The following is a 56,849-nucleotide window of genomic DNA, read 5'->3' on the forward strand; positions in this document are numbered from 1 at the left end:
GCGGACCTGGCGCTGGCCGCCGGCGGGACCGCTCCCCGCCCGCCCACCCCCCCCGGGCAAGGCGCGACAGCGGTCGTACCTGGGGCCACCCGGCGGCGCCCTCCCCCGCCCCCACCCCCCCCCGCCCGCCCCCCCGCCCCCCACCCCCCCCCCCCCGCCCCCCCCCCCCCCCCCCCCCCCCCCCCCCGCCCCGCCCCCCCCCCCCCCCCCCCCCCCCCCCCCCCCCCGCCCCCCCCCCCCCCCCCCCCCCCCCCCCCCCCCCCCCCCCCGGCCGGGTCATCCGCGGTGGACGATCAGCACTTCGGGTCGCTCGCCGGCACCGTGCCGTCGATGAAGTACTGCTCGACGGCGTCGTTCACGCAGGCGTTCGACTTGTTGTACGCCGTGTGACCTTCGCCCTCGTAGCTCACGAGCACGCCCGAGTCGAGCTGTTCGGCGAGCGAGACGGCCCAGTCGTACGGCGTCGCCGGGTCGCCGGTGGTGCCGATGACGAGGATCGGCGCCGCCCCCTCGGCGTGGATCTGCTCGCGGGTCGCGTCGCCCTGGACGGGCCACAGCTCGCAGCCGCCGCCCGTGTCGTAGCCCCAGTACGGCCCGATGACCGGGGCGGCGGCGATGATCTCGGCCGCCTCGGCCTGGAGGTCGCCCGCGCCGTCGCGGAGCGGGTAGTCGAGGCAGTTGATCGCCCGGAACGCCTCGGTGGAGTTGTCGTTGTAGGTGCCGTCGGGATTGCGCCCGTAGTAGAAGTCGGCGAGGGTCAGCGCCATGTCGGCGTCGCCGAGCATGACCGAGTCGAACATCTGCGACAGGTAGCTCCACGAGTCGGGGCTGTAGAGCGCGGCGATGATCGCCGTGAGGTAGGTGTCGGCGCCGACGAGCCGGCCGTCACTGCCCCGCAGCGGGCTGGCGTCGAGCGACGCGGCGAGCGCGCCGACCTCGGCCATGCCGGCATCCACGTCGCCCGAGAACGGGCAGTCCGCCGAGCTCTGGCAGTCGGCCATGTACGCGCGGAGCGCCTGCTCGAACCCGATCGCCTGCGCCTTCGAGACCTCGAACTCGCTCGCCGCCGGGTCGATGGCGCCGTCGAGCACGAGGCGGCCGACCTTCTCGGGGTAGAGGCCGGCGAAGGTCGCACCGAGGAACGTGCCGTAGGAGTAGCCGAGGTAGTTCAGCTTCGTGTCGCCGAGCACCGCCCGCAGCAGGTCGAGGTCGCGCGCCGCGCTCACCGTGTCGACGTAGCCGAGGAGCTCGCCCGTGTTCTCGGCGCAGGCCGCGCCGAAGTCCTCGAAGTTCTTCGAGGATGCCGCGATCCACTCCGCGCTCCCGCGCTTCCCCGGCGGGATCGTGAACAGCGCCTCATCCATGCCCGCCGCGTCGTAGCAGACGACGGAACTCGACTTGCCGACCCCGCGCGGGTCGAAGCCGACCACGTCGAAGCGCTCCTGCAGCGGCTGGCCGACCGCGAAGTCGAGCGAGTCGGCGATGAGGTCGACGCCCGAGGCGCCCGGACCGCCGGGGTTCACGAGGAGCGAGCCGATGCGGTCGCCGGTCGCCCGGTGCCGCACGAGGGCGAGCTCGATCTCGCCCGCGGACGGGTCGTCCCAGTCGAGCGGCGCCTTCGCGGTCGAGCACTCGAGCTTCTCGCCGCAGGCCTTCCAGCCGAGGATCTGCGAGTAGAACGGCTGCAGCTCGGCGGACACCTGCTCCCCCGTGGGGGTCGAGGTCGCCTCCGGCTTCGGGAAGAGCCCGCCGAGGTCGGGGAAGCAGCCGCTCAGGAGCAGCGCGACCGCCGCGACGATCCCCACCGCCCCGATGCGCCTCCTGGCGCGCGCTCCCCCTGCCGTGCCGTTCCGGATCATGCGGCCCCCCGTTCGGTTCCTGGTCGTCTGATGGCGCTCACGAGCATCGCCTCGAGCGCGAGCGCCGGGGCGACGTTGCCCTCGATGCGGGTGCGCGCGAGCTGGATGGCGTCGAGGGTGGCGAGCGACCGCGCCGGGCTCGCCGAGGCGGCCGCGGCGCGGAGCTCCGGCTCGATCTCGCGGTTCACGAGCTGCACCCCGGCCTCGAGCTGCAGCAGCAGCACATCGCGGTAGAGCGAGGCGAGGTCGACGAGGATCCGGTCGATGCCGTCGCGCAGGCTCCGCGTCGCCCGGCGCTTCTGCTCGTCTTCGAGCGCCTTGATCTGGGAGCGCAGGGCGGGCGGGATCGCCTGGCCGGGCGCGAGGCCCAGCGAACGGAGCGCGTGCTCGCGCTCCTCCTGGTCGCGCAGCTCGGTGATCGCCTTCGCGTCGTCGCCGGCGATCTCGAGGAGCCGCGAGGCGGTCATCACGGCCGTCGCCGAGGAGCGCACCCCGAGGGCGAGCCGGAGGGTCTCGGCGCGACGGCTGCGCGCCTCCTCGTTCGTGGCGAGCCGGTGCGCCATCCCGATGTGGCTCTGCGCCTCCCGCGCCGCACGTTCGGCGAGCACGGGGTCGACGCCGTCCCGGCGCACGAGCAGCTCGGCGACGTCGGCGACGCTCGGCACCTGCAGCCGCACGGAGCGGACGCGCGAGCGGATGGTCGGGATGAGGTCGGCCTCGCTCGGCGCGCAGAGGATCCAGACGGTGCGCTCCGGCGGCTCCTCGAGCTCCTTCAGCAGGACGTTCGACGTCTGCTCGGTCATGCGGTCGGCGTCCTCGACGACGATGACGCGGTGCCGGCCGACCGACGGGGCGTAGTGCGAGCGCTTCACGATGTCGCGGACGTCGGCGACCTTGATGATGACGCCCTCGGTCGTGAGCACGTGCAGATCGGGATGACTCCGCGCCTCGACCTGGATACGGGTCGGCTCGTCGCCGTCCGGATCGCCCGCGATGAGCGCGGTGGCGAAGGCGTAGGCGAGGTTCGAGCGACCGGACCCGGGCGGACCGGTGATGAGCCAGGAATGGGTCATGGTGCGCGGATCGGCGCCCGCTGCGGCATCCGGAGCGGTCTCGGCGCTGCGCTCGTCGGCACCATGCCCGTCGGCACTGCGCTCGACCGACCGGCTCCCGCTGCGCGTCGACGCCGAGGCCGCCGCGCGGAACACCGCGATCGCGGCGTCCTGCCCGGTCAGCTCGCTCCACACGCTCACGCTGCCACGCTACCTTCCGCCGCCGACGCGGCGCGCGGCATCCGCTCGCACGGCGCCTGCGCTCCCGCCGCCGACGCGGCGCGCGGCATCCGATCCCCCGCCCGCGCCATCTAGAGGAGCGGTTCGATCCGCGCTCGGAGCTCGGCGGCGATCTCCTCCGCAGGCTTCGACGCGTCGACGACGATCACGCGGTCGGGCTCGGCCTCGGCGATCGCGAGGTAGGCCTCGCGCACCCGCCGATGGAACTCGGATGCCTCCGCCTCGAGCCGGTCGTACCGTGTGCGCGACGCGTCGAGGCGCGTGCGCGCCGCCTCCGGGTCGAGATCGAGCAGCACGGTGAGGTCGGGGGCGAGCTCCTCGGTCGCCCACTCGGACAGTGCCCGGATCTCGCGGCTGTCGAGCACGCGACCCGCACCCTGGTAGGCCACGGAGGAGTCGATGTACCGGTCCTGCAGCACGACGGCGCCGCGCTCGAGCGCCGGCCGCACGAGCGTCGCGACGTGGTGCGCGCGGTCGGCCGCGTAGAGCAGCGCCTCGGCGCGGGGCGCGATGTCGCCGCGATGGTGCAGCACGATCTCCCGTACCTCGACGCCGACCTCCGTGCCGCCGGGCTCGCGGGTGCGGACGACCTCCCGGCCGAGCCCGCCCAGCCACTCGCGAAGGAGCTCCGCCTGGGTGGTCTTGCCGGAGCCGTCGCCGCCCTCGAGGGTGATGAAGAGCCCCCGGGTCACGCCTGGCTCTTCTTCGGCGCGGCCTTCTTCGCGGTCGTCTTCTTCGGCGCGGCCTTCTTCGCGGTCGTCGCGCGCTTGGCCCGCGGCTTCGCCGGGCCCTTCTCCCGCTTCAGCTGGAGCAGCTCGACTGCGCGCTCGAAGGTGATGTCCTCGACCGACTCCGCCCGGGGAATGGTCGCGTTCGTCTCGCCGTCGGTGACGTAGGGCCCGAAGCGGCCGTCCTTGACCTTGATCGGCTTCCCGCTCACCGGGTCGGCGTCGAACTCCTTCAGCGCACTGGAGGCGCGACGCGCACCGTACTTCGGCTGCGCGAGCAGCTCGAGCGCGCCGGCGAGGTCGAGGTCGAAGATCGCGTCCTCGCTCGGCAGGGTGCGGGTCTCCGCGCCCTTCTTCAGGTAGGGGCCGTAGCGCCCGTTCTGCGCGGTGATCTCGTCACCGGACTCCGGATCCTGCCCGATGACGCGCGGCAGGTCGAGCAGGCGGATCGCGATGTCGAGGTCGACCTCGGCGGGGTCCATGGACTTGAAGAGCGATGCCGTGCGCGGCTTTGCCGCGGCGGCCTTCTTCGCGCCGCGCTTCGGCTTCGCCTCGACGACCTCGCCGGTGGCGGCGTCGACCGTGGTCTCCGCCGGCGCCGGCTCGGGCTCGAGCTCGGTCACGTAGGGACCGAAGCGACCGTCCTTCACGACGATCTGCTTGCCGTTGGCGGGGTTCTGCCCGAGCACGCGATCGCTCTGCACCGGGGCCTCGATGAGCTCGCGCGCCTTCTCGACGGTGAGCTCGTCGGGGGCGAGCTCCGGCGGGAGGTTCACCCGCCGCGGCGTCGCGTCGGGTGCCGCGCCCTCCTCGACGACCTCGAGGTAGGGGCCGTACTTGCCGATGCGGAGCGTCACGTCGGGCGCGATCGCCATCGAGTTGATCTCGCGCGCGTCGATCTCGCCGAGATTGTCGACGACCTGGCGGAGACCGCGGTGCCGCTCGCTGCCGAAGTAGAACTCGTTCAGCCAGTCGACGCGGTCGGCCTCACCGGCGGCGATGCGGTCGAGATCGTCCTCCATCTCGGCGGTGAAGTCGTACTCGACGAGATCGCCGAAGTGCTCCTCGAGGAGGCGCACGACCGAGAACGCGGTCCAGCTCGGCACCAGGGCCTGGCCGCGCTGCGTCACGTAGCCGCGGTCGAGGATCGTCGAGATGATCGAGACGAACGTCGAGGGCCGGCCGATGCCGAGCTCCTCGAGTCGCTTCGTGAGGCTCGCCTCCGTGTAGCGCGGCGGGGGGCTGGTCTCGTGCCCCTTCGCCTCCAGCTCGGCGAGCTCGACCTCCTGGCCCTCGGCGAGCTGCGGCAGCTTCGCGTCGCCGGCGTCGTCGGCGTTGCGCTCCTCGTCGCGGCCCTCCTCGTACGCGGCGAGGAAGCCCCGGAACGTGATGACGGTGCCGCTCGCGGTGAACTCCGCGACGGTGCCGCCCACCGGGGTCGTCGGCTCGGCCGGGGCCTGCGCGGATGCCGCGGTCGGACCGACCTCGATCGTGACCGTGGCGGTCTGCCCCTTGGCATCGGCCATCTGCGAGGCGACGGTGCGCTTCCAGATCAGGTCGTAGAGATCGAACTCCCGCCCGCGGAGCGAGCCCTGGAGCGAGGACGGAGTGCGGAAGACCTCGCCGGAGGGGCGGATCGCCTCGTGCGCCTCCTGCGCGTTCTTCGACTTGCCGGCGTAGTGGCGGGGCTTGTCGGGCACCGAGTCTGCGCCGTAGAGCTTCGTGGCCTGCGCCCGGGCGGCCGCGATCGCCTGCTGCGACAGCGAGTTCGAGTCGGTGCGCATATAGGTGATGTAGCCGTTCTCGTAGAGCGACTGCGCCACGCGCATGGTGTCCTTCGCCGAGAGGCGGAGCTTGCGGGCCGACTCCTGCTGCAGCGTCGACGTCGTGAACGGGGCGGCGGGCCGGCGCGAGTACGGCTTCGACTCCACCTTGGCGACGCGGCGGGCGACGGTGTCGTCGCGGAGCGCTGCGGCCAGTGCGGAGGCCGTCGGCTCGTCGAGGACGACCGCGGCGGAGGTCAGCCGGCCGTCGTCGTCGAAGTCGCGGCCGGTCGCGATCCGCTTGCCGCCGACGCGCACGAGCTTCGCGGCGAAGGCGCTGCCCGGGGCATCCGTCGCGAAGGTGCCGACGAGGTCCCAGTAGCCCGCGGCGACGAAGGCGAGGCGCTCCCGCTCGCGGTCGACGACGAGGCGGGTCGCGGCCGACTGCACGCGCCCGGCGGAGAGGCCGGGGCCGACCTTCCGCCACAGCACGGGCGAGACCTCGTAGCCGTAGAGGCGGTCGAGGATGCGCCGCGTCTCCTGCGCGTCGACGAGCGAGGTGTCGAGCTCGCGGGTGTTGTCCTTGGCCGCGAGGATCGCGTCCTTGGTGATCTCGTGGAAGACCATGCGGCGCACGGGCACCTTCGGCTTCAGCTCCTGGAGCAGGTGCCACGCGATCGCTTCGCCCTCGCGGTCTTCATCGGTGGCGAGCAGGAGCTCGTCCGCTCCCTTCAGCGCGCGCTTCAGTTCGGCGACCGTCTTCTTCTTCGCGTCGGAGACGACGTAGTACGGCTCGAAGCCGTTGTCGACGTCGACCGAGAACTTGCCGAGCGGGCCCTTCTTGAGCTCCGGCGGGAGGTTCTTCGGCTCCACGAGGTCGCGGATGTGGCCGACGGACGACAGCACCTCGTACCCGTCGCCGAGGTACGCGGCGATGGACTTCATCTTGGTCGGCGACTCGACGATCACCAACTTCTTGCCTGACACCAGACTCCTCTTTACATTCGAGACGAGAGTGCAGCGGAACGCCGCGCCCCCGAGCGGTGTGCTGTCCGCCGACGCCGTGCGCCGACAGCCACACGATACACACCCTGGCCGGGAGCGCACCTCCGCCACGGTGGCGTATCCACCCCTTGCGGTTCGACACGGGCGGAGGAGAATGACCGCATGGACACGTCATCCTCCGGCTCCTACACCGCCAAGCTGATCGACGGGCCGCTCGAGGGCAAGACCGTCGCGACCGCGTTCCTCGAGGGCGGCGATCCCCGCCCGCGGATCGAATTGAACGCCGACGCCGGCAAGCGCTACATCTACGCGCGGGGCGCCGGGCTCGAGTTCGACGCGCCGGGCGACGCGCGGCCGACCGCGGTCGACTACCGCTTCATCGAGACCGTGTTCGACTGAGCTCCCGCGGGCGGTCCGGCGCGCGACGTCGCGGAGACGGTGCCGAGCGGAAGCGCGATCTCGACGCGGACTCGAACCGTCGCCGCATCGGCATCACACGCGACGAGCACCGCGTCGTTCCGCCGCGCGAGCTCATCGGCGAGTTCGCACGGCACCCCGCCGACGAGTCCGCGCAGCGCATCCGCTGCGGCGAGCGCGGCAGCGTCCGCGGCATTCGCCGCGCGCTGACGCTCGACGTGCACGCCGAGCAGGGGCAGCACGGTGAGGGCGGTGATCGCGCAGGCCCCCGCCACGCCGATCGCGAGAACCGCACCGGCCATCACCGACCCCCGGCGAGGGCGCACGAGGACGCGCGCAGCTCGACCGCGGCGAGCAGACCGCCCGCAGGGGCCGTGATCGTCGCGCAGACGAACTCGCCATCGGGCACGGAGCTGAGTGCGACGGCACGACCGGCGACCCGGGAGGCGATCGCCGCGGCGGCGGCGTCGGATTCGCCCCGGCCGAGCGCGCGGGCGGCGTCGGCCGCACCGTCGCTCAATCGCACCTGCTGCGCGGTGAGCAGCACGGCGCCGAGGCAGATCGCGAGGACCGCGGCGACTGCGGGCAGCGCGACCGCGAGCTCCGCGGTCGCGCTGCCCCGCTCGCCGCGCAGCTCAGCCGACGCTGAGCGCATTCCGCACGAGCTCGGTCAGGATGCCGCGCACCTCGTCACCCCGGAGGATGACGACGAGCAGGCCCGCGAAGCCGACGGCGGCCATCGTGGCCACCGCGTACTCGGCGGTCGCGGCACCGCGCTCGTCGGCGAACCGGCGCGCGATGCGGTCCCCGAGGGATGCGCGGCGCGTTCGCGCCGTCATCCCCCTCGCCGTGACCGCCGGTGCGGGTGCCGTCGGCGTCGTCGTGCATGCGCCGCGGAATCTCGGATGCTGCATGGTTCTCCCTCTTTTCTTCTGTGGCCGCTGCTGCGGCCGGCGGTGGCACGAGTCGGACGGTCAGCCGGCGGCCTCGAAGGTGCCGGACACGACCGAGATGATGAGCGGAGCGACGCCGACGAGCACGAACGCCGGGAGCACGCAGACGCCGAGCGGGATCATGAGGCGCACGCCGAGCGCCGCCGCTCGGGCGACGCCCTCCGTGCGCGCCGCACGGCGAACGCGGAACGCCTCGGCGCGGAGGAGTTCGGCCACCGGGGCTCCGGCCGCCGCCGCCAGGCCGACGATGCGCTCGATGCCCGCACCATCGGCGTGCCCGGGCTGCGGTGCGTGCTCGTCGTCCGCCCGGATCGCCGCCCCCACGAGCTCCCGCGCTCGTTCGAGCGAGGCGCCGCCCGTCATCGCGATCGCCAGCAGGTCGTACTCGAGTCCGGCGTCAGCCGATCCCGCCGAGGCGCGTGCGGCCAGCGCTCGATTCCAGCGTCGTCCGGCCCAGAGCAGCCCGAGGCCGGCGAGCAGGCAGCCGAGGCCGAGCGGCGAGCCGAGCAGCACGCCGATCGTGTCGAACCCGAGCACCGCCCCGAACCCGACCGCGATGAGCGGCAGCCAGCCGACCAGCCGGGCGCTCGCGTTCGGCCCCGACAGCGCGCCGCCCACCTCGCGCCGGAGCTGGGCCTCGTCGCGCAGCGCACCGGCGAGCTCCCGGAGACTCCCGGCGAGCGGGGCCCCGCAGACGGAGGCGACCTCCCAGGCGGCGGCGAGCGTACGCCACGCCCCGCTGCGCTGGTGCTCGCGGAGCGCGGTGTGCACCGGCCGTCCGGCGCGGGCGGCGGCCGCCGCCCGGACGAGCGGTTCGAGCGGCGCACCGGGGGCGCCCTGCCCGCTGCGGGTGGTGCTCTCCTCGGCCGGCACGAGGTGGGCCCACGCGGCACCGACCCCGATGCCGGCCGCGAGGAGCGTCGCGAGCTGCTCGGCCACGGCGGCCACCTGGTCGATCGCCGCTTCCGCCTCCCGCTCGCGGCGACGGCCGCGACCGAACCGATCGGCGATCGCGCCCGGGATGCCGGCGGGCCGCTCGGCCGGGATCATCGGACCTCCTCGACGACGAGCCGGTCGTGCGCCAGGGCGAGTCGGCCGATCGCGACGAGGGTCCGCGCACCGCCGCGCCGTTCGAGATGCAGGATGAGGTCGAACGCGCTGACCGCCTGCCGGGCGACGGCCTCGGCGCTGAGTCCGGCCGAGGCGCCGAGCGCCTCGAGGCGGGCGGGCACGTCGGCGAGGGAGTTCGCGTGCATCGTGCCCGCACCGCCGTCGTGTCCGGTGTTCAACGCCGAGAGCAGCTCCCGCAGCTCCGGCCCCCGGCACTCGCCGACGACGAGTCGGTCCGGTCGCATGCGCAGCGCCTCCCGCACGAGGGCGTCGAGCCCGATGCGGCCGGCGCCCTCGAGGTTCGGCTGCCTCGCTTCGAGCGCGACGACGTGCGCGTGGCGGATCGCCACCTCGGCGACGTCTTCGATGACGACGAGCCGCTCGTGCGGCGGCGCCTCCCCAAGCAGCGCGGCGAGGAGGGTGGTCTTGCCGGTCCCTCCGGCACCGGTGATCAGCAGGTTCTCGCGTTCGGCGACTGCACGGAGCAGCCGGTGGAGCTGCTCCGCGTCGAGCATGCCGCGGTCGGCGAGCGCGGCGAGGGACTGGCCGGCGGCCCGAGGGATGCGGACGGAGAGCAGGGTGCCCCCGGTCGATACGGGCGGCAGCACGGCGTGGACTCGGATGCCGGTGCCGAGCCGGACGTCGACGGCGGGGCTCGCCTCGTCGAGGTGGCGCCCGCCGCGCGCCACGAGGCCGATCGCGAGCGCCCGGACCGCGGCCTCGTCGGCCGTCCAGGCGGGCTCGTGCACCGCGCCGCGGCCTCGGTCGACCCAGAGCCCGCGCTCGCCGTTCACGAACAGGTCGGTCACCCCGGGGCCGTCCGCGAACGGGGCGAGTGCGCCGAGGAGGTCGAGTTCGAGCGTCGGTGCGACGCTCGACGGCGTGGCCTCGCCCGTGAGCTCGGCGTGCGAGCCCCGGCCGGCGAGGCCGCCCCGCTCGGGAGCGGCGTCGCGCTGCGCGTGCCCGCCTGCTGCGGAGCGGTGACTCGACTGGGCTGCGGACGAGCCGTCGGCTGGCTGCGCCCACGAGGGGACGGCGACGAAGGGAGCGGTCATGGCGGCGAGCGTACGGCGCCGTCGCGGACGCTCGGGCGCCCGCACGATCGCTCGGGGACGGCGAGCCTCCTCCACGCCGTTGTGGAGGAGGACCCGGGCCGTGGCGCCGGTTAAAAGAAGGGGGCGGCACCCATTGGGGGGAACAGGTGCCGCCTCGGCAGCGTACCGATTGGGGGGAATGCGGCACGCTGCAGGCCTCGAAACGAGTGTTCGGGCGGTACCCAGTGTAGGGCTTCTCGATTCATGCGCAAGTACTTTTTGTCCTCATTTGTGCGGACAGACAGAATTCTCTGCGCGAACCCTCAGACAGTTGTAGATCACCCGAGAACGGCCGGCCGCATGTCGCCGACCGACACAGTGTACGACGGGCTTCCAGGCTGGCGGTAGGGTGCTGGGTGGGGCAGGCGAACCCATCCGATCCATGCACATCGCGAAGGAGCGACCGAGAACCATGACCGCACAGATCGATCACGCGCTCGAGGAGATCCGGCGTTTCCGCCCGAGCCCCGAGTTCGCCGCCCAGGCCGTCGCCGACGAGAGCCTGTACCGCCGCGCCGCCGACGACCGTCTCGGCTTCTGGGCCGAGCAGGCCCGCGAGCTCATCCAGTGGGAGACGCCGTTCACCGAGGTGCTCGACTGGACCAACCCGCCCTTCGCCCGCTGGTTCGGCGACGGTCGACTGAACGTCGCCGCGAACTGCCTCGACCGGCACGTCGACGCCGGCTACGGCGACCGCGTCGCCATCCACTGGGAGGGCGAGCCGGGAGACAGCCGCACCATCACGTACGCGCAGCTGACCGACGAGGTCAAGCGCGCCGCGAACGTGCTCGCCGGACTCGGCATCGGCCAGGGCGACCGCGTCGCCATCTACCTGCCGATGATTCCCGAGGCGGTCGTGTCGATGCTGGCCGTCGCGCGTCTCGGCGCCATCCACTCGGTCGTCTTCGGCGGCTTCAGCGCCGACAGCCTCGCCTCGCGGATCGACGACGCGGAGGCGAAGCTCGTCATCACCGCCGACGGCGGCTACCGCAAGGGCAAGGTCTTCCCGCTGAAGCCCGTCGTCGACGACGCACTCGACCGCGCGACCGGCGGCAGCGTCGAGAACGTGCTCGTCGTGCAGCGCGGCGGCAACGAGGTCGGCTGGACGGCCGGTCGCGACCAGTGGTGGCACGACACGGTCGCGAAGGCCCCGGCCGAGCACACCGCCGAGGCGTTCGACGCCGAGAACCCGCTCTTCATCCTGTACACCTCCGGCACCACCGGGAAGCCCAAGGGCATCCTGCACACCTCGGGCGGGTACCTCACCCAGGCGGCGTTCACCCACAAGAACGTCTTCGACCTCCACCCCGAGACCGACGTGTACTGGTGCACCGCCGACGTCGGCTGGATCACCGGCCACTCCTACGTCGTCTACGGCCCGCTCGCGAACGGCGCCACGCAGGTGCTCTACGAGGGCACCCCCGACAGCCCGCACCCCGGACGCTGGTGGGAGATCGTCGAGAAGTACCGCGTCTCGATCCTCTACACCGCGCCGACGGCCATCCGCTCCTTCATGAAGCTCGGCCGCCAGATCCCGCACGAGTTCAACCTGCGCTCGCTGCGGGTGCTCGGCTCGGTCGGCGAGCCGATCAACCCCGAGGCGTGGATCTGGTACCGCCACGTCATCGGCGGCGGCTCGATCCCCGTGGTCGACACGTGGTGGCAGACCGAGACGGGGGCGATCATGATCTCGGCCCTCCCCGGCGTCACCGATCTGAAGCCCGGCAGCGCCCAGGTGCCGGTTCCCGGCATCTCCGTCGACATCCTCGACGACGATGGCAAGCCGGTCGGCGGCGAGGACGGCGGCCTGCTCGTCATCACCGAGCCCTGGCCCGCGATGCTCCGCGGCATCTGGGGCGACCCGGAGCGGTTCAAGGAGACCTACTGGGAGAAGTTCGGCGACAAGTACTTCGCCGGCGACGGCGCCCGCCGCGACGAGGACGGCGACATCTGGCTGCTCGGCCGCGTCGACGACGTCATGAACGTCTCCGGCCACCGCCTCTCGACGGCGGAGATCGAGTCGTCGCTCGTCGCGCACCCGTGGACCGCCGAGGCCGCCGTCGTCGGCGCCGCGGACGAGACCACCGGTCAGGCCGTGGTGGCCTTCGTCATCCTGAAGGCCAGCCAGGCCGACCGGGTGACCGATGTCGCGGAGGCGTCCGAGGAGCTGCGCCGCCACGTCGCGACGCAGATCGGCGCGATCGCGCGGCCCCGTCAGGTGTTCATCGTGAACGAGCTGCCGAAGACCCGCTCGGGCAAGATCATGCGCCGCCTGCTGCGCGACCTCGCCGAGGGCCGCCAGGTCGGCGACACGACGACGCTCGCCGACACCTCGGTGATGACGGCGATCACCGAGCAGGTGCGCTAAAGCGAACGCGGGTTCAGCTCGGCTCTGAACGACGGATGCCCCGGCGGGAAGCTTCCCGCCGGGGCATCCGCGTCGAGCGTGACTCAGGCGAACTCGACCACGAGCTCCAGCTCGACCGGGGCGTCCAGCGGCAGCACCGCGACGCCGACCGCCGAGCGCGCGTGGCGGCCGGTGTCGCCGAAGATCTCGCCGAGCAGCTCCGAGGCGCCGTTGATGACCCCGGGCTGGCCGGAGAACGACGGGTCGGAGGCGACGAAGCCGACGAGCTTGACGATGCGGGTCACCCGGTCGAGCGAGCCGATCTCCGCGCGCACCGCGGCGAGCGCGTTCAGCACGGCGGTGCGGGCGTAGCTCTTCGCGTCGTCGGCCGGGACGAGCCCGTGGCCGTCGCCGACCTTGCCGGTCGCCGGGAGGGCCCCGGACACGAAGGGGAGCTGCCCGCTCGTGTAGACGTACGAGCCGGTGACGACCGCGGGGATGTAGGCGGCCACGGGCGGCGCCACCTCGGGCAGCTGGATGCCGAGCTCGGCGATGCGGGCTTCGAACGACATGATCAGGCCTCTCCCTCGAACTGCTTGGCGGCCTGCGCGGCCGCTGCCGCACCGGCGGATGCCGCGGCGGACGCCTCCCCGCCGACGGGGCGCTTCAGGTAGGCGACGAGCCCGCCCTCGGGGCCCTGCACGATCTGCACGAGCTCCCAGCCCTCCGATCCCCAGTTGTTCAGGATCGCGGCCGTGTTGTGGATCAGCAGCGGGGTGGTGATGTACTCCCAGGTCGTCATAGCGCTCCAGAGCTCGATCTGCGGGGTGTGATGGACGAAGCGGGCGTTCCGCGCGGGCATTCCGGCATCCGATCGTGACGAATCCGGCGTGTCAGCCGCGGAATTCCGGCACACCCGCGTAGCGGGGTTTTGCCAGCCTTCTCCGTTAGGCTCCACTATATGTCTGCCAAAAATCGTACGGCGAGCGGCGCCGCCGGGGGCCTTCTGGGCATCCTCGGCATGAGCGCGCTCGCTGGTGTGCTCGTCACGGCCGCCGTGACGCCGGCGCTCGCCGTGACCGGCATGGCCGCCAACAACAGCATCACGATGTTCGAGAACCTGCCCGGGTACCTCGAGATCGACCCGCTCGCACAGAAGTCGACGATCTACGCGATGAAGCCGGACGGCACGCCCTCCGCCATGGCGTACTTCTACGACGACAACCGCGAAGAGGTGGCCTTCGACTACATGTCGCAGTACCTCAAGGACGCGGCGGTCGCCGGTGAGGACCCGCGCTTCTACGAGCACGGCGGCGTCGACGTCGTCGGCACCGTCCGCGGTGCGCTCAGCACCCTCGGCGGCAACACGCAGGGCGGTTCGTCGATCACGCAGCAGTACGTGAAGAACGTGCTCGTGAACAACGACATGTCCAAGGCGAAGACCGAGGAGGAGCGGCAGGCGGCCTGGGAGGAGCACACCAAGACCACCGTCGACCGCAAGCTCAAGGAGATGCGCTACGCCATCTCGGTCGAGAAGAAGTACACGAAGGACGAGATCCTCACCGGGTACCTCAACATCGCCGGCTTCGGCGGGCAGGTCTACGGCGTCCAGGCAGCCGCGCAGTACTACTTCGGCACCAACGCCCGCGACCTCTCCCTCGCCCAGGCCGCGAGCCTCATCGCGATCGTGAACTGGCCCGAGAAGTTCCGGCTCGACATGCCCGACAGCGAGACGAACGGCGCGAACAGCGTCGACAAGCAGGGCAACGTCGTGCCGTACCTCGAGAACAAGGAGCGGCGCGACTACATCCTCGGCAAGATGCTCGAGGAGAAGAAGATCACCAAGGAGGAGCACGACGCCGCTCTCGCGGAGCCCGTCGCTCCCAAGATCACGCCGCCGTCGCACGGCTGCCAGGCCTCGCCGAGCTACGCCTACTTCTGCGACTACGTGACGTGGGAGATCAAGAACAAGTTCGACGACCCCGCCACCGATGACGTCAACGAGGGCGCGCGCCTGCTCGCCCGCGGCGGCCTCGACATCTACACGACGATCGACATGGACCTGCAGAACGCGGCGAACTCCGCGATCCACGAGTACGTGCCGGGCAGCATCGCCGAGGCGAACATCGGCAGCTCCGCGGTCTCCGTCGAGGTCGGCACCGGGCGCATCCTGGCGATGGCCCAGAACACCACGTACAACGTCGACCCAGAGGTCACGGGCGACCAGTACGACGCGGTGAACTACAACGCGACGATCGACTACGGCAGCTCGCACGGCTTCCAGCCCGGTTCGACGTTCAAGATCTTCACGCTCGGCGAGTGGCTCATCGAAGGGCACTCGGTGAACGAGACCGTCGACGCGCGCCGCCGCTCCGACTGGGGCACCTTCAAGAACACCTGCGGCGGCGACATCAACGCCGGCGACTGGAACCCCCGCAACGACGAGGGCGAGGCCGGCGGCAACTGGAGCGCGCTGTACAACACGCAACAGTCGAAGAACACCGGCTTCATCGCGATGGCGAAACAGCTCGACCTGTGCGGCATCAAGAACACCGCGACGGCGCTGATGAGCGCCGGCCGGGCCGACGGCAAGCCGCTCGGCGAGGGCGTGAACGAGAACGGCGACCAGATCACCTTCGGCCCCTCGGCCATCCTCGGCACCGAGGAGATCGCGCCCATCTCGATGGCGACCGCATTCGCCGCGGTCGCCGGCAAGGGCAAGTCCTGCACGCCGATCGCGATCGACCGCATCACCGACGGCAAGGGCGAAGCGGTCGAGGTGCCGAAGTCCACGTGCACGCAGGCCGTGACCGAAGACGTCGCAGCGGGCATGACCTACGCGCTCCAGCGCGTGATGACCGGCGGCACGGGCTCGACCTCTTTGTACCGCATGGACACCTCTGACACGCCGATGATCGGCAAGACCGGTACCACCGACGACGCCGAGGCGACGTGGATGAGCGGCGCCTCCTCGAAGGTGGCCACGGTGGTCGGCGTCTACAACGTGACGGGTCACACGAACCTCCGCGAGACCTACATCAACGGCGAACAGGCGGCCGGGCTGCGGCACTACATCTGGCCGCGCATCATGGACGTCGCGAACTTCAAGTACGGCGGAGACGGCTTCCCCGACCCGAAGGAAGAGTACCTGGTCACCCCGACCGCGAATGTGCCGAACGTGCTGGGCCTCGCCCCCGAGGCGGCGCAGAAGGCGCTCGAGGACGCCGGCTTCGCGTGGAGCATGGACGGCGACGTCGACTCCGACCAGCCGAAGGGCACGATCGGCGCGCAGAACCCGAGCGGCACTGCGCCGCGCGGTTCGGCGATCTCGCTGAAGATCAGCCGCGGCAACGTCACAGCGGTGCCGAACGTCGTGGGTGCTCAAGCCGATCAGGCCGAGGCCGCGCTCACCGCCGCCGGCTACCGGGTCGATCGCAAGGAGCAGGACGCGACCGATCCGAGCCAGGTGGGCCTCGTGCTCTCGCAGACGCCGGGTGGCGGCGAGAAGGCGAAGCCGGGCACCAAGGTCACCATCGTCATCGGCAAGGCCAAGGACGGTAACAACGGCAACGGCGAAGGCGGGGGCGACGGTTGACCGGAGCACGCGGGCCGGCGCCCGCCGCGCGGATCGCACTGGCGATCGGCGCGGCGGGCGCCGCCGTCTTCGCCTACGGCGCCCTCGTCGAACGGAAGAACTACACGCTGCGCACCGCCTCGGTGCCCGTGCTGCCGGCGGGTTCGACGCCCATCAAGGTGCTGCACCTGAGCGACCTGCACATGGCACCGTGGCAGCGCGACAAACAGGCGTGGGTGCGCGAGCTCGCTCGACTCGAGCCCGACCTCATCGTGGACACCGGCGACAACCTCGGCCACCGCGACGGGCTCGCCGGCATCCGGGCGGCGTTCGCGCCGTTCGCCGGGGTACCGGGCGTCTTCGTCAACGGTTCGAACGATTACTTCGGCCCGCAGGCGAAGAACCCGTTCGCGTACTTCAGCGGCCCGAGCCGGCACCGGCGGCAGGCCGAGCGGCTCGACATCGGCGCACTGCACGCCTACTTCGCGGAGCTCGGCTGGACCGACCTCGACAACGCCGCCACGGCGCTCGAGATCAACGGCACCCGGCTCGAGTTCTTCGGCGTCGACGACCCGCATCGCGGCTACGACCGGCTCGACGTCATCACCGCGGCGATCGACGAGCTCCGTGCCGATGATCCGCTCGGCGACGAGAGCTGGCCCGACTCCGACGATGCAGCGCCCGCGCGACCGACGGTCACGATCGGCGTTTCGCACGCGCCCTACCAGCGCGTGCTGAACTCCTTCGTGAACCACGGCGCCCAGCTCATCCTCGCCGGGCATACGCACGGCGGCCAGGTTTGCGTGCCCGGATTCGGCGCCCTCGTCACGAACTGCGACATCCCCCGCGCGCAGGTGAAGGGACTGAGCGTCTGGCGACACGGCTTGCGCTCGGCGCACCTCAACGTCTCAGCGGGCATCGGCACCTCCATCTACGCCCCGGTGCGCTTCGCCTGCCCGCCGGAGGCGACTCTGCTGACGCTCACTCCGGTCGCGTAGCGCTGACGCTCACACCGGTCGCCTCGCGCTGTGAAACATGGCACGGGCCGATCCAAAGCTTCGGATCGGCCCGTCCCGGCGTCAGCGTCGTCAGTTCTGGAAGAACCCGACCCGGACCGCCTGGTTGAAGTACCTCCAGCTGTTGGCCCCCATGATGCCGTCGACCAGGCCCTGATACCCCTGCGTCTTGGCCCACCGCTGCATCGCCTTGTAGGTGTTCGTCCCAGGCACACCGTCGACCGGTCCGCCGTACTGCCAGAACCGCTTCAGATACGCCTGGAGCCCCTTCCAGCTGTTCGTTCCCATCACGCCATCGACGACACCGTTGTACTTGTACTCAGGTCCGCCGGCTGCGGCGGGTCCGCCCTGGATCCGACACTGGGCGGTCTGGCTGAGGTAGGTGTCATACGGGACGCCGTCACGCACGTGGTCCCGGCAGTACTGGGTCCACGTCAACGCGCTCGCGGGCGCCGTCGCCCCACCGATGGCCAATGCCGCCCCCAGGCCCATCGCCGCGATCCCGCTGATCAGTTTGCGCTTCATCTCCCCCTCGTTTCCGGTCGTCTGCGTCGACGACCACGATCCCCAGCCTCCAGCAGGGCGCAAGCGACACGCAATGTGCCAAAAGTTGTGTTTGCGACGGCGCATCGAGTGGTCAGCGGCCGTCGAAATATCGGCTATCCTTGTTGAGGCCCAGCGGCAACGCTCGGGCCACCGGGGTGTGGCGCAGCTTGGTAGCGCGCTTCGTTCGGGACGAAGAGGTCGCAGGTTCAAATCCTGTCACCCCGACCACAGCAGAACCCCCTCCGCGAGGAGGGGGTTCTTCGTTTTCTCCGGTCTTCCCGCTCCGGTCGCCGGGCCGGGTGCCCGCCCGCGCTACGGGCGACCGATCCCCCGGAAGGTCCAGCCCGCCTCGCGCCAGCGCGCGGCGTCGAGCACGTTGCGGCCGTCGATGATGGACTTCCCGGCGACGAGCGCCCCCGCCGCCACCGGGTCGAGCGCACGGAACTCGCGCCACTCCGTCACGAGCACGACGAGGTCGGCACCCCGGAGCGCCTCGCTCGTCGAACTCGTGTACTCGAGCTGCGGATGCCGCAGCCGCGCGTTCGCGATGCCCTCCGGGTCGGTCGCCACGACCTCCGCCCCCAGGCCTTTCAGCGCCACCGCGACGTCGAGCGCCGGCGAGTCGCGGACGTCGTCGGAGTCGGGCTTGAACGTCACCCCGAGGATCGCGATGCGCCGCTCGTGCACGGAGCCGCCGAGCGCCTCGACCGCGAGGTCGACCACGCGCTGGCGCTGCCGCAGGTTCACCGCGTCGACCTCGCGCAGGAACGCGAGCGCCTCCCCGCGGCCGAGCTCCTCCGCACGGGCGACGAAGCCGCGGATGTCCTTCGGCAGGCATCCGCCGCCGAAGCCGACACCGGCGTTCAGGAAGCGCCGCCCGATGCGGGCGTCGTGGCCGAGGGCGTCTGCGAGCGCGGTGACGTCGGCGCCGGTGACGTCGGCGATCTCGCTCATCGCGTTGATGAAGCTGATCTTCGTGGCGAGGAACGCGTTCGCCGAGACCTTCACGAGCTCCGCCGTGGCGTAGTCGGTCACGATGCGCGGGGTGCCCGCCTCCACGGCGGCGCGGTAGACCTGATCGAGCGCCGCGGCCTGCGCGCGGCCGGTCTCGTCGCCGCTCCCGCCGGAGACGCCGTAGACGAGCCGGTCGGGCTCGAGCGTGTCCTGCACCGCGAAGCCCTCCCGGAGGAACTCCGGGTTCCAGGCGAGACTCGCCCCCGGCGCCCGCTCCGCGAGCCGTGCGGCCAGCGTCGCCGCGGTGCCGACGGGGACGGTGCTCTTGCCGACGACGATCGCTCCAGGCGCGAGGTGCGGCAGCAGGGCGTCGAACGCGGCGTTCACATAGCTGAGGTCCGCGGCGTCCGAACGGGCCTGCTGCGGCGTGCCGACGGCGAGGAAGTGCACCTCGGCGCCCGCCGCCTGGGCGGGATCGGTGCTGAACCGCAAGCGGCCGCTCGCGATCGCCGAGCCGAGCAGCTCGGCGAGGCGGGGTTCGAAGAACGGCGGCCGACCCGCCGAGAGCTCGGCGATCTTGCGCTCGTCGACGTCGATGCCGACGACGGTGTGGCCGAGCTCTGCCATCGCGGCCGCGTGCACCGCTCCGAGGTACCCGCATCCGATCACGGAGACGTTCATCTGTGTCCTCCCGCGACCATTCTCGCAGCCGGCGACCGGGCGGGTGCGCAGTCGGCGGTGAACACGGGATGGCGAACCGGGCTCAGCGCACGACCACCGTCGGCGCCTCGAGGTGGGCGAGCACCCCGTGGCTGACCGAGCCGAGCAGGAAGCGCGCGATGGCGCCGCGCCCGTGGCTCCCGACGACGAGCAGCCGCGCCTCGTCGGCCGCGTCGGCGAGCGCCTGCACGGGGTCGCCGGCGATGACCTCGCGTCGGATTTCGAGCTCGGGGTGCGCGGACTCGACCGCGACGAGCGCCTCGTCGAGCAGTTCGGCCGCCGAGGCCTGCAGATCGTCGCTCGCGATCATCGCGACGCCGTAGCCGTACTCGCCGCCGACCATGACCGCGACGTCCCACGAGTGCACGGCCGTGAGCGGCTCTCCCCCGCGGACGGCTTCCTCGGCGGCGAAGACGAGCGCACGCGCGGATGCCTCGGAGCCGTCGACGCCGACGACGACCCCGCGCCGGGCGGAGACGTCGATGTCCGGCACGACGGCGACCGGGCTGTGACTGCCCGCGGCGATGCGCAGACTGTGGACGCCGCGGCGGCTCGCCCGCTTGCCCCCGTGCCAATCGCTGCCGACGACCAGGAGCGAGGCCTCCTTCGAGAGCCGGGAGAACACCTCGATGGGCGAGCCCTGCTCGAGGAGCTGCGTCGCGGCGAGCCCCGGGGCGACGCGCTCGACCGTCGCCGCGGCGCTGTCGAGGCATCCCTGCGCCGCCGTCTGCGCGGCGAGCAGCAGCTCGGCGTCGCCGGTGGCGGGGATCGCGTCGTCCACGACGTGCACGAGCCGCAACCGGGCTCCGGTGGCCAGGGCGCGCTTCGCCGCCCAGGCGACCGCCGCGTCCGTGGCGGCTCCTGCGGCGCTCACACCGACGATGATGTCGTTCATAGGGCCTCCGATCTCGGGCGTGACTCCATCCTGCCCCGGATCGGCGGCCACGTCACGGACCGGCTCAGTGCCGACCCTCAGTGCCGGCCGTTCAGCACCCCGCCGGACTCCTGCAGGTAGCAGACGCCGCAGAGCGACTCGTACTCCACCTCGATCTCGCCGCCGTCCCCGACCGGGCCTGCCGAGGTGTCGATCGCGACCTGGTCGCCGTCGAAGACGTACCGGCCGCCGATCCGCCGGCCGTTGAAGATCGCCTTGCGCCCGCAGCGGCAGATGGTCTTCAGCTCCTCGAGGCTGTGCGACACCTCGAGGAGGCGCCGGCTGCCCGGGAACGCGACGGTCTGGAAATCGGTGCGGATGCCGTACGCCAGCACCGGGATGCCGTCGAGGAGCGCGATGCGCAGGAGGTCATCGACCTGATCGGAGGTGAGGAACTGCGCCTCGTCGACGAGCAGGCAGCTGACGTCGCGCCCCGCGCGGTCGACGCGCCCGCTCCGGACGCGGTGCTGCTCGAACGCCTCGCGGACCGCCTCCTCGGGCGAGATGGTGAAGTCGACCTCGCGGGTCACCCCGAGCCGGGAGATGATCTCGCGATCGCCCTTGGTATCGACCGCGGGCTTCGCCAGGAGCACCCGGTGCCCGCGCTCCTCGTAGTTGAACGCGGCTTGGAGAAGCGCGGTCGACTTGCCCGAGTTCATCGCACCGTAGCGGAAGTAGAGCTTGGCCACGCGGGCGCCTCCAGGGGACGGGCCGGCGGCGCCGGCGGGCGTTCGGACTCGGCGCTCAGCCGAGCAGATAGTTCAACTCGACGATCGTACGCTCCCGCGAGATCCTCGACTCGGTACGGAACCCGACGGCGCGGGCGATCGCGACGATGCGTTCGAGGTCGCGGTGGCGCAGCGGAAGCTGCGCGGGGACGGCGGTCACCTCGATGCGGCCGGTGCCAGCCCCCTCGACGACCGCGATGCGCACCTCCGAGGAGCGGGTGCTGCCGCCGAGCCAGGAGACGATGGCGGTGAGCGCGGTGCGCTCGTCGCTCGTGAGGCGCGCCGCCGCCCCGCTCGGATCGTCGACGAGCACCTCGATGCCCGAGCCCGAGGCACCCCCGGCGCGGAGCGCATCGGCCAGGTCGTCGAGCCACGTCGCCTCGATCCCCGCCTTCATCGCGGCCTGGACGCTCTCGGCGAGCTCGCGCGCCCGATCGGCGTCGGCGACGGAGAGCCGCTCGGCGGCGACGACGGACGCGAGGAACGGCAGCACCTCGTGCGCCACGAGCGCCACCCGCGCCGAGCCGGCGGGAGCACCCAGCGCCGAGGACCCGGCGGGCTCGGCGCCGTCATCCGACACCTCCTGCTCGAGGGCCGCGCGGTTCACCTCGCGCTGCCAGCGGAGGATCGATCCGACGATGGAGTAGGAGTAGGCGGCGCCGGCCGCGGCGAGCGCGACGATCGCGACGGAGCCGACGAGCACGAGCGAGGCGACGGGCTGCGAGTTGCTCGCCGCCGCGGCATTGCCGGCGACGAGGATCGCGAGCACCCCGGACGACAGGCCGGCGGCGATGAGGAGGGCCGCCCAGCTCGCGTAGGGCGCCATGCAGAGGAGCAGCACGCCGATCGTGATGGGCCCGTAGTCGTCGTAGAGGACCGCGTCGTTGCCCATCGTGCTGACGTACTCCGCGACGGCCGCCGCCGTCGCGATCGTCGCGACGAGCCAGACCCGCTCGCTCGCGAAGCTCCCGCTCGAGGGGAGGATGCCGGTCACGAGCACCGTCGCGGCGGCCACGACGAGCAGGATGCCGAGCACCGCGGCGAACGGCGAACCGATCTCCGCGCGGTGGGCGAACGTCGAGACGAGCGAGATGGCCACGGCGGTGCCGGCACCGATCGTGACGAGCGGTCCCGCGGTGCCGCCCCCGATGGGATCGGCCTCCTGCTGGGTGAGGCTGAACCGGCCGCTCATCGCGGAACCTTCGGCATCGTCAGCACGATCGTCGTGCCGACGCCGGGCTTGGACCAGAGCCGGACCGTTCCGCCCTCGTGCTCCACGCGGGCGCGGATCGAGGTCCGTAGGCCGATCCGGTCGGCCGGCACTCGGGCTTCGTCGAAGCCGACGCCGGTGTCGATGACGGCCACGGTGAGCTCGTCCGCGCCGCCGCCGATCATGACCTCGGCGGAGCGGACGCCGGCGTGCCGCGCGACATTGACGAGGCACTGGCCGACCGCCGCGTCGAGGGCATCGAGCCGGGATGCTCCGAGCTCCACCAGGCGGGCGAGCTCGCCGCTCACCCGGACGTGGAGGTCCCCGTTGCTCGCCGCCTCGTGCGCCGTGGGCAGCACCTCCGCGAACGACCGGGCGGCGGCGCGCCCGCTGCCCGCGGCGGAGCGGTTCGCGTCGGACGGCCACGAAGGCTGGTGCGCCGGGCCGGTGCGCGTGGGGTCGACGGACTCGCCGCCCGCAGCGAGCTCCGTGCCGCCGTCACCGGCGGGGGGCGGAGCTTCGGAGACGGGCTCCCCCGCCGCGCCCGCCGGTCGCAGGGTCGCGGCGCCGGCGGCGCCCGCGGGCCCGCCGCTCCCCGCGCCGGCGGAGCGGCCCGCGGAGTCGTCGGCGAGCGCCCCGCGCGCGATGCCCCGCTCCGCGATCGATGCCGCCCAGTCCGGGCCGATCGCGAGGCTCAGCTCGCGGTCGATGTCCTGCCTGAGCCGGTCGTCGATCGTGCCCGAGCCGGCCGCGGCGACCATGGTCAGGTGCTGGAGGGCGAGCTCGTTCAGCCGCACCGAGGCGCGCAGGGCGAACTCCCGTCGGATCGCGGGGGCCGTCAGGTCGCCGTCGCCGGCCGACCCCGGCCGAGCGCGACCGTTGTACCGGCGATTCAGCCCGTCGAATCCGCGGACGAGGACGACGATGGCGAGCGCGAACGCCGCCGCGAGGTTCGGCACCCAGATCGTGCCGACCATCGCGGCTCCGACCACCGAGGCGAGCTCGCCGAGGAGCCAACCGCCACCCGCCCACCCGATCGCGCTCGCAGTGCCGCTGCCGGCCCCGCCGATGAGCACGAGCGCGACGCGCGGGAGCGCGGTGATGCTGTTGTTCGTCGTCGCGAACGTGCCGGAGCCCTGGAGGATCGGCGAGAGGAGGAACACGGCGGCGGCGCCCGCGGCGAGCGCGATCACGGCGGTCGCGACGTTCGGGCGCACGGCGTGCAGCGCCAGCGCCGCCGCTTGGCCGGCGACGAGGGCGGCCCCGAGCCACCCGTTCGTCGATCCGAGGTAGAGGGCGGCCAGGATGCCGATGCCCATGCCGACGGACAAGCAGACGAATGCCGCGGCGTGCCCGGCGTTGACGAGCGCGCGATGCTCCGCCGCGCGCGTCAACGGTGCGGGCAACCCATGGGTCATCGCCGCACCTCCCGAACGCACCGTCGAGCGCAGGGAAACCGACGGGCTGCAGCGAGAGTACCGCAGCGCGCGGGCCGCGCGCTGCGCATCCGGGCCTCAGAACAGCGTGTCGTCGGCGGCCCCGAGCGCACCGCCGAACGGTGCGACCCCGCCTCCCGGCCGCTCGCGAGTTCGCGACGCTCGCGCGCCGGACGCGAAGCGGCTGCCGGTCGCGCGCACCGACCCGCCCGAGCCCGTGGCGAGCGCCGAGGAACGCACCCCGCCCGTCACCGGGTCTTCGCTGCCGTAGCGCAGCCCGTGCGCCCGGATCATCGGGCGGATGCGCTCGCCGAGCCACTGGCGGTAGGCCTTCGGGGCGTAGCTGTTCTGGCCGTAGTACATGGACCGGTACTTCGGCACGAGCTCCGGATACCGCGCTTCGAGCCAGCTCATGAACCACGGCTTCACCCCCGGGCGCAGATGCAGCGCGCTGTGGATCACCGAGGTCGCCCCGGCGGCCTTGACCTGCCGCAGCGCCTCGTCGAGATGCGCGCGGGAGTCGGTGAGGTCGGGGAGGATCGGCATGAGGAAGACCGTGCAGTCGAAGCCCGCCTCGCGGATCGCCGTCACCGTGGCGAGCCGCGCCTTCGCGCTCGGCGTGCCCGGCTCGACCGCCTGCTGGAGCTCCGGGTCGTAGACGGCGATCGACATGGCGAGATCGACGGGCACCTGCTCGGCCGCCGCCTGGAGCAGGGGCAGGTCGCGGCGCAGGAGCGTGCCCTTCGTCAGCACGCTGAACGGGGTGCCGCTGCCGGCGAGCGCCTCGATGATGCCGGGCATGAGCGCGTACCGCCCCTCGGCCCGCTGGTACGGGTCGGTGTTCGTGCCGAGCGCGACCGGCTCGTGCCGCCACGACGGCCGCACGAGTTCCTTGCGCAGCACCTCGGCGACGTTCACCTTCACCACGATCTGCCGGTCGAAGTCGTCGCCGGCGTCGAGGTCGAGGTAGGTGTGCGTCGGCCGGGCGAAGCAGTAGACGCACGCGTGCGAGCAGCCCCGGTAGGGATTGATGGTCCACCCGAACGGCATCGACGACGGCCCGGGAACCCGGTTCAGCGCCGACTTCGCGAGCACCTCGTGGAAGGTCACGCCCGCGAACTCGGGGGTCTGCACCGACCGCACGAGCGTGCTCAGCTTCGCGAGCCCGGGCAGCGTCGAACTCTGCTCGACCTCGAGTTGCTGCCCGCTCCACCGCATGCCCATATTCGAACATATCTTCGAGTCATCCGCAAGCCCGAACCGCCGCCGGCTCCACGCCGGGTTGCCCGACTTCCATGAAAGTCGGGCAACCACGGGTGGAACGGGCGGCGCCGCCGGGCGAACACGAGTGGAGGCGACCGCGCGGTCAGGCGGCGGCGCGATCGAGCGGACGGCCCGCGGCGAGCCGCAGCTCCTCCCCCGTCCACCGGCGGCGCATCCAGCGATCGTGGCTCGCGATGAGCACGGCGCCCGGATACGTGCCGAGCGCCGCCTCGAGCTCCGTGGCCAGCGCGAGCGAGAGGTGGTTCGTCGGCTCGTCGAGGAGGAACACGTGCGGCGGCTTCGCGATCACCAGGGCGAGCGCCATCCGCCGCTGCTGCCCGACCGAGAGCCCGCCGATCGGCCGGTCCAGATCGCGCCGCGGCACGAGGCCGAGGCCCGTGAGCGGCACGAGCGCGGCCCGCTGCTCCCCCAGCACCCGCTCGTAGAGCGCACGGGGCGAGGCATCCGGGTCGGCGAAGCGGACGTCCTGCTCCAGGAGGCCCACCCGGAGCCCGCGCCGCCGCCGCACCGTGCCGGCGTCCGGGGCGATCCGCCCGGCGAGCAGCCCCAGCAGCGTCGACTTGCCCGCGCCGTTCGCCCCGGTGATCAGCACCCGGTCGAGCGCCTCCACCCGGAAGGCGTCGAGCCGGAGCCGATCGCCGACGCTCGCCCCCGCGAGTTGGATGAGCGGCCCGCCGTCCTCGCCGAGCGCCTGCGCACCCGTCGGGATGCCGGCGAACTCGAGCGCCGCCGGCGGTTTGCGCAGCTGCTCCCGCTCGAGCGTCTCGAGTCGGAGCTCGGCGTTCTGCACGCGCCGGGCGATCGCGGTGTCGGTGCGGCCCTGCTTGAACTTGGTGATGAACTTGTCGTTGTCGGTCGGGCCGCGCCGGTGGGACACGTTCCGCGCGGTCTCCCGGACCGCCTCGCGGAGCGAACGCAGCTCGCCCTGCTCCGCCTCGTACTGCCGCTGCCAGCGCGCACGCGCGTCGGCCTTGGCGTCGAGGTACTCGCTGAACGAGCCGCCGAAGACGGTGCCGCCGGTGGCGTCGAGCGGCACGTCCGCGGCCGAGCGGGCGGGGTCGAGGTCGAGCAGGCCCGTCGCGAGCCGGTCCAGGAACTCCCGGTCGTGGCTCGCGAAGACCACCGGCCCGCGCCACGCGCGGAGCCGGGCCTCGAGGAACTCTGCCGCGGCGTCGTCGAGGTGGTTCGTCGGCTCGTCGAGCAGCAGCGCGTCGGGCGCCCCGAGGAGGAGCGCCGCGAGCGCGAAGCGGCTGCGCTGGCCGCCGGACATCTCGCCGATGCGACGGTCGAGCCCGATGCCGGACACGCCCAGCCCGTCGAGGAGCTCGTCGCGGCGCGCCTCGACCGACCAGACCTCGGCGCGCTCCGCCGCGTCGAGCGCGGCCGCATAGCGCGCCTCGGCCGCCGGGGTCGCGTCGACGAGGGCGGTGGCCGCGGCATCCAGCTCGCGCTCGATGCCGCGGACCTCGGCGATCCGCGCCTCGATGACGTCGTCGATGCGTTCGTCGTCGCCGAAGGGGAGCTCCTGCAGGAGCAGGCCGATGCGGGCGGGGCGCGTCAGCCGGCCGTCGGCCCGCAGCCGCTCGGGCACGTCGCCGGCGAGCACCCGCAGCAGCGTGGACTTGCCGACGCCGTTCTCGCCGATGAGGCCGAGCCGCTGCCCGGGAGAGACGGTGAAGTCGAGATCGCGCAGCACGTCGCGATCGGCGTAGCCGGCCGAGAGACGCTCGGCGCGGAGGAAGGAGTTGGTGGAGTGGTGGACGGTCAAGGCGGACCCCGTTTCGCGAAGGGTGCCCCCGGGGCGTCGTGCGCACGGCGGCGGCGCAGCAGGGTCGGCGCGGAGCCGGGTGCTGCGTGACGGCCGGTCGCGCGGCGACGGCCCGGGAACGAGGGGTGACTCCCGCCGGGCATCTGCCGTGACGGTCGGGGTGCGCGGAACGCTGTCGCGATCAACGAAAAGAGCACACCCGATGTCGACGGCGCCTCAGGCGCGGGACGAAGGGATGTGCTCAGATCATTGCGGGTCGAGGCTAGCAGGCTCGACCGGCGTCACGCAAGGCGCGGCCTCGCGCACGGCGCGGCGCGCGGTCGCACGACGGCGCGCGCCCGCGCCCGCGCACGCGGCCGCGGTCGCTCCCCGGCGGGCTCAGGCGCTGAGGTTCAGCGCCTTCGCCGTCGCGGCGAGGCTCGCCGCGGCGGCCTCGGGGTCGTCGGACAGGCGGGTGCCGTAGCTCGGCACCATCTCCCGGATCTTCGGCTCCCACTCCGCCATCCGCTCGGGGAAGCAGCGCGCCAGCACGTCGAGCATGATCGGCGCCGCCGTCGAGGCGCCCGGCGAGGCGCCGAGGAGACCGGCGATCGTGCCGTCGGCGCCCGTGATGACCTCGGTGCCGAACTGCAGCACGCCGCCCTTCGCGCCGTCCTTCTTCATGACCTGGACGCGCTGGCCGGCGGTGATGAGCTCCCAGTCCCCCGTCTTCGCGGTGGGCATGAACTCTCGCAGGGCCTGCATCTTCTTCTCGCGGTTCGCGAGCAGCTCGCCGACGAGGTACTTCACGAGGTCGAAGTTGCGGAAGGCGACCTGCAGCATCGGCCCCAGGTTGTGCAGGCGCACCGAGAAGGGCAGATCGAACCACGTCGAGGTCTTCAGGAACTTCGGGGTGAACCCGGCGTACGGCCCGAAGAGGAGCGCGGTCTCGCCGTCGACGACGCGGGTGTCGAGGTGCGGCACCGACATCGGCGGGGCGCCGACGGCGGCCTTTCCGTACACCTTCGCCTGGTGCTGGGCGACGATCTTCGGGTCGGTGGTGCGGAGGAACTGCCCCGAGATGGGGAAGCCGCCGAAGCCCTTGATCTCCGGGATGCCGGAGTGCTGGAGCAGCGCGAGGGCGCCGCCGCCGGCCCCGACGAACACGAAGCGGGCGTTCACAGACTTCGGGGTGCCGCCCACGAGGTGGCGGAGCTTCAGGTGCCAGCTGCCGTCCTTGCGGCGCTTCAGCCGGGTGACCTGGTGGTTCACGTTGACCTCGCCGCCGCGGCGCTCGAGGTCGTCGAACAGGTAGCGGGTGAGCGCGCCGAAGTCGACGTCGGTGCCGGCCGCGATGCGGGTGGCGGCGACCTTCTGCTTCGGGTGGCGCTTCTTCGCGAGGAGCGGCGTCCACTCGGCGATGCGCTCGAGGTCTTCCGTGTACTCGAGGTCGGGGAACAGCGGCTGGTCGGCGAGCGCGGCCACACGCTTGCGCAGGTACTCGATGTTGGCCGCCCCATGCACGAAGGTCATGTGCGGGGTCGAGTTGATGAAGTTGTGCGGCTCGGGCAGCTCGCCCTGCTCGACGAGGTGAGCCCAGTACTGCCGGCTGATCTGGAACTGCTCGTTGATCGAGACGGCCTTCTCGGCGGTCACGGTGCCGTCGGGCGCCTCGGGCATGTAGTTCAGCTCGCAGAGCGCGGCGTGCCCGGTGCCCGCGTTGTTCCACGCGTTGGACGACTCCTGCGCGACCTCGCCCAGGCGTTCGTACACGCGGATGCTCCAGTCGGGCTGGAGCCGGGCGATCAGGGAGCCGAGCGTCGCGCTCATGATGCCCCCGCCGATGAGCACGACGTCGACGGTTTCCTCTGAAGTCACGCCCACAGTCTATGACCGCCCAGCACGCCTCCTTGACCACCGCGGATGCCTCGGCTATACGCCGCGTCCAAGCGGGTCATCCGGCGAGCGCCGCCCGCGCCCGGGCGAGCGCCTCCTCCCCCGCGCCGGCGCTCTCGAGCGCGAGCAGCGCGGCGCCGACGATCGGCGGCCGCTCGACGATCGCGAGCGTCGCGAGCGGGGCGAGGTCGGCGATGCCGCGCTCGATCGGATCGAGGAGGAGCCGGTCCCCCGCGGCCAGGATGCCGCCGCCGAGGACGATCGGCACCGGCCGGTCGAGGAGGTCGAGCCTCGTGAGGCACGCGCGTGCGAAGGCGACGATCTCCTCCGCCTGACGGGACACGAGCGCCACCGCGACGGCGTCGCCGTCGCGCGCCGCCTCGAACACCAGCGGGGCGAGCACGGCGAGCGAGCTCTCCTGGCGCTGGCCGAAGTGCAGCTGCTCGATGAGCTCCTGCACCGAGCCGAGCCCCAGCCGCGCGAGGATCGCGCCGGTGAGCCGTGTCGCCGGCCCCCGCCCGTCCGCGTCGCGGGCGGCGTGCCAGAGGGCCTCGGCGCCGAGCCCGGACCCGCCGCCCCAGTCGCCGGAGATCGCGCCGAGCGAGGGGAAGCGCACCACCCGGCCGTCGGCGCGCACCCCGGCCGCGTTCACCCCGGTGCCGCAGACGATGACCACCGCGTCCGGCTCGTCGGTGCCCGCCCGGAGGAGCGCGAACAGGTCGTTCGCGACGACCGTCGACGGCCCGGCCCAGGCGCGGCCGGCGAGCTCCGCTCGGAACTCGCCGAGCTCCCGGTCGAGGTCGAGGCCGGAGAGGTAGAGGTTCGCCTGCGTCACGGCCGCCCCGCCGGCGACCTCGGCGACGAGCGCGTCGATCGTCGCGACGGAGCGGGCGAGGCCGTCGAAGTGCGGGCTCGAGCCCCCGCCGCGGCGTCGGGCGACGATCCGCCCGTCGAGCGCGAGCGCGATGGCGTCGGTCTTGGAGCCGCCGCCGTCGACGGCGACGACCACGGCCGGAGCCCCGGCCTCGGCCGGGGAATCGGGCGGCACGGCCGTTCGCCCCGGCTGCAGCCCGCTCATGCCCACTCCAGGAAGCGCGCGTTCTCGGCGAGGAGGAGGTCGGTGAGGCGTTCGGCCCGCTCGTGCTGGAGCACGAGCGGGTGCGCCCGCATCGCCCGGAGCACCCGGTCGCGACCGCCGTGCACGGCGGCGTCGAGCGCGAGCCGCTCGTAGCCCGCGACGTTCGCGACGAGCCCGGCGAAGTCCTCCGGCAGCGGCGCGACCGGCTCCGCGACGAAGCGTCCGTCGACGTAGCGCGCGGGCACCTCGATCACGTGGTCGTCGGGGAGGAACGGCAGCACGCCGTCGTTGCGCAGGTTCACCACCCGCGGCACGGCGTCGCCGCCCTGCATCGCCGCGAGCAGCTCGATCGCGGCCTCCGAGTAGAACGCGCCGCCGCGGCCCTCGAGCGCGTCCGGCTTCGTGTCGACGTGCGGGTCGGCGTAGAGCTCCAGCAGCTCGTGCTCGATCGCACGGACCGCCTCGGCGCGCGTCGGCTCGGCGAGCTGCTCCGCGAGCACCTCGTCGTGGGCGTAGTAGTAGCGCAGGTAGTACGAGGGCAGCGCGCCGAGCTGCGAGACGAGCGCGGGCGCGAGGTGCACCTCGTCGGCGAGCTCGCCGAGCCGGTCGCCGATGAGCTCCGGCAGGCGGTCCCGCCCGTCGATCGTGACGCTGCGCTCCCAGGTCAGGTGGTTGAGGCCGACGTGCCCGAGCCGGACCTCGTCGTGGCCGACGCCGAGGAGCCGCGCGAAGCGGCGCTGGAAGCCGATCGCGACGTTGCAGAGCCCGACCGCGCGGTGCCCCTCCGCGAGGAGGGCGCGGGTGACAATGCCGACGGGGTTCGTGAAGTCGACGATCCACGCGTCGGGCTTCGCGTGCCGGCGCACCGCCTCGGCGATCCCCAGCACCACGGGGACGGTGCGGAGCGCCTTCGCGAGGCCGCCCGGCCCCGTGGTCTCCTGGCCGATGCAGCCCGCCTCGTGCGGCCAGGTCTCGTCGGCCTGCCGGGCGTCCTGCCCGCCGACGCGGAGCTGCACGAGCACGGCGTCGGCATCGGAGACGCCCGCGACGAGGTCGGTGGTGCCGACGACGCGGGCGGGGTGGCCCGCCCGTGCGAGCATCCGCGCCGACATGCCGGCGACGAGCCGGAGGCGGTCCTCGTCGGGGTCGACGAGGTGGATCTCGGTGAGCGGCAGCTGCTCGCGCAGTCGCGCGAAGCCGTCGATGAGCTCGGGCGTGTAGGTGGAGCCGCCGCCGACGATGGTGAGTTTCATGGGTCCTTCTCTCGAGCACGGCGGGGACGCCCCGGCCGGGGAGGGTGAGTGGGGTGAGGATGCCGCGACGCGGACGATCCGGATCGTCCGTCGGCGTGGGCGGGAGGCGGTCGCCGTTCAGGCGAGCGGCAGGATGTCCGCTTCGAGGCGGTCGCGGATCTGCTGCACGAGCTGCTGCCTGGCGCCGAGGAGCACCGGCTGCGGGCCGGTGCCGCTCGATCGCACGACGAGCTTCGGGTGCGCCGCCCGGTCGATGCGCTCCGCGACGAGCGCGGCGAGGGCACCTCCCGCGGCGCTGCCGGTGGGCCCGCCGAGCACGAGCATCGCCGGGTCGAGGAGCGCGAGCACCGGGTGCGCCGCGAGCGCGATCCGCTTGGCGAGCGCATCGAGCAGGGTCGCGTCGCCGTCGAGCCGCTGCAGCGCCGCCGCGAGCGGTTCGCCCGGGTCGCCGCCGAGCAGACTGACGACGGCGGGCCCGCCGAGGAGGTCGGTGAAGTCGTTCGCCTCGGGCGCGAAGCTCGCCGCGGTCTTCGGCACGGGCAGGTAGCCGATCTCGCCGGCGCCGCCCGAGGCGCCGCGATGCACGGCGCCGCCGAGGTCGATGCCGACGCCGAGACCGTCGCCGATCCAGAAGAGCGCGAAGCTCGAGGCATCCTGGGCGACGCCCGCGGCCCGCTCCGCCATGGCGGCGAGGTTCACGTCGTTGCCGAGCGTGACGTCGATGCCGAGCTCGCGGGTGATCCGCGCCGCCGAGCCGACCGCGGGCCAGCCCGGCAGCGTGTCGGTGAGCGACAGCTCGTCCTCCTCGCCGAAGAACGCGGCCTGCACGCCGATGACGACGCGGCTGACGCACGCGGGGTCGGCGCCGGCGGCGGCGCAGGCCGCCTCGATCGCGGTGCGCACGTCGCCCTCCGGCGAGCGCTCGCCCGAGACGACGACCTCGGCGACCGGATGCTCGCCCCCGAGCGCGTCGACGACGACCGCCTGGATCGAGTGGGCCAGCACCGAGATCGCGACGCCCGTGATGCGGTCGATGCGCACGCCGTAGCTCACCGCGTTCGGCCCGCGACCGCCCGACACCTCGCCCACCGGGTGGATGAGGCCGACGCGTTCGAGCCGCTGCAGCATCTGCGTCGCGGTGGGCTTCGACAGCCCCGACAGCGCACCGAGGCGCGATCGGGTGAGGGGCCCGTGCTCGAGGAGGAGACGGAAGGCGGTGCGGTCGTTGCGCGCCGCCAGCCAGGCCGGCGTGCCGGGATCGATCGCGCTCATCTCCACCTCCTCCCCTGGTGTCGCGCTGGTCACTCTAGCCGAGCGCATTCGCTCTCGAACGATCATCCCGCCTCCCGCCGTACCTCGTCGCGCAGCTGTCCGAGGCGGTCCGGATCGGCCGCCGCGTCGAGCAGGGTCTTCGTGTAGTCGTGCTGCGGATCGAGGATGACCCGCTCGCTCGGCCCGCGCTCCACGATCTCCCCGCGGTACATCACGAGGATCTCGTCGGAGAAGTGCCTCGCGGTCGCGAGGTCGTGCGTGATGTAGAGCACGCCGAGCCGCTCCTGGCGCTGCAGCTCCGCGAGGAGGTTCAGCACCCCGAGCCGGATCGAGACGTCGAGCATCGACACCGGCTCGTCGGCGATGATGAACCGCGCGCCGGGTGCGAGCGCCCGGGCGATCGCGACCCGCTGCCGCTGACCGCCGGACAGCTCGTGCGGTCGGCGCTCGGCGAACTTCGCCGCCGGCGACAGCCGCACCCGTTCGAGCAGTTCCTCGGCGCGCTCGCGCACCGCGGCGCCGGAGAGGCCCGGATGGTGGAGCCGGATCGGCCGCTCCAGGTGGTGCAGGATCGAGTGGAACGGGTTCAGCGAGCCGAACGGGTCCTGGAACACCATCTGCACGTCGCGCCGGTACGCCGCGAGGCCGCGGCCCCGGTTCGCGCTCTGCGCGCCGTCGAGGAGGATCCGCCCGCCCGTCGGCGACTCGAGCTTCGCGAGCATCCGGGCGATCGTCGACTTCCCGGAACCGCTCTCGCCGACGAGGGCGACGGTGCGCCCCGGCTCGAGCGCGAGCGACACCCCGCGGACCGCGTGCAGCGTGCGCACCTTCAGCCCGCTGCGCAGCCGGAAGTCCTTCTGCAGCGCCTCGGCGCGGAGCGAGCCCGCCTCGAGCGCCGCGCGTGCGCCCGCCGCCTCGGCCACGGACGTCCTCTCGGCGGTCATGCCGCTCCCCCTTCTGCTCCGGCCGCCACGGCGGCGCCCGGCCCAGTGACGGCGGCGGTCGCCCCCGTCTGCCCGGTGCGGATGAACGAGCCGCCCTCGCCGCGGAGGCTCGGGAAGCTCTGCAGCAGCCGCTTCGTGTACGGATGCCTCGGGTCCCGGTAGATGCTCGCGGCATCCCCCTGCTCGACGATCTCGCCCTCGAGCATGATCGCGATGCGGTCGCTGATCTCGATGAGGAGCGGCAGGTCGTGGGTGATGAAGATCACGGCGAAGCCGAGCCGCTCCCGCAGCCGCATGATCTCGCGCACGATGCCGCGCTGCACGACGACGTCGAGGGCGGTGGTCGGCTCGTCCATGATCATCACCTGGGGATCGAGCGCGAGCGCCATCGCGATCATGACGCGCTGGCGCATCCCGCCCGAGAGCTCGTGCGGGAAGCTCGACAGCCGCGACGGGTCCACGCCGACGAGGGAGAGGAGCTCCGCGCTCCGCGTCTCGCGGTCGGCCCGGCTCATCCCCCTTCGGTGCGTCGTGAAGACGTCGTGGAGCTGCGTGCGGATGTTCATCACCGGGTTCAGCGAGTTCATCGAGCCCTGGAACACCATCGAGACCTTGTCCCAGCGGTAGGAGCGGAGCGCCTCGCCGTCGAGCTGCACGACGTCGACATCGTGCCCGCTCGCGTCGTGGAACACGACCTCGCCGCCGGTCATCACCGCCGGGGCCTTCAGCAGCCGGTTCAGCCCGTAGGCGAGGGTCGTCTTGCCGCAGCCCGACTCCCCCGCGAGACCGAGGATCTCCCCGCGGTGCAGGGTGAGCGAGGCGCCGCGCACCGCCTGCACGGGCGGGTCGACCTCGTAGTCGATCGAGACGTTCGTGGCGGTGAGGACCGCCTGGCCGAGTGCCGTCATGCGAATGCTCCCGAGTCGGCGACGCCCTTGCCCGCCTTCGTCGCCTTGCGCTGCCGCTTGGCGTTCTCCGGTGCGAGCCTGAGCTTGGGGTTCACGACCTCGTCGATCGCGAAGTTGATGAGCGAGAGTCCGGCACCGAGCGCCGCGATGATCGCGCCGGGCGGCACGAACCACCACCACGCCCCGGTGCCGACGGCCTGCCCGGTCTGCGCGTCGTTCAGCATCGTGCCGAGCGTGATCGAGCCGGTCGGACCGAGCCCCAGGTAGGAGAGCCCCGCCTCGCCGAGGACCGCGAGGATGACGCCGAAGATGAACTGCGCGGCGAGCAGCGGCACGAGGTTCGGCAGGATCTCGACGAAGATGATCCGGGCCGGCCGCTCCCCCGCGACGCGGGCGGCGGCGACGTACTCGCGGGTGCGCAGCGATCTGGCCTGCGCGCGCAGCACGACCGCGGAGCCGGCCCAGCTCGTGATGCCGAGCACCAGGGCGACGAGGAGCGAGCTGCGGGCGAGCGGACCGAGCCCGTCGGCGTTCTGCACGTACGCCGCGATCACCATCACCACGGGCAGGCCCGGGATGACGAGGACGATGTTCGTGATGAGGGTCAGCACCTCGTCGGCGATGCCGCCGAAGTAGCCCGCGAAGACGCCGAACAGCACGCCGAGCACGAGCGCGACGAGCCCGGCGACGAGCCCGATGAAGAGCGAGCCCTGCGTGCCGTACGCGAGCTGGGCGAACACGTCGTAGCCGAGCTTCGTCGTGCCGAGCCAGTGCTCGGGGCCGGGCGGCAGCAGCGCCGGGTTGTTCGAGTCGCGGGGCGGCTGCGCGATGAGCGGGCCGAGGAGGCCGAAGAGGGTGATCGCCGCGACGATCACGATGCCGGTCACGAGCTTGCCGGAGCGGCGCGGCAGCAGTCCGCGGAAGCGTCCGCCGCGCTTCACGGCCGCGGCGCTCGCGGCGGCGACGGCCGCGGTGGCGGTCGCCTCCCTGGCGCTCTCGCGGGCGGCCTCGGCGCCGATCGGGGCGCCGAAGGGGAGGTCGGCGGCGGTCTCGGCGCCGGTCCCCGGCAGCTCGCCGGTCGTGCCGTCGTCGTCCGTCAGGATCTGCCGGTCAGCCATTGTGCCGCACTCTCGGGTCGATGAAGCCGTAGACGAGGTCCATGACGAAGTTCGCCGCGAGCACCGTCAGCGTGATGACGAGGAACACGCCCTGCATGAGCGCGTAGTCGAGCCCCTGGACGGCCTGGATCATGAGCTTGCCGATGCCGGGGTAGCTGAACACCTGCTCCATCACGATCGAGCCCGCGACCACGAAGCCGAGCGCGATGCCGAACCCCGCGAGGCTCGGGATCGCCGCGTTCCGGGAGGCGTACTTCGTGCGGATCCGGCGCGGCGTGAGGCCCTTGGCCTCGGCCGTGACGATGAAGTCCTCCGACATCGTCGACACCATCATGTTGCGCATGCCGAGCAGCCAGCCGCCGATCGAGGAGAGCACGATCGTCGTCGCCGGCAGGATCGCGTGCCAGATCGCGCTGCCGAGGAACGCCCAGCTCCACTCCGGTCCGGCGGGGAAGTCGAAGACGTCGTACCCGCCGATGATCGGGAATATCCCGAGCTGCACGGAGAAGACGGCGACGAGCACGAGGGCGAGCCAGAAGTACGGGATCGACTGGAACACCGTCGTGATCGGCACGAGGTGGTCGAGCCAGGTGCCGCGCCGCCAGCCGACCCAGGCGCCGACGACGATGCCGAGCACGAAGGAGATGACGGTCGCGGTGCCGACCAGGATGATCGTCCACGGCAGCGCCGCGGCGATGAGGTCGGCGACCGGGGCCGGATACCTCGTGGAGGAGACGCCGAGGTCTCCCTGAAGCAGCCGGCCCCAGTACGCCAGGTACTGGTCCCAGAGACTCATCCCCTTCTCCGCGCCGAGGATCGAGGTGATCGCCTGCACCGTCTCCTCGGAGAGCGGCCGTCCGCCGTTCGCGCGGCGGAGCTTGCCGAGCATGATCGCGGCGGGGTCGCCGGGCAGCAGCCGGGGCAGCAGGAAGTTGAGCGAGATCGCCGCCCAGAAGGTCACCAGGTAGAAGGCGACCCGTCGGAGGTAGAAGCTCATTCCTGCACCGCCCGGGGGAAGGGGTGTCGTCTCATCGGGACCACGCGCCTACTCGGTCGGCTTCAGGTGCGTGAGCACGACCGCGTTCGCCACCGAGAGGTAGGGCAGCGGCGCCGCGTAGAGGTCGTCCTCGGACGGCCATCCGCTGAACTTCTTCGTGTTGAAGAAGGACTGCGAGGCGTTCAGCACGACCGGGATGTAGGGCAGGTCGCGGGCGATCTCCGTCTGGATCGTCGCGTAGGCGGCCTGCTTCGTCGGCACGTCCTCCGTGCCGCCCGCGGCGAGCACCGCGGCATCGACCTTCGGGTTCGAGTAGCGCGAGTAGTTCTGGCCGACGAGCGGGGTCTCGCCCACCTTCGCGGTCGAGGTGCCGGCGAAGTACTCGTGGTAGTTCGAGTAGGGGTCGGCGACGAGGCTCTGCGTGAGGCCGTAGAGCGTCATCTGGAAGTCACCCGACTGGATCGGGGTCCAGTACTCGGCGTCCGAGACGGTGCGGGCGTTGATCCGGATGCCGGCTTCCGCCGCCTGCTCGGAGATGAGCTTCGCGGCGTCGTTGTAGTCGGTCCAGCCGTCGGGCGAGAAGAGGTCGATCTCGAAGGAGGCGCCGTCCTTGCCGTAGAAGCCGTCGGACTGCTTCGTGTAGCCGGCCGCCTCGAGGATCTGCTGCGCCTTCGCGACGTCGGGGTCCTGCGGGCTCGTGGTGAGCGCCGGGTCGCTCAGCCACTGCTCGTCGCGCGGGAGGAGCATGAACGAGGGCGAGGACTCCCCCGCGAGCCCGGCGAACGCCTTCTCGCGGATGGTCGAGCGGTTGATCGCGACGTCGATCGCCTGGCGCACCGCGGGGTCGGTCTGCGGGCCGGTGCAGCCGAGATCGGCGTTCGCGCACGTGGTGATCGTCGTCGGGTCCTGCTGCAGGTTCAGCGTCGCGATGTCGCCCGAGCCGGTGACGGCGTCGGGGTTCGCGATGAACTGGCCGACCCAGTCGATCTTGCCGGTGGTGAGGAGGTCCTGGGCGGACTGGTTGGAGTCGAGGCCGAGGTACTGCACCTGCTTCACCTCGGGCGCGCCGTCGCGGAACAGCTCGTTCGCCTCGACCGTGTACGCGGCCTCGGTGAAGGTCTTCAGCTTGTACGGCCCGGAGCCGACGGGCTCGGGGTTCGTCTCGGACATGAAGTCGTCGATCTTCTCCCACACGTGCTTCGGGATGATCCAGGTGGAGCCGAGGGTGAGGGAGGCGCTCGTGAACTGCGGCTCGGTGTACGTGAGGACGACGGTCGTGTCGTCGGTGGCCTCGGCCGAGACGAACTGCTCGCTGACGTTGGAGCCGTAGCCGAAGGTGAACGCGACGTCCTCCGCGGTGAGGTCCTCGCCGTCGTTCCACTTGAGGCCGGGCTTGATCTTCACGGTCAGGGTCTTGCCGTCGGCGCTGTACTCGTAGCTGTCGCCGATCATGCCGACGGGCGGGTCGGCCGAGAGCTGGTTGAAGAAGAACAGGGGCTCGTAGATCGCGCCGAAGGTCGCGTGCACGGCCGTATCGACCGCGAAGGGGTTGAAGTTGTTGTTGATCGGGGTGGCGCTTCCGGCCCAGACCCGGAGGATGGCGTCGTCGCCGCCGGACGAGCCGCCCGAGGGCGAGCAGCCGGACAGCCCGAGGGCGAGGGCCGAGGCGCCCGCGGCGAGCGCGAGCACCAGTCGGCGCTTGGTTCGAATCATCGTTCGTGTTTCCTCTCTGGCTTCATTGCGTGGGAAGAACAGCGACGTCGCGGCAGGAACAAGGTGCGAGCGTTACCGGAAACGAAGCTAACAGAAAACTTTCTATCCAGAAAGAACCAATCCAGTTAATCCCGACTCAGGACGGCTCCGCCGACATCCGCGTCGCTCCGCGCCCCTCGTTCGGGGTCGGTGGCCAGAACCGCCGGATGTTCCTGAGAAGCGGAGGCGGCGGGCGGAGAAACGGCGGGCCCTAGACTGACCGGAACGGGGGGAAGGAAACGAGCGATGACGGCATCGGGAACCGGCGTGCGTTCGCGCGCCGCCGCCCGCCGCCTGGCGCTCGCGAGCGGTTCGATCGCCCTCCTCGCCCTGCTCGCCGCGTGCGCCCCCGCCACCTCGGCCGACTCCCCCTTCGCGAACCGGACGCTCTACCGCTCCCCCGACTCGTCGGCCGCCATCGCGGCGCAGACCGGGGCCACGGCCGCCGAACGCGAGGCCGCCGCGCAGCTCGCGTCCCGGCCCACCGCCGTCTGGCTCGTGCCCGAACGCCTGCCGCAGGGCGAGGTCGGTCCCGCGCTCGACGCACTCCTCGACGACGCCGCCGGATCCGCGGCGCTGCCGGTCCTCGTCGTCTACGGCATCCCCGACCGCGACTGCGGCGGGCAGAGCTCCGGCGGGCTCGCCCGCACCCCCTACCTGGCGTGGCTCGACGAGATCGTCGAAGCGATCGGCGAGCGCCGCGTCGTCGTGGTGCTCGAGCCCGACGCCCTCGCCCTCTCCGAGGCCTGCCCCGACCCGGCCGCGCGCGTCGCCCTCGTCCGGGAGGCGGCCGGCCGATTCGCCCGGACCTCCGCCGTCTACCTCGACGGCGGCCACTCCGCGTGGCTGCCGGCCGAGCGGATGGCCGAGCTCCTCGACGCCGCCGGCGTGGACCGGGTGCGGGGCTTCGCCACGAACGTCTCCAACACCCGCTCCACGGACGAGGAGCGCGACTACGCCCACCGCGTGGCGGCGGCGCTCGGCGGCGGGCACGCCGTCATCGACGTCTCGCGGAACGGCTCCGGCCCGCCGCCCGACGCGGAGTGGTGCAACGTGCCCGGCCGCACGGTCGGCGAGGACCCCGCGGCGATCGACGACCCGGTCGTCGACGCCGTGCTCTGGATCAAGCCGCCGGGCGAGAGCGACGGCGAGTGCCACGGCGGCCCGCCGGCGGGCCAGTGGTGGCCGGAGGCGGCGATCGCCCTCACGGGCGGCGGCTGACGACGATGGCCGACCTGGGCGACGGGACGCAGCGGGTCGAGAACGGACGAGGGCGACGGGACGCCCGGCGACGCAAGGAAGATCGGGGAACATGACGGCGAACCAGGCGAACGGCGAGCGCATCGCCGTGATCATCGAGGACGACCTCGACATCAGGCAGCTCCTCGTCGAGGTGCTGGAGCAGGGCGGCTTCGAGACGCACAGCGCGGGCAACGGCATCGACGGGATCGAGCTCGTGCGCAAGTACGAGCCCATCGTGACGACGCTCGACGTCAGCATGCCCGGCATCGACGGCTTCGAGGCGGCACGACGCCTCCGCGAGTTCAGCGGGACGTACCTGATCATGCTGACGGCGCTCGGCGAGGAGGCCGACACGCTGATCGGCCTGCAGTCCGGCGCCGACGACTACCTCGTGAAGCCGTTCCGGCCGCGCGAGCTGCGGGCCCGCATCGACGCGATGCTCCGCCGCCGCGAGCGGGAACGCGGGCCCGAGGTCGGATCCGGTGAGGGCGCGGCCGCGGCGGATGCCCCCGCGAGCGCCACGACGACGACGACCGCGTCTGATGCGAGCCCGTCCGGCACGCCCGCGGCGGGGCCCGCAGCGGATGCCGCAGCGGCGGCTCCGGCATCCGCCCCTGCACCGGCATCCGCCCCTGCACCGACGCCCGCCGCCGCGGGCGAGGACGTCGCGACCGCCCCGACGCCCGTCGCGGCGGGCGGGGACGACGACGGCTGGTACGAGCACCGCGGCCTCCGGCTCCAGCCGGACATGCACCTGGCCACGCTCGCGGGCGAGCAGTTGGAGCTCACACGCAGCGAGTTCGAGCTGCTGCGCCTGCTGATGAGCTCGGGCCGCCGGGTGCGGAGCAAGGCCGACCTCGCGCTCTCGCTCCGCGGCGAGAGCTACGTCACCTCGTACTACGTGAGCGACGCCGACAAGCGGGCGATCGAGGTGCACCTCGCGAACCTGCGGCGGAAGCTCGGCGAGAGCGCGACGCAGCCGAACTGGATCGAGACGGTGCGCGGCGTCGGCTACCGGATGACCGCGGAGGACTGAGCCCGCCCCGCGCCGCCCGGCGCACGAACGAACGGCCCGCCGGAGGAACCAGGCGGGCCGTTCGTCGTTCGGGGGAGGTTCAGACGCGGTAGCCGTGCTGACGGCGGACGAGTTTGCCGAACATGCCGAGCGTCTGCAGCACCGTGATCGTGCCGAGCACGGGCCAGCCGATCCAGAGGATCGAGGACTGCACGACGGGGCTGAGCTGCGTCCAGATCGCGACCATCGCGATGACGATCGCGAGCCCGACGAGGAGCGGGGTGAGGTAGGCGTGGCCGCCGCCGCGCTCGGCCTTCGCCTGCTCCGCCCAGTTGTCGACCTGCTTGCGGGAGGCGAACTTCACCCAGGCGCGGGCGAAGTGGCCGAGCCGGATCCACATGTAGACCTCGGCGGGCACGAGGAGCGCCGCGAACAGGATGTCCTTCGCCGTGCGGTTCTTCATCGAGAGCGCGATGCGCACGTTCAGCAGGATCGCGACGACCGGCGGGATCAGCCAGATCGGGCTGAACACGAAGGCGTTGATCGAGAGCGAGCCGGCGAGGAGCACCAGGAAGAGGATGCGGGTGACCGCGTTCGTGGCCATGGAGAGGTTCTCGAGCCAGCGCAGGCGCAGGTTCGGGTGGAGCGGCTGGCCCTTGGTGTCGCCGCGCTGGCCGGGCCACATGAGCTCGATGGCGCCGTAGTTCCACTTCACCTGCTGCGCGTCGAGCGAGCGGAGCGTCGTCATGCCGCCGACGTCGGCGCGGGCGCGGGCCGAGATCTTCGTGAGGTAGCCGGCGCTCTTGATCTGCAGCGAGAGCAGCGAGTCCTCGACCTCGCTGTCCTTCACCCACGGGGTCACCTGGCGGTTCGCGGTCATCGCGTCGCGCAGGGCCTTCGTGGAGAAGATCGAGTACTGCCCGCCGAGCACGGCCATGTTGCGGCCGCGCAGCATGTTCTGCATGTTGAACGCGGCGAACTGCGCGCGCTGCCCGGCGATGAGGAACGGCGCGACGACGCCGGTGAACGGGCGGTCGTCGATGGAGTAGATCGCCGAGATGCCGCCGATGCGGCTGTCCGAGGCGATCTCGGCCTCGAGGAACTCGACCGCCTGGGGGTCGGCGACCGTGTCCCCGTCGACGCCGAGCATGAAGTCCATGCCCTCGACGAGCGAGTAGCCGTAGTTCAGCGCGCCGACCTTCTTGTCGGGGTTCTCGCCGATGTCGTGGATGAACACCTCGGTGAACTGCTCGACGCCGTCGTCCTCGCGGACGTGCAGGCCGGCGAAGACGGCGGCTCGCTCGACCGTGCGGTCGGTCGAGTTGTTCACCACGACGTGGATGACGTCGGGCAGTCGGGTCTGCCCGAGGAGCGATTCGAGCACCTGCCCGATCGACTCCTCTTCGTTGTAGGCGGGGACGATGCATCCGATGCTCGCCCGTGACACCGTGATGGTGTCGACGACGGCGGCGAAATCATCGAACTGCGGAGCGACTTCGGGTATGTCGGTGTGCAGCGGCCGCGCTCGGGTCGCCGACACCGCGGCATCGGCCCCGGGGGTGGGCCGGTGGAGTGCGGTGTCGGTCATGACGTGGCCTTTCGTTCGACTTCGTGGGTATTCATCCGATGCAGCGTCCCCGCTCCAACACGACTGAGTCTGGCGGGCCGACCGCAGCGTCAGCCTGGGGATGCGATAGCGTCGGCTCAAGATCTGCTCAAGATTCGGGATTCTGGGGGACGGATGCGATCGAACGCGCGCGCACACGGCCGGATGCGACGGGCGGTCGCCGTCGTCGCCATCTCGGCCGCGGCCCTCACGACGGCCGGCTGCCAGGCTCCGCCCTGGCTGAACCCGACGGATGCCCCGGCCTCGACGCCGCCCGCGACGAGCGCCCCGCCGAAGCCCGTGCAGAACGATCTCGCCTCCGGATCGGCGACCCGCACGATGGAGGTCGGCGCGATCACCCTCACCGCGGACTACTGGTCGACCCTGTCGATGGACCGCTGGACGGCGGCGGCGCAGAAGCCGCTGACGTTCTCGCTCCGCTCGACGGTGACGCCGGCCGACGGGCAGAAGGTGTACCTCTCGCGCGTGACGGCGACCCCGGTGGTGCGCGCGGCGGACGGGAGCGAGCTGCCCGGCTTCGACCCGATCGTCGACCAGGCGACCGTCGCGCCCGGCTACCTCGTGCTCGACCCGTACACCTACAGCCAGACGTTCACGCTGCCGCCGCTCGATCCGGCCGCCGCGAGCGTCGAGCTGTCGATGCGGTACGAGCTGCTGCTGCAGTCGACGCCGACCTCGAGCGACTACGCGAAGCAGACCGCGGTCGACACGCTCGTGATCGCGATCGCCGGGGAGGGCGACGGGGCCGCCGCCGAGCCCTCACCGACGCCCGCCGACTGAGCCGTCAGAGCAGGCCGAGCCGTCCGAGCAGGCTGAGCCGTCCGAGCAGGCCGAGCCGTCAGAGCAGGCTCAGCGGGCCGAGCTCCGTCAGTCGGCGATCGCGTCGCCGCCGGATTCGCGCGCCCGCTCGACCGCCTCGCCCGAGGCCGCGACGAGGCGGTCGAAGTCGTACCCCTCGGCGTCACTGCCCGCCATGCCGATGCTCGCGGAGAGCCGCAGTCCGTCGGCCTCGACCATCGTCTGCTCGCCGATGCCGGCCTGCAGGGCGATCGCGGCGCGGCGGGCGTCGGCCATCCGCGGGAACGGGGCGACCACGAGCAGTTCGCCGCCGCCGTCGATCGCGCCGACCGCCGCGGTCGGCGGGGCGTAGCGGCGCACCGCGGCGGTGAACCGGTCGGCGAGCGCGGCGCTCGCGGAGCGGCCGAACGCCGTGTTGATCGCCTCGACCTCGTCGAGCCCGACGCGGAGGAACACGAGCTGGTCGTCGTGGAAGTTCGCGCGCTCGAGCTGGTCCTCGACGAGCCGGCGCATCGCCGGCGGTGCCAGCACCTCGCCCTCCGCCCAGTGGGCGCCGTCGCCGCCGCCCTCGGCGGGGCGATCGGAGCGGAGGATGACGAGGCTCACCGTCATCACGATGATGAGCGTCATCATCACGAAGGCGGAGGCCTCGCTGCCGAAGAAGGTGCGGAAGAGCGTGTCCCCCGGGCCGACCAGCAGGAACGCGGCCGTGCGGAAGGCGTAGTACAGCGCGACGACGATGAACGAGACGGTGAGCCCGCGCGCCGCCCAGTGGCTGCGCATCGGGCGGCGGAGCGACTCGGCCGCGCCGAGCGCCGAGAAGGCGGCGAGCGCGAAGAAGAGCGGCAGCGCGCCGGCCCAGTCGCCGCCGTCGGGGCCCTCGGCGACCACGGCGACGCCCGCCGCGGTCGCCGCCACGAGCGGCACCCACAGCAGATCGTTCCGTGCGTTGAAGGCGCGGGCGCCCGACCAGAGCAGCCCGGCAGTGAGCACCATCGCGCCGTTGCCGACGCCGACCGCCCACCAAGCGCCCGGCACGAGGATCCACACCGCGTAGGAGATCGAGGTGAGCATCCCGCCCATGAAGGAGACGGCCCAGAGCCGACCGGCGGCGTCGGGACGGCGCAGCACGGTGTCGAGGATGAACATCAGGCCCGCGATGATCGTCACGGTGCTCGTCGCGAGCTGGACGGTGTACAGGTCGATCGTCATGCGTCCTCCGGGCCCGCGACGGGCAGCGTCACGATGACCGTCGTGCCGCTGCCCTCCTCGCTGTCGATGTGGATCTCCCCGCCGTGGCGCTCGACGAGCTCACGGGCGATGCCGAGGCCGAGGCCGCTGCCGTGCACCGTGCCCTGGCGCACCCCGCCCGAACGGAAGAAGCGCTCGAACACCTTCGGCAGCTCCGCCTCCGGGATGCCGATGCCGGTGTCGCGCACGACCAGCCACGCCATCCCGTCGTCGACGGTGGCGCCGACCATCACCTCGCCGCCCTGCCGGTTGTACTTCACCGCGTTCGAGACGAGGTTGTCGACGACCTGCCGCAGGCGGAAGCCGTCGGCGCGGACGACCGCCTCGTCGGCCGTCGTGATGACGAGCCGGATGTCCCGCTCGTCGGCCCGGGCCTGCGCGGCCTCGACGGCGTCCCGGAGGATCCCGTGCAGGTCGACGGGGGCGAGGGCGAGGGGCACCGGCGCCTCGGCCCGCTTCGCGGACTGCAGGATCGAGGCGATGAGCTCGAGCATCCGGTCGCCGTTGCGCTGCATGATCTCGAGGTTTCGGCGGACGTTCGCCGGGAGCTCCTCGGCGTCGAGCGAGAGGTCGATGTAGCCGAGCACCGAGGTCATCGGCGTGCGCAGCTCATGGGAGACGGAGGCGACGAGATCGTCGCGGGCGCGCACCGCGTTCCGCTCGTCCGTGATGTCGCGCGCGACGAGCACGCTGCCCTCGAGACCGCCGTCCTCGTCGTACAGGCGCCGCGCGGTCACCGACACGGCGCGGAGTTCGCTGCCGCCGTCGGGGATCCACGTCACCTCGTCGTCGAACTCCTGGCCGGCGGCGGCGCGGTTGAAGGGCAGCTCCGCCGGGCTGAGCGGAGTGGCCCGGTCGGCGGCGAAGGCGACGCCGTCGCGCGCGGCGTCGGGGTCGGCGACGTCGAGGCCGTAGAGCTTCGCGTACGCCGTGTTCATGACGCCGCCGCGACCGTCGCGGTCGAGCCGCACGACGCCGAAGTCGACGGCGTTCAGCACCTCGGCGAGACGCTGCTCCTGCTTGTTCGCCCGCCGGAGGGCGCGTTCGAGCTGCTTCGCCTGCGTGCGCAGGAGCACCCGCTGCGCACCGGCCCGGCGCGAGCTCAGCACCGTGCTCGTGGCGATGAAGCTGAGCGCGATCGGCAGCAGCACGACGGAGGGCACGCTGATCGGGGTGAACGCGCGGTCGCCGACGATCTCGGAGATCCAGACCAGCACGGAGGAGGTCGACACGGCGATGATCGCGCCGGTCAGGCCGAAGTAGCTCGCGAGCCAGATCGTCGGGAAGAACCAGAGGAGCCCGACGCCGGCCGCCGGCTCGGCGATGCGGATGAGGCCGACCGCGAGGATGTCGACGATGGGCAGCGCCATCACGAGGCCGCGCGGGAAGCGGTGCCACGGGACGATGATCGCGACGCCGGTCGCGCCGAACACGATGGCGACCGCGACGATCGCGAGCGGCTTCGTGAGGGCCGCAGGCGAGAAGAGCAGCAGCGTGAACACGGCGGTCACGAGGACCGCGCCGAAGAGGAGCTGCGAGAGGACGACGGAACGGTCGAACGTGGCGCCGGCGCGCCGCGACTCCCCCGGTCCCGACATGCTCAGAGCCTAGCGCCCCGGATGCGCGCTCCCGTGCGCATCCGGGGCCGCGCCTCAGGCGATGCCGCCGCCGTCGACGACGAGCGCCGAGCCGGTCACGTAGCTCGATTCGTCGCTCGCGAGCCAGACGACCGCCGAGGCGATCTCGCGCGGCTCGCCCATGCGGCGCAGCGGACGGTCGGCGGCCTCGGCGAGGAAGCCGTCCTCCGCCTGCCCGAGCTGGCGCGCCTCCTCGCGGAGCATGCCCGTGTTGACGTCGCCCGGGTTCACCGAGTTCACCCGGATGCCCTGCGGGCCGTGGTCGATCGCGAGCGCCCGGGTCATGTTCACCACCGCGCCCTTCGAGGCGCAGTAGGAGATCGCCTGGCCGCCGCCCTTCAGCCCCCAACCGGAGCCGGTGTTCACGATCGAGCCGCCGCCCGCCGCCGCCATCACCGGCACGACGTGCTTGCACATGAGGAAGATGGAGCGGACGTTCACCCCGAACACCCGGTCCCACTCCTCGACCGTGGTCTCGACGGCGGTGGTGCGGCGGATGATCCCCGCGTTGTTGAACACCACGTTCACCCCGCCGAACGCCGCCTGCGTCTCGCGGACGACCCGGTCGATGTCGGCTTCGCTCGAGACGTCGGCGGCGATCGCGATCGCCTCCCCTCCCGCCTCGCGGATCTCCTCCGCGACGCGCTCGGCGGCGGCGCCGTCGAGGTCGACGACGGCGACCTTCGCGCCCTCGGCCGCGAGGGCGAGCGAGGACGCGCGGCCGATGCCGCCCGCGCCGCCGGTGACGATGGCCTGCTTGTTCTCAAGGCGCATGGCCTTCTCCTTCGGTTCGCGAGGCGAGGGATGCCTCGACGTCTGGTGCGTTGACAGGGTAGATGCTGCTCGCGCCCGGCCCGGTGACGACGCGGACGAAGCCGGCGAGGGCGCGGTCGAGCTCGGGGTCGCCGGTGTCGACGAGGAGCGGACGGCCGTGCAGCTCGACGAGCTTCTGCTCGGGTGCGACCACGAGGAGCGGCTCGTCGCCGATGGCTCGGAGCACGCGGGCGGAGAGCTGCTGGTTGCCGCGGCCGAGGAGGAAGCCCTGGCCGCCGATGACCGAGACGACGGCGCGCGCGGGCCCCGCCGCGACCTCCTCGAGCAGCTCCGCCTCGCTCGCGGCCGCCCGCAGCAGCCGACCGTCGAGCACGACGTCGACCCCGAGCCGCGTCTTCGGCACCCCGAGCCACCGGGCGAGCTCGGCGGTGGTGCCGCCGGGGCCGAGCAGGTAGCGGACGCCCGGCTGCATCGCCCGGACCGCCCCGGCCGCCGCGGCGACGACCGCGGCCGCCTCGCTCGTCGGCGTCGCCGCCTTGCGCGCCTGCGTCCGCCCGCGGTGCACGGGGACCGGCAGTGCGGCGTGCAGTCGCGGTTCGACGCGGCCACGGCGCAGCTCGTCCTCGTCGAGGTCGAGCACCTCCCGCTCCTCGATCGGCAGCCCGCCGTCGAGCCAGCTCGCGGCGAGCGCGCCCGCCGCGCGCGGGCTGACGGCGAAGACCGGCGAGTACATCTTGACGCCCGCGGGGATGCCGAGGGCCGCGGTCCCCGCACCGGCCGCATCGGGCCCGGCCGCGTCGAGCCCGGTCGCGTCGAGCCCGGTGGCGACGTCGCGCGCGGTGCCGTCGCCCCCGGCGAACAGCACGAGCCCGGCACCGGCGGCGACGAGCTCGCGCACGGCCCGCGCGGTGTCGGCCGGGGTGGTCGCGGCCGCGGGGCGGAAGACGACCCGCGGCACGAGTCCGGCGGCCCGCACCGCGTCCTCGCCCATCGCCCCGGCGGCGGTGAGCACCTCGAGCGGGCCGGCCGGGGCATCCGCACCCGGTCCGGCGTCAGATCCGGCCGACGCCGCCTCGCGGAGGAGCTCGAGCGCGAGCCGCGCCCGCTCCCCCGCCCGTGGTCGCGCGCCCCGCGCGGCCGCGCGCGCCTGCACGTCGGCCCCGTCGGAGCCGGCGAGCCCGGCGGGCCCGCCGACCCCGGCGACGGGGTTCACCACGAGGCCGAGCACGGTCAGGCGGCCGGCGCGTCGACCGCGGGCGCCGCCGCGGCCGGGGCGGTCCGGGCCGCCACCTCGGGGTACTTCCGCAGGTACGCCCGCCAAGTGACGGCCCAGCGCTCGGGGTCGTCGAGATCGTCGTGGTGGGTGTGGTGGACGCTCTGCCGGTGCGGCGCCGTACGCACGAGCTCGGGGGTCTCCCGGGCCTCGCGCGCGACCTCGGCGAGCGCGGCGACGTACTCGTCGAGCTCCGACTTCGAGTACGACTCGGTCGGCTCGAGCGTGAACGGCTGCGGCACGACGTAGGGGTGGTGGCTCGTCCAGTAGTGCATGCCGAAGTCCGACATCCGCACGCCGATCTCCTCCGAGCTGATGCCCGTCTCCTCGAACAGCTCCTGCCAGGAGTACCGCACCTGCTCGATGCGACGGCGGCCGGTCGCGTACGGCGCCGAGGCTCCGGGGATCTCGAGCACCTTCGCGAGGAGGTAGTTGTTGTTCAGCACCGCGGTCTCGGCCGCGGCGAGGAGCCCCTCCGCGCCGAGCGCCATGATCCAGGCGTAGGCGCGCACGAGGTTCGGCACGACGCCGAAGAACGGCGCGACGGTGCCGATCGACTGAGGTCCTGCCTCGCGCACCTCGAAGCGGGCGTCGTCGCCCTCGCCCCGGACGATCCGCGGGCCGGGCAGGAACGGCGCGAGCGCCTCGCTCACCGCGTTCGCACCGGAGCCCGGGCCGCCGCAGCCGTGCGGCGTCGAGAACGTCTTGTGCAGGTTGAAGTGGCATACGTCGAAGCCGGCGTCGCGGGCGCGGGTGATGCCGAGGATGCCGTTCGCGTTCGCCTGGTCGTAGGAGGCGAGGGCGCCGACGGCGTGCGCGGCATCCACCCAGTCCTTGATCGCCGGGTTGTAGATGCCCGTGTCCTCGGGGTTCGTGACCATGATCGCCGCCGTGCGGGGCGACAGCGCCGCCTTCAGCGCGGCGAGATCGGGGTAGCCCTCGGCATCCGGGTGGATCGTGATGACCTCGTAGCCCGCGGCCTTCGCGGCAGCGGCGTTCGAGGGGTGGCTGAAGATCGTCGTGATGACCTCGCGACGCTGCTCCCCCTCGCCGTTCGCCTCGTGGTAGGCGCGGATCATGGCGATGTTCGCCCAGATCGCGGCCGAGCCGCCCTGGGTCTGCAGCGAGACCTCGGCCATGCCGGAGATCTCCGCGAGCATCCGCTCGAGCCGCCACACGATCTCGAGCACGCCCTGCGCGTCGGCCGGGTCCTGCAACGGGTGCATCTCGGTGAGCTGCGGCACCGAGACGAGCTGGTCGTTGATCTTCGGCGAGTACTTCATCGTGCAGGTGCCCTGGCCGATGTCGACGTTGAGGTCGGCGCCCAGGTTCTCCTGGGAGAGGCGGAGGTAGTGCTTCAGCACCCGCATCTGGGCGAGCTCGGGCAGCGCGGGCGGCGCCTCCCGACGGAGCCCGGCCGGCAGCTCGGCGAGCACGTCGCCGACGGCGTCGCGGACGCCCGGCTCGACGGCCGGCACCAGCACCCCGCGTTCGCCCGGGGTCGACAGCTCGAAGATGACGGGCTCGTCCCAGCGGGCCTGGTGGAACCGGCGGATGGCGGGCTTCGGGGCGATGGGGAGGCTCATGCGCGCTGCTCCTTCGGGGTCTGGCGGTCGGAGGCGGTGCCGCTCGCGGCGGCGAGGGATGCGGCGAGCCGGTCGATGTCGTCCTGGCTCGTGAGCTCGGTGACGCAGACGAGCAGCAGGTGCTCGCCGACGACGACGCCGGGCTCGATGCCCTCGGCGCGGAGCGCGGCGACGAGCTCGGCCGCGGTGCGCCCGGTGCCGGACACGTCGATCGTGAACTCGCGCAGGTGCAGGGCGTCGTCGCCGAGGCGGACGCCCGGCACGGCGGCGAGCCGCTGCTGGGCGTAGCGGGTGCGGGCGAGCAGCAGCTCGCCGAGCTCGGCCATGCCGCGCGGGCCCATCAGCGCGAGGTAGACGCCCGCGGCGATGCCCCACAGCGCGGCCGCGGTGCCGACCCATTCCTTCCCCTCTTCGCGTCGAGCGAAGGAGGTGCGCTCGTAGGCGACGTCGCCGAAGCCGACCTCGCCGGGCACGTCGGTCGTCGCGAGCCCGAAGAGCCGCGAGGGCAGCTCCATGACGAGCGGCTCGTCGTCGGCCACGGCGATGAAGCCGCCGTGCGCACCGCCGTACCAGGGGTGCAGTCCGAGCGACTGGATGTCGCCGCAGACGATGTCGGCGCCCTGCTCGGCGGGCGGGGTGAGCACGCCGTAGCCGATCGGGTCGGTGCCGACGACGAGCAGCGCCCCCGCGTCGTGGGCCGCCGCGGCGAGCGCGGGCAGCGCCGCCTCGACGGCGCCCGTGGCGCTCGGCGTCTCGACCCAGATCGCGGCGACGTCGTCGCCGAGGCGGGCGACGGCGGCCGCGACGTCGGCGGTGCCGCCGCTCGTCGGGACGGGCTCGAGGTCGAGGTGCACGCGGACGAAGTCGTGCACCTTCGAGTGCTTCTCCGGCAGCACGTCGCTCACGACGAGCACGCGGCGGCGGCCGGTGAGCCGGCCGGCCATCGCGAGCGCGGTCGCGGTCGCCTGGTAGCCGTCGTAGGTCGGCACGTTCACGACGTCCATCGCGAGGAGCTCGGCCATGAGCGACTGGTACTGGAACAGCGCCTGGAACCGGCCGTGGTCCTCGTAGGGCTCGCCAGCGTAGGCGGTCAGGAACTCGCTCCGGTTGATCACCTCGTCGACGACGGCGGGCACGTAGTGGCGGTAGGTGCCGTGGCCGAGGAAGCTCAGCCGGTCCTCCGTCGAGCGGTTCTTCGCGAGGAGCCCGCGAACGTGCCGCGCGAGGTCCTGCTCGGCGAGGAGCGGAGCGGGGAGGTCGAGCGGCCGGTCGAGGCGGAGCTCGTCCGGCACGTCGGCGTAGAACTCGTCGACGGATGCCGCGCCGACGGCGTCGAGCATCGCGCGGCGCACCTCAGGCGCGGAGTTGGGCAGGTACGGGTGCACGAAGGCAGCCGATGACTCGGTCATGTGGGTCCTCAGTCGTCAGTCGTCGGGGTCGGTGATGGTGATGAACGGCGGCTCGGCGGCGCGCGGGGTCGCGAGCACGGCGGCGCCGAAGCGGGGCAGGGTGAGCGCGCGGCCGGTCGGCGTGCCGTCGCCGAGCAGATCGCGCGCACCCGGGGGCACGTCGACGGTGAGCTCCTCGCGCCCGTGGTTCAGCACGAAGGTGTAGTCGGTGTCGGCGTCGGCCCGGGTGACGGCCTCGAGCATCGTGTCGATGCGGGCGCGGGCGGGCAGCCCGGCCGCCGCGAGCACCTCGCGGAAGAGGGCGACGAGCCCCGCGGGCTCGAGCACGCAGCTCACGTACCAGGCCGCGCCGGTCGAGGCATCCGCCCGCCGCTGGGTGATCGCGGGCCGCCCCGCGAGCTCGCCCGAGGCGTAGCCGGCGATCGTCTCCGCGTCGACCGGTTCGAGCCATTCGCCCCAGATCGGTGCCTCGAACGTCGCGCCGCCCGGGAGGGCGACGCGCTCGGCCCGGCCGTCGGCGACGGGCCAGACCTCGTCGACCTCGACGCCGAGGAGTCCGCGCAGCGGGCCGGGGGCGCCGCCGTCGTGGACGTGCTCGTTCGGGTCGACGACGCCGGAGAACGGCCCGACGACGAGCTGCCCGCCGCGGGCGACGAACGCGGCGAGCGCGGCGGCCTGCTCGGCGTCGGCGACGTAGAGGTTCGGCACGACGACGAGCTCGTAGTCGTCGAAGGGCCCGGTCGCCCGGACCGTGTCGACGGGATGCCCGAGGGCGTGCAGCGCGGCGTGCCAGGCGCGGGCCTGCGCGAGCCAGTTCAGCCGCTGCGAGGGCAGCGACTCCGTCGCCGAGCTCCCCCACCACGAGTCGGCGTCGACGACGAGCGCGATCCTCGAGCGCACCCGGGTGCCGCGCACGGGCTCGAGTCGGCGGAGCTCAGCGCCGAACGCCTTCGCCTCCCGGAAGGTGCGGGAGCGCTCGCCGCGGTGGCCGAGCATCGCCGAGTGGAACTTCTCCTGGCCGTACTTCGCCTGCCGCCACTGGAAGCACATCGCCCCGTCGGAGCCGTGCGCGATGGCCTGCAGGCTGCCGACGCGCATCTGGCCCGGGGCCTTCGGCACGTTGACCTCCCGCCAGCTCACGCCGCTCGGCGCCTGCTCGAGGAGCAGCCAGGGCCGCCCGCCCTTCAGCGAGCGCATGGAGCCGTAGTTCAGCGCCGCGTGGACGTGCGCCTCGGGGTCGGCGGGGTCGGGGTAGGCGTCATCGGTGACGAGGTCCTCGACGGCGGCGAAGTCCCAGTAGTCGAGGTCGCGCAGGAGGCTCATGAAGTTCGTCGTGACGGCGATGTCGGGGGTGATCTCGCGGAGCACGTCGATCTCGAGCTGGAAGAGCTCGAGCAGTGCGTCGGAGGAGAAGCGCTCGAAGTCGAGCAGCTGCGTCGGGTTCACGGGGCCGGTCGCGCGCCGCGGGGGCTCGATCTGGTCCCACGCGGTGTAGCGCTGGCCCCAGACGTTCACGCCCCAGGCCGCGTTCAGCCCGTCGAGCCCGCCGTAGCGCGCCTCGAGCCAGCGGCGGAAGTGCCGGGCCGACTCGGGGCACCAGCAGCGGGAGACGTGGTCGCCGTACTCGTTCGAGACGTGCCAGAGCGCGAGGCCGGGGTGCGCGCCGTAGCGCTCGGCCATGGCCCGGGTCATCCGCGCGACGTGCTCGCGCCAGACCGGCGAGCTCGGGCAGTAGGCCTGCCGGGAGCCGAACTCGAGCCGCTGGCCGTCCTCGTTCCAGGGCAGCATCTCCGGGTGGCTGCGGACGAGCCAGGCGGGCGGCGTCGCCGTCGCGGTCGCGAGGTCGATGCGGATGCCGGCGTCGGTCAGGATCTCGAGCACCCGGTCGAGCCAGCCCCACTCGTAGACCCCGGGGGCGACCTCGAGCTGCGGCCAGCTGAAGACCGGCAGGCTCACGAGGTTCACCCCGGCCTCGCGCATGAGCCGGGCGTCGTCGAGCCAGACCTCCTCCGACCATTGGTCGGGGTTGTAGTCGCCGCCGTAGGCGAGCGCGTCGAGTCGGATGCCGCGGGGCGCGTCGTCTGCCACGCCTGCTCCTCTCTGAGTGGGTCGGTCCAGGTCGGGTGCCGCCTGGTCGATCGGCTGTACACCTCGGTCTGCAGAATGTATTCTGTATACACACCGTAAACCGGATGCCGGAACCGGTCAAGCCCTGCACCACCCCCTAGGCTTGCCCGCGACGGCCGAACGGCCCGGAGGGCGAAGATGGCGATCGAACGCAAGAACCTGCGCTCGCAGGTGCGCGAGGAGCTCCTCGCGCGCATGCGCGCCGGCGCGGTGCAGCCCGGCGAGGGCATCAACGAGGTGCAGCTCGCCGCCGAGCTCGGCGTCAGCCGCACCCCGCTCCGCGAGGCGCTCATCGCGCTCGAGAGCGAGGGCCAGATCTCGAGCGAGAACGGCAAGGGCTTCCGCTTCATGCCGCTGAGCGCGAGCGAGTTCGAGGAGCTCGCACCGGTGCTCGCCGCGCTCGAGAGCCTCGCCCTCGAGCTCAGCCCCGTCGCGGAGCTGCAGCGCATCGGCGTCCGCCTCGCCGCCCTCGCCGCCGAGTTCGACCAGGAGCTCGTCGAGCACGCCTTCGTCGTCACGAAGGACGACGAGTGGCACGGCATCATGCTCTCGGCCTGCCCGAACCAGCGCCTCCTCGACGTCATCTCGAGCGTGCGCGGCTCGTTCCACCGGTACGAGTCGCTCCTCGTGCCGAACGACGCGATGGTCGGGCGCGTCGCCGCCGAGCACGCCGCGATCGCCGAGCGCCTCGTCGCCGGCGACGTGCCCGGGGCCGTGACGGCGCTCAAGGTCAACTGGATGCACGGCATGCGACGCATCCTTGAGAACGCCTCCAGCCCGTACTTCACCGCCTGACCCTCGCCTCGCCCCCGGCATCCTCGAACCTCCCCGCCCGCGCCATCCGCGCCGTCCGCGCCATCCGCGCCATCCGCCCCGTCCGCCCCGTCCGCCCCGTCCGCGCCGTCCGCGCCGTCCGCGCCATCCGCGCCATCCGCCCCGTCCGCTCGCCCGTTCTGCCCGTCCGCTTTCCCCGCGGGAGGAGATTCGCACGCGGGGAGGTGTCGCGTGACGCATCTTTCCTCTCCCGCCGTGAATCTCCTCCCGCGGGGAAAGCGGAGGGCGGGCCGGGATGCCTCCGCTCCCGCCCCCTAGCTCGCGGGCGCCGAGAGCTCGACCGCGAGGTCGAGGAAGAGCGCGGCCGACCAGCCGAACGCCGTCGTCGCCGTGCGGGCCTTCCGGCCGGTCTCCGGGTTGAAGTACTCGTGCGGCCCGCCGCCGTGCACGACGAGGGCCGCCGTGCGCTCGGCGAGCTCGCGGGCGAGCTCCGGACGCCCCGAGCGCTGCAGCCCCTCGACGATGAGGCGGTTCGTGTTCACCCAGACGGGCCCGCGCCACATCCGCTCGGGCGAGAAGTCCGGATCGGCGGCCGACACCGTCGGCACCGCCCACGGCGTCGCATAGCGCGCCGGGTCGGCGAGCGCCGCCTCGAGCGCGGCGAGCACGGGGGCGGGCAGCTCGCCCGTGAGCAACGGCATGAACCCGACGATCGCGTCGCTCGCGACCCGCTCCCCCGCGGCGCGCGCCGTGAACCGGCCGGACTCCGGGTCCCAGAGCTCGAGCAGCCGGCCCATCGTGGCCGCGGCGCGGTCGCGGTGCGCACGTGGGTCGCCCGCGGCATCCGCGCCGTAGCGCTCGGCGAGCCGGGCGAGCTCGAGGTCCTGCAGCACGAGGTACGCGCCGAGGTCGGGCGCCGTCGTCGGCAGCGGCCCGTCGAAGATCGGGCTGTCGTCGAGCCCCGAGGAGTAGGGGTGCCCGTACTCGGGCAACCCGTCGCCGTCGAGGTCGCTGCCCGCGAACCACCAGTCCTGCGAGCGGCGGATGACCGCGAGCTGCTCGCGCGCCCACTCCGGCCGGTCCTCGGCCTCGAGCACCTTCGCGAGGGCCCAGGCCGCGAGCGGCGGCTTCGTGAGCGGCACGGGCGCGTCCGGGTCGGCGATGTCGGAGCCCGCGCGCCGCAGCCGGTCGCGGTCGGCCTGCGGCAGGTCGTCGCTCGTGGCGAGCACGCCCTCCTCGTGCACGACGTCGGGCAGCTGCCCGTCGGCGCTCGGGAAGCGGAAGGCGATCTCGAGCTGCTCTCGTGCGAGCGCCGGGTCGCCGTGCCGGAGGCCGAGCGCGATGAAGTACGCATCCCACTGCCAGACGCCGACATAGCCGATCTTCGACGGCACGACCCCGCGCACCGCGCCGAGGCCGGGCAGCTCGACGACGTTCGCGCCGAGCACCCACCAGCAGAACGCCGCCATGGGCTGCAGTTCCGGACGCACGACGGGGCACTTCGCGAACCAGTCGAGCCAGCTCGCCTCGCTCGCGGCGCACTCCGCGGCATGAGCGGCGGATGCCTCGGCCCGCACTCCGCGCCCGGGCTCGATCACGAGCCGAACGGCAGCCGTGGGGCCCGCCAGCTCGCCGCGCTCGCGGACGCCGTCGGGCCGCAGCCACTCGACGAGCAGCGGGCCGGCGTCGGGCTCGCCGCCCGCATCCGCGGGCCTGCCGATCGTCAACGCCGCGGTGCCGGCGAAGGCGAGCGTCGCCGCTCCCCCGCCGAACTCGATCGCCTGCGGCAGCACCCGGGTGACCGGGAGCGGTGCGCCGGAGGCGTCGCGCACCACGAGCTCGTCGAGCACCCGGCACTCGTCGAGCCCGCGCTCGTACTCCGAGGTGTGCACCCGCAGCGCGGTCGCCGGCGCGGGGGCGCCGCCCTCGCCGAGGGCGTCCGCCGCGGACTCGCGGTCGACGCGGAACACGAGCACCCGCGAGCGGGGCAGCGTGAACGGGGCCCGCGCGAGGTCGAGGTGCGCGCCCGCGAGGTCGGCGAGCTGCGCGGCATCGATGCGTGAAGCGGCATCCGGCCGTCCGCTCATCGTCCCCCCAGTCCCGACGCGGCCATGCTGTTCAGGATGCGGCGCTGCCCGATGACGAACACGATCAGCATCGGGATCGTCGAGATCGCACTCGCCGCCATCACGAGGCCGTAGTTGATGGAGCCGAACTGCCCCTGGAACGCCGAGAGCAGCAGCGGCACCGTGAAGAGGTCGGGCGTGTTCAGCAGCACGAGCGGGAACAGGAACGCGTTCCACACGTCGAGCGCGACGATGATGCTGAGCGCCGCGAGCCCGGGCTTCAGGTTCGGCAGGATGATGCTCCAGAAGATCCGCCAGCGCCCCGCGCCGTCGACGATCGCGGCCTCCTCGAGCTCCTTCGGCAGCGACAGCACGAACTGCCGCATGAGGAACACCGCGAAGGGGTTCGCGAGGAGTCCCGGCACGATGAGCGCGAGGTGCGAGTCGACCCACCCCAGCTGCGTCATGAGCAGGTAGAACGGGATCAGCGTCACCTGCTTCGGGATCATCTGCGTCGCGAGGAAGAGGATGAAGAGCACCTTCGCGCCGCGGAACCGGATCCGGGCGAAGGCGTAGCCCGCCATCGACGCCGTGAGCAGCGTGCCCGCGACGACGAGCACCGCGATGTAGAGGCTGTTCAGGTACGCCTGGCCGAACGGCACCGCATTCCAGGCATCCGCGTAGTTGTCGAGCGTCCACGGCTGGGGCAGCACCGACAGCGGGTCCTTCAGCAGCTGCGGCAGCGTCTTGAACGAGGTCAGCAGCATCCAGAGGAACGGGAACACCATCGCGAGGCCGCCGACGACGAGCAGCGCGTGCAGCAGGGTTTGGCCGAGCCGCCGCTTGCCTGCGCCGGTGCGCGGCGCGCGCGGGCGGTAGCCGGGGGCGCTGATCGCGATGGTCGAGTCGGTCGGCGGCAGCTGGGTGCCGTCGACGAGGCTGGGGTTCGTGAGACTCATGCGGCGTCGTCCTCGTAGTGCACGAACTTCTTCTGGGCCCCGAACTGGATCGCCGTGATGACGAGGGTCAGGATGAGCAGGATCACGCTCGCCGCGCTCGACGGGCCGATCTGGAACTTGCCGAAGCCGAGATCGTAGATGTGGTAGACGATCGTGCGGGTCGCATTGTCTGGTCCGGCGTTCGAGACCAGCACGTAGACGGTGTCGAACGTCTGCAGCGAGGAGATGAACGCGACGACCGAGGAGAAGAACACGATCGGCGAGAGGAGCGGCAGCCGGATGCTGCGGAACAGCCGCCAGGCGCCGGCGCCGTCGATGCGGGCCGCCTCGATCACCGAGGGCGAGATGTTCTGCAGGCCGGCGAGGAAGATCACGA

The 56,849-nt window shown here is 72.6% G+C and carries 47 protein-coding genes and 1 tRNA gene (1 of these 48 running past the window's edge); 9 read left to right on the forward strand and 39 right to left on the reverse strand.

Going from position 1 to position 56,849, the window contains the following annotated elements:
- Positions 1 to 293: 293 nt before the first annotated feature.
- The 4 genes from ROT00_RS16030 to topA form a co-directional block, all read right to left on the reverse strand.
- On the reverse strand, positions 294 to 1,859 hold the full coding sequence (locus tag ROT00_RS16030; RefSeq protein WP_404776036.1) for an alpha/beta hydrolase: 1,566 nt from the start codon (positions 1,857 to 1,859) through the stop codon (positions 294 to 296).
- Positions 1,856 to 3,112: a DNA polymerase III subunit delta' gene (locus tag ROT00_RS16035; RefSeq protein WP_404776037.1), complete on the reverse strand. Its 1,257-nt coding sequence runs from the start codon at positions 3,110 to 3,112 to the stop codon at positions 1,856 to 1,858. The genes ROT00_RS16030 and ROT00_RS16035 overlap by 4 nt, the downstream gene beginning before the upstream one ends.
- Positions 3,113 to 3,222: 110 nt before the next feature.
- Positions 3,223 to 3,843 (reverse strand): dTMP kinase, encoded by a 621-nt coding sequence (gene tmk, locus ROT00_RS16040; RefSeq protein WP_404776038.1) that lies wholly within the window; start codon positions 3,841 to 3,843, stop codon positions 3,223 to 3,225.
- A complete protein-coding gene (gene topA / locus ROT00_RS16045; RefSeq protein ID WP_404776091.1) occupies positions 3,840 to 6,632 on the reverse strand; it encodes a type I DNA topoisomerase in 2,793 nt (930 codons plus the stop codon). Before topA ends, tmk begins: the two co-directional genes overlap by 4 nt.
- Positions 6,633 to 6,809: 177 nt before the next feature.
- Between topA and ROT00_RS16050 the strand changes: the two genes are divergently transcribed.
- Positions 6,810 to 7,046: a hypothetical protein gene (locus tag ROT00_RS16050; protein ID WP_404776039.1), complete on the forward strand. Its 237-nt coding sequence runs from the start codon at positions 6,810 to 6,812 to the stop codon at positions 7,044 to 7,046.
- Here the strand turns inward: ROT00_RS16050 and ROT00_RS16055 are convergent.
- From ROT00_RS16055 to ROT00_RS16075, 5 genes are all read right to left on the reverse strand, one after another.
- Entirely contained in the window at positions 7,016 to 7,366 is a 351-nt protein-coding gene (locus ROT00_RS16055) for an Rv3654c family TadE-like protein (protein ID WP_404776040.1), read from the reverse strand. The genes ROT00_RS16050 and ROT00_RS16055 overlap by 31 nt on opposite strands.
- A complete protein-coding gene (locus tag ROT00_RS16060) occupies positions 7,366 to 7,719 on the reverse strand; it encodes a TadE family type IV pilus minor pilin (RefSeq protein WP_404776041.1) in 354 nt (117 codons plus the stop codon). The genes ROT00_RS16055 and ROT00_RS16060 overlap by 1 nt, the downstream gene beginning before the upstream one ends.
- Positions 7,700 to 7,903 (reverse strand): DUF4244 domain-containing protein, encoded by a 204-nt coding sequence (locus ROT00_RS16065; RefSeq protein WP_404776042.1) that lies wholly within the window; start codon positions 7,901 to 7,903, stop codon positions 7,700 to 7,702. Before ROT00_RS16065 ends, ROT00_RS16060 begins: the two co-directional genes overlap by 20 nt.
- Positions 7,904 to 8,038: 135 nt before the next feature.
- Positions 8,039 to 9,067: a type II secretion system F family protein gene (locus ROT00_RS16070; RefSeq protein WP_404776043.1), complete on the reverse strand. Its 1,029-nt coding sequence runs from the start codon at positions 9,065 to 9,067 to the stop codon at positions 8,039 to 8,041.
- On the reverse strand, positions 9,064 to 10,182 hold the full coding sequence (locus tag ROT00_RS16075; protein ID WP_404776044.1) for a TadA family conjugal transfer-associated ATPase: 1,119 nt from the start codon (positions 10,180 to 10,182) through the stop codon (positions 9,064 to 9,066). Before ROT00_RS16075 ends, ROT00_RS16070 begins: the two co-directional genes overlap by 4 nt.
- Positions 10,183 to 10,633: 451 nt before the next feature.
- On the opposite strand from ROT00_RS16075, the gene acs reads away from it, so the two are divergent.
- Positions 10,634 to 12,589: an acetate--CoA ligase gene (gene acs, locus ROT00_RS16080; RefSeq protein WP_404776045.1), complete on the forward strand. Its 1,956-nt coding sequence runs from the start codon at positions 10,634 to 10,636 to the stop codon at positions 12,587 to 12,589.
- A gap of 83 nt (positions 12,590 to 12,672) precedes the next feature.
- Here the strand turns inward: acs and ROT00_RS16085 are convergent, their stop codons facing one another.
- Positions 12,673 to 13,140, reverse strand: a complete 468-nt coding sequence (locus ROT00_RS16085; RefSeq protein WP_404776046.1) for a RidA family protein — start codon at positions 13,138 to 13,140, stop codon at positions 12,673 to 12,675.
- Positions 13,141 to 13,142: 2 nt separating this feature from the next.
- Entirely contained in the window at positions 13,143 to 13,370 is a 228-nt protein-coding gene (locus ROT00_RS16090) for a Sp36 family protein (protein ID WP_376932133.1), read from the reverse strand.
- Between the two features lie 219 nt (positions 13,371 to 13,589).
- On the opposite strand from ROT00_RS16090, the gene ROT00_RS16095 reads away from it, so the two are divergent.
- Both ROT00_RS16095 and ROT00_RS16100 read left to right on the forward strand, forming a co-directional pair.
- Entirely contained in the window at positions 13,590 to 16,163 is a 2,574-nt protein-coding gene (locus ROT00_RS16095) for a transglycosylase domain-containing protein (RefSeq protein ID WP_404776047.1), read from the forward strand.
- Positions 16,160 to 17,140, forward strand: coding sequence for a metallophosphoesterase (locus ROT00_RS16100; RefSeq protein WP_404776048.1), 981 nt, complete (start codon positions 16,160 to 16,162; stop codon positions 17,138 to 17,140). The genes ROT00_RS16095 and ROT00_RS16100 overlap by 4 nt, the downstream gene beginning before the upstream one ends.
- A gap of 90 nt (positions 17,141 to 17,230) precedes the next feature.
- Here ROT00_RS16100 and ROT00_RS16105 read toward each other — a convergent pair whose 3' ends face one another.
- Positions 17,231 to 17,683 (reverse strand): peptidoglycan-binding domain-containing protein, encoded by a 453-nt coding sequence (locus ROT00_RS16105; RefSeq protein ID WP_404776049.1) that lies wholly within the window; start codon positions 17,681 to 17,683, stop codon positions 17,231 to 17,233.
- A gap of 172 nt (positions 17,684 to 17,855) precedes the next feature.
- Between ROT00_RS16105 and ROT00_RS16110 the strand changes: the two genes are divergently transcribed.
- A tRNA-Pro gene (locus ROT00_RS16110) sits at positions 17,856 to 17,932 on the forward strand.
- 84 nt (positions 17,933 to 18,016) lie between these two features.
- On the opposite strand, the gene ROT00_RS16115 is transcribed toward ROT00_RS16110, so the two are convergent.
- From ROT00_RS16115 to ROT00_RS16190, 16 genes are all read right to left on the reverse strand, one after another.
- Complete coding sequence (locus ROT00_RS16115) at positions 18,017 to 19,339, reverse strand: UDP-glucose dehydrogenase family protein (protein WP_404776050.1); 1,323 nt, start codon at positions 19,337 to 19,339, stop codon at positions 18,017 to 18,019.
- An 82-nt stretch (positions 19,340 to 19,421) separates the two neighbouring features.
- Complete coding sequence (locus tag ROT00_RS16120; protein WP_404776051.1) at positions 19,422 to 20,273, reverse strand: universal stress protein; 852 nt, start codon at positions 20,271 to 20,273, stop codon at positions 19,422 to 19,424.
- A 77-nt stretch (positions 20,274 to 20,350) separates the two neighbouring features.
- Positions 20,351 to 21,001 carry a thymidine kinase gene (locus tag ROT00_RS16125; protein ID WP_404776052.1) on the reverse strand — a complete coding sequence of 217 codons (651 nt, stop codon included), beginning with the start codon at positions 20,999 to 21,001 and terminating at the stop codon, positions 20,351 to 20,353.
- A gap of 55 nt (positions 21,002 to 21,056) precedes the next feature.
- Positions 21,057 to 22,232, reverse strand: coding sequence for a hypothetical protein (locus ROT00_RS16130; protein ID WP_404776053.1), 1,176 nt, complete (start codon positions 22,230 to 22,232; stop codon positions 21,057 to 21,059).
- A complete protein-coding gene (locus ROT00_RS16135; RefSeq protein ID WP_404776054.1) occupies positions 22,229 to 23,668 on the reverse strand; it encodes a sensor histidine kinase in 1,440 nt (479 codons plus the stop codon). The genes ROT00_RS16130 and ROT00_RS16135 overlap by 4 nt, the downstream gene beginning before the upstream one ends.
- Before the next feature lie 96 nt (positions 23,669 to 23,764).
- Positions 23,765 to 24,904: an Rv2578c family radical SAM protein gene (locus ROT00_RS16140; RefSeq protein ID WP_404776055.1), complete on the reverse strand. Its 1,140-nt coding sequence runs from the start codon at positions 24,902 to 24,904 to the stop codon at positions 23,765 to 23,767.
- Between the two features lie 148 nt (positions 24,905 to 25,052).
- Entirely contained in the window at positions 25,053 to 26,738 is a 1,686-nt protein-coding gene (locus ROT00_RS16145; RefSeq protein ID WP_404776056.1) for an ABC-F family ATP-binding cassette domain-containing protein, read from the reverse strand.
- A 378-nt stretch (positions 26,739 to 27,116) separates the two neighbouring features.
- A complete protein-coding gene (locus tag ROT00_RS16150) occupies positions 27,117 to 28,601 on the reverse strand; it encodes a malate:quinone oxidoreductase (RefSeq protein WP_404776057.1) in 1,485 nt (494 codons plus the stop codon).
- A 70-nt stretch (positions 28,602 to 28,671) separates the two neighbouring features.
- Positions 28,672 to 29,691 (reverse strand): N-acetylglucosamine kinase, encoded by a 1,020-nt coding sequence (locus ROT00_RS16155; RefSeq protein WP_404776058.1) that lies wholly within the window; start codon positions 29,689 to 29,691, stop codon positions 28,672 to 28,674.
- Positions 29,688 to 30,944: a 6-phospho-beta-glucosidase gene (locus ROT00_RS16160; RefSeq protein ID WP_404776059.1), complete on the reverse strand. Its 1,257-nt coding sequence runs from the start codon at positions 30,942 to 30,944 to the stop codon at positions 29,688 to 29,690. The genes ROT00_RS16155 and ROT00_RS16160 overlap by 4 nt, the downstream gene beginning before the upstream one ends.
- Before the next feature lie 117 nt (positions 30,945 to 31,061).
- Complete coding sequence (locus ROT00_RS16165) at positions 31,062 to 32,216, reverse strand: ROK family transcriptional regulator (protein ID WP_404776060.1); 1,155 nt, start codon at positions 32,214 to 32,216, stop codon at positions 31,062 to 31,064.
- A 62-nt stretch (positions 32,217 to 32,278) separates the two neighbouring features.
- Entirely contained in the window at positions 32,279 to 33,160 is an 882-nt protein-coding gene (locus ROT00_RS16170) for an ABC transporter ATP-binding protein (protein ID WP_404776061.1), read from the reverse strand.
- Positions 33,157 to 34,068, reverse strand: a complete 912-nt coding sequence (locus ROT00_RS16175) for an ABC transporter ATP-binding protein (protein ID WP_404776062.1) — start codon at positions 34,066 to 34,068, stop codon at positions 33,157 to 33,159. Before ROT00_RS16175 ends, ROT00_RS16170 begins: the two co-directional genes overlap by 4 nt.
- The gene (locus ROT00_RS16180; protein WP_404776063.1) at positions 34,065 to 35,186 is read right to left on the reverse strand and encodes an ABC transporter permease; all 1,122 of its coding nucleotides are present in this window, start codon (positions 35,184 to 35,186) and stop codon (positions 34,065 to 34,067) included. The genes ROT00_RS16175 and ROT00_RS16180 overlap by 4 nt, the downstream gene beginning before the upstream one ends.
- Positions 35,179 to 36,183: an ABC transporter permease gene (locus tag ROT00_RS16185; RefSeq protein ID WP_404776064.1), complete on the reverse strand. Its 1,005-nt coding sequence runs from the start codon at positions 36,181 to 36,183 to the stop codon at positions 35,179 to 35,181. The genes ROT00_RS16180 and ROT00_RS16185 overlap by 8 nt, the downstream gene beginning before the upstream one ends.
- A 48-nt stretch (positions 36,184 to 36,231) precedes the next feature.
- The gene (locus ROT00_RS16190) at positions 36,232 to 37,896 is read right to left on the reverse strand and encodes an ABC transporter substrate-binding protein (RefSeq protein WP_404776065.1); all 1,665 of its coding nucleotides are present in this window, start codon (positions 37,894 to 37,896) and stop codon (positions 36,232 to 36,234) included.
- A 285-nt stretch (positions 37,897 to 38,181) separates the two neighbouring features.
- Between ROT00_RS16190 and ROT00_RS16195 the strand changes: the two genes are divergently transcribed.
- Both ROT00_RS16195 and ROT00_RS16200 read left to right on the forward strand, forming a co-directional pair.
- Entirely contained in the window at positions 38,182 to 39,156 is a 975-nt protein-coding gene (locus ROT00_RS16195; protein ID WP_404776066.1) for a glycoside hydrolase family 6 protein, read from the forward strand.
- A 91-nt stretch (positions 39,157 to 39,247) separates the two neighbouring features.
- Positions 39,248 to 40,213 carry a response regulator transcription factor gene (locus ROT00_RS16200; protein WP_404776067.1) on the forward strand — a complete coding sequence of 322 codons (966 nt, stop codon included), beginning with the start codon at positions 39,248 to 39,250 and terminating at the stop codon, positions 40,211 to 40,213.
- A 79-nt stretch (positions 40,214 to 40,292) separates the two neighbouring features.
- Here the strand turns inward: ROT00_RS16200 and ROT00_RS16205 are convergent, their stop codons facing one another.
- Positions 40,293 to 41,780, reverse strand: a complete 1,488-nt coding sequence (locus ROT00_RS16205; RefSeq protein ID WP_404776068.1) for a glycosyltransferase family 2 protein — start codon at positions 41,778 to 41,780, stop codon at positions 40,293 to 40,295.
- A gap of 153 nt (positions 41,781 to 41,933) precedes the next feature.
- Here ROT00_RS16205 and ROT00_RS16210 point away from each other — a divergent pair, with 153 nt between their 5' ends.
- Positions 41,934 to 42,599 carry a hypothetical protein gene (locus ROT00_RS16210; RefSeq protein ID WP_404776069.1) on the forward strand — a complete coding sequence of 222 codons (666 nt, stop codon included), beginning with the start codon at positions 41,934 to 41,936 and terminating at the stop codon, positions 42,597 to 42,599.
- 87 nt (positions 42,600 to 42,686) lie between these two features.
- Here ROT00_RS16210 and ROT00_RS16215 read toward each other — a convergent pair whose 3' ends face one another.
- From ROT00_RS16215 to ROT00_RS16245, 7 genes are read right to left on the reverse strand one after another with little or no spacing between them, the layout of a single operon-like run.
- Entirely contained in the window at positions 42,687 to 43,829 is a 1,143-nt protein-coding gene (locus ROT00_RS16215) for a diguanylate cyclase domain-containing protein (protein ID WP_404776070.1), read from the reverse strand.
- A complete protein-coding gene (locus tag ROT00_RS16220; RefSeq protein WP_404776071.1) occupies positions 43,826 to 45,466 on the reverse strand; it encodes a sensor histidine kinase in 1,641 nt (546 codons plus the stop codon). Before ROT00_RS16220 ends, ROT00_RS16215 begins: the two co-directional genes overlap by 4 nt.
- A gap of 54 nt (positions 45,467 to 45,520) precedes the next feature.
- A complete protein-coding gene (locus ROT00_RS16225) occupies positions 45,521 to 46,279 on the reverse strand; it encodes an SDR family NAD(P)-dependent oxidoreductase (protein WP_404776072.1) in 759 nt (252 codons plus the stop codon).
- Positions 46,269 to 47,507 carry an ATP-NAD kinase family protein gene (locus ROT00_RS16230; protein WP_404776073.1) on the reverse strand — a complete coding sequence of 413 codons (1,239 nt, stop codon included), beginning with the start codon at positions 47,505 to 47,507 and terminating at the stop codon, positions 46,269 to 46,271. The genes ROT00_RS16225 and ROT00_RS16230 overlap by 11 nt, the downstream gene beginning before the upstream one ends.
- 2 nt (positions 47,508 to 47,509) lie before the next feature.
- The gene (gene gcvPB, locus ROT00_RS16235; RefSeq protein WP_404776074.1) at positions 47,510 to 49,138 is read right to left on the reverse strand and encodes an aminomethyl-transferring glycine dehydrogenase subunit GcvPB; all 1,629 of its coding nucleotides are present in this window, start codon (positions 49,136 to 49,138) and stop codon (positions 47,510 to 47,512) included.
- Positions 49,135 to 50,547, reverse strand: coding sequence for an aminomethyl-transferring glycine dehydrogenase subunit GcvPA (gene gcvPA / locus ROT00_RS16240; protein WP_404776075.1), 1,413 nt, complete (start codon positions 50,545 to 50,547; stop codon positions 49,135 to 49,137). The genes gcvPB and gcvPA overlap by 4 nt, the downstream gene beginning before the upstream one ends.
- A 15-nt stretch (positions 50,548 to 50,562) precedes the next feature.
- Entirely contained in the window at positions 50,563 to 52,635 is a 2,073-nt protein-coding gene (locus ROT00_RS16245; protein WP_404776076.1) for a beta-galactosidase, read from the reverse strand.
- A gap of 177 nt (positions 52,636 to 52,812) precedes the next feature.
- On the opposite strand from ROT00_RS16245, the gene ROT00_RS16250 reads away from it, so the two are divergent.
- On the forward strand, positions 52,813 to 53,469 hold the full coding sequence (locus tag ROT00_RS16250) for a GntR family transcriptional regulator (RefSeq protein WP_404776077.1): 657 nt from the start codon (positions 52,813 to 52,815) through the stop codon (positions 53,467 to 53,469).
- 293 nt (positions 53,470 to 53,762) lie between these two features.
- Here ROT00_RS16250 and ROT00_RS16255 read toward each other — a convergent pair whose 3' ends face one another.
- The 3 genes in view from ROT00_RS16255 to ROT00_RS16265 are tightly spaced (each overlapping or abutting the next) and all read right to left on the reverse strand, a layout consistent with a single transcriptional unit that may run on beyond the window.
- Positions 53,763 to 55,535 carry an amylo-alpha-1,6-glucosidase gene (locus tag ROT00_RS16255; protein WP_404776078.1) on the reverse strand — a complete coding sequence of 591 codons (1,773 nt, stop codon included), beginning with the start codon at positions 55,533 to 55,535 and terminating at the stop codon, positions 53,763 to 53,765.
- Complete coding sequence (locus tag ROT00_RS16260) at positions 55,532 to 56,473, reverse strand: carbohydrate ABC transporter permease (protein WP_404776079.1); 942 nt, start codon at positions 56,471 to 56,473, stop codon at positions 55,532 to 55,534. The genes ROT00_RS16255 and ROT00_RS16260 overlap by 4 nt, the downstream gene beginning before the upstream one ends.
- Positions 56,470 to 56,849: the end of a carbohydrate ABC transporter permease gene (locus ROT00_RS16265; protein WP_404776080.1), read on the reverse strand. It continues 589 nt past the right edge of the window; the window shows 380 of its 969 coding nt (coding positions 590-969); the start codon falls outside the window, past its right edge; its stop codon occupies positions 56,470 to 56,472. Before ROT00_RS16265 ends, ROT00_RS16260 begins: the two co-directional genes overlap by 4 nt.

This window comes from Agromyces mediolanus, from assembly GCF_044917495.1.
Taxonomy (GTDB): Bacteria; Actinomycetota; Actinomycetes; order Actinomycetales; family Microbacteriaceae; genus Agromyces; species Agromyces mediolanus_B.

What these genes read in the sequence shown, in the direction of transcription:
- ROT00_RS16050 (WP_404776039.1), top strand. Translation starts at nt 6,810, where the DNA reads ATGGACACGTCATCCTCCGGCTCCTACACCGCCAAGCTGATCGACGGG.
- ROT00_RS16250 (WP_404776077.1), top strand. Translation starts at nt 52,813, where the DNA reads ATGGCGATCGAACGCAAGAACCTGCGCTCGCAGGTGCGCGAGGAGCTC.
- ROT00_RS16185 (WP_404776064.1), bottom strand. Translation starts at nt 36,183, where the DNA reads ATGAGCTTCTACCTCCGACGGGTCGCCTTCTACCTGGTGACCTTCTGG.
- ROT00_RS16135 (WP_404776054.1), bottom strand. Translation starts at nt 23,668, where the DNA reads ATGACCCATGGGTTGCCCGCACCGTTGACGCGCGCGGCGGAGCATCGC.
- ROT00_RS16060 (WP_404776041.1), bottom strand. Translation starts at nt 7,719, where the DNA reads ATGCGCTCAGCGTCGGCTGAGCTGCGCGGCGAGCGGGGCAGCGCGACC.
- ROT00_RS16105 (WP_404776049.1), bottom strand. Translation starts at nt 17,683, where the DNA reads ATGAAGCGCAAACTGATCAGCGGGATCGCGGCGATGGGCCTGGGGGCG.
- ROT00_RS16055 (WP_404776040.1), bottom strand. Translation starts at nt 7,366, where the DNA reads ATGGCCGGTGCGGTTCTCGCGATCGGCGTGGCGGGGGCCTGCGCGATC.
- ROT00_RS16160 (WP_404776059.1), bottom strand. Translation starts at nt 30,944, where the DNA reads ATGAAACTCACCATCGTCGGCGGCGGCTCCACCTACACGCCCGAGCTC.
- ROT00_RS16215 (WP_404776070.1), bottom strand. Translation starts at nt 43,829, where the DNA reads ATGACGATCGACCTGTACACCGTCCAGCTCGCGACGAGCACCGTGACG.
- ROT00_RS16190 (WP_404776065.1), bottom strand. Translation starts at nt 37,896, where the DNA reads ATGATTCGAACCAAGCGCCGACTGGTGCTCGCGCTCGCCGCGGGCGCC.
- ROT00_RS16115 (WP_404776050.1), bottom strand. Translation starts at nt 19,339, where the DNA reads ATGAACGTCTCCGTGATCGGATGCGGGTACCTCGGAGCGGTGCACGCG.
- ROT00_RS16205 (WP_404776068.1), bottom strand. Translation starts at nt 41,780, where the DNA reads ATGACCGACACCGCACTCCACCGGCCCACCCCCGGGGCCGATGCCGCG.
- ROT00_RS16095 (WP_404776047.1), top strand. Translation starts at nt 13,590, where the DNA reads ATGAGCGCGCTCGCTGGTGTGCTCGTCACGGCCGCCGTGACGCCGGCG.
- ROT00_RS16130 (WP_404776053.1), bottom strand. Translation starts at nt 22,232, where the DNA reads ATGAGCGGCCGGTTCAGCCTCACCCAGCAGGAGGCCGATCCCATCGGG.
- ROT00_RS16220 (WP_404776071.1), bottom strand. Translation starts at nt 45,466, where the DNA reads ATGTCGGGACCGGGGGAGTCGCGGCGCGCCGGCGCCACGTTCGACCGT.
- ROT00_RS16075 (WP_404776044.1), bottom strand. Translation starts at nt 10,182, where the DNA reads ATGACCGCTCCCTTCGTCGCCGTCCCCTCGTGGGCGCAGCCAGCCGAC.
- ROT00_RS16065 (WP_404776042.1), bottom strand. Translation starts at nt 7,903, where the DNA reads ATGACGGCGCGAACGCGCCGCGCATCCCTCGGGGACCGCATCGCGCGC.
- ROT00_RS16155 (WP_404776058.1), bottom strand. Translation starts at nt 29,691, where the DNA reads ATGAGCGGGCTGCAGCCGGGGCGAACGGCCGTGCCGCCCGATTCCCCG.
- ROT00_RS16195 (WP_404776066.1), top strand. Translation starts at nt 38,182, where the DNA reads ATGACGGCATCGGGAACCGGCGTGCGTTCGCGCGCCGCCGCCCGCCGC.
- ROT00_RS16175 (WP_404776062.1), bottom strand. Translation starts at nt 34,068, where the DNA reads ATGACGGCACTCGGCCAGGCGGTCCTCACCGCCACGAACGTCTCGATC.
- ROT00_RS16200 (WP_404776067.1), top strand. Translation starts at nt 39,248, where the DNA reads ATGACGGCGAACCAGGCGAACGGCGAGCGCATCGCCGTGATCATCGAG.
- gcvPA (WP_404776075.1), bottom strand. Translation starts at nt 50,547, where the DNA reads ATGACCGAGTCATCGGCTGCCTTCGTGCACCCGTACCTGCCCAACTCC.
- ROT00_RS16070 (WP_404776043.1), bottom strand. Translation starts at nt 9,067, where the DNA reads ATGATCCCGGCCGAGCGGCCCGCCGGCATCCCGGGCGCGATCGCCGAT.
- ROT00_RS16255 (WP_404776078.1), bottom strand. Translation starts at nt 55,535, where the DNA reads ATGAGCGGACGGCCGGATGCCGCTTCACGCATCGATGCCGCGCAGCTC.
- ROT00_RS16210 (WP_404776069.1), top strand. Translation starts at nt 41,934, where the DNA reads ATGCGATCGAACGCGCGCGCACACGGCCGGATGCGACGGGCGGTCGCC.
- ROT00_RS16120 (WP_404776051.1), bottom strand. Translation starts at nt 20,273, where the DNA reads ATGAACGACATCATCGTCGGTGTGAGCGCCGCAGGAGCCGCCACGGAC.
- ROT00_RS16225 (WP_404776072.1), bottom strand. Translation starts at nt 46,279, where the DNA reads ATGCGCCTTGAGAACAAGCAGGCCATCGTCACCGGCGGCGCGGGCGGC.
- acs (WP_404776045.1), top strand. Translation starts at nt 10,634, where the DNA reads ATGACCGCACAGATCGATCACGCGCTCGAGGAGATCCGGCGTTTCCGC.
- ROT00_RS16140 (WP_404776055.1), bottom strand. Translation starts at nt 24,904, where the DNA reads ATGCGGTGGAGCGGGCAGCAACTCGAGGTCGAGCAGAGTTCGACGCTG.
- ROT00_RS16090 (WP_376932133.1), bottom strand. Translation starts at nt 13,370, where the DNA reads ATGACGACCTGGGAGTACATCACCACCCCGCTGCTGATCCACAACACG.
- ROT00_RS16085 (WP_404776046.1), bottom strand. Translation starts at nt 13,140, where the DNA reads ATGTCGTTCGAAGCCCGCATCGCCGAGCTCGGCATCCAGCTGCCCGAG.
- ROT00_RS16030 (WP_404776036.1), bottom strand. Translation starts at nt 1,859, where the DNA reads ATGATCCGGAACGGCACGGCAGGGGGAGCGCGCGCCAGGAGGCGCATC.
- ROT00_RS16170 (WP_404776061.1), bottom strand. Translation starts at nt 33,160, where the DNA reads ATGACCGCCGAGAGGACGTCCGTGGCCGAGGCGGCGGGCGCACGCGCG.
- ROT00_RS16180 (WP_404776063.1), bottom strand. Translation starts at nt 35,186, where the DNA reads ATGGCTGACCGGCAGATCCTGACGGACGACGACGGCACGACCGGCGAG.
- ROT00_RS16165 (WP_404776060.1), bottom strand. Translation starts at nt 32,216, where the DNA reads ATGAGCGCGATCGATCCCGGCACGCCGGCCTGGCTGGCGGCGCGCAAC.
- ROT00_RS16260 (WP_404776079.1), bottom strand. Translation starts at nt 56,473, where the DNA reads ATGAGTCTCACGAACCCCAGCCTCGTCGACGGCACCCAGCTGCCGCCG.
- gcvPB (WP_404776074.1), bottom strand. Translation starts at nt 49,138, where the DNA reads ATGAGCCTCCCCATCGCCCCGAAGCCCGCCATCCGCCGGTTCCACCAG.